Origin of the sequence: Methylorubrum rhodesianum (assembly GCF_014199985.1) — a bacterium.
GTDB classification, from domain to species: domain Bacteria; phylum Pseudomonadota; class Alphaproteobacteria; order Rhizobiales; family Beijerinckiaceae; genus Methylobacterium; species Methylobacterium rhodesianum.
In genome coordinates, this window is sequence record NZ_JACHOS010000001.1 from 57,672 (window position 1) to 112,600 (window position 54,929).

Below are 54,929 nucleotides of genomic sequence, written 5' to 3' on the forward strand. Positions count from 1 at the left end.
GGTCTCCCCGGTCTGAACGGACGCCTGCTCGCCGATCAGGCCCGCAGCCTGCGGCCCGGCCTGAAGGTGCTGTTCATGACGGGCTACGCCGAGAACGCCCTGTTCGGGGGCGGCCGCCTCGATCCGGACATGCAGATGATCACCAAGCCTTTCCCGGTCGAACTGCTGGCTGCGCGCATCCGCGAGATGATCGAGCATTCGTGAAGCTTGACCTTGGAGCGGCGCGGCGCGAGGGCTTGCCGGACCGAGCGCAATTACCGACTTGTGGACGGCCCGGAACGGCCAATCCCTGGGGACGTTGACCGGCGCGGAGATACATTCGTTTCCAAGCTGCCAAGAGCGAACAGACGAGCGGAATGGGTGCTGACACGCCAGAGGGCGGCTTTCCAGGGAAGGGTGTGACCGAGACGCCGTTCGACCTCGGTGACGGCTTCCGCCGATTCGCAGACCACGTGCCGCTGATGATGTGGCGGACGGATGATTCTGGGCGCTCCACCTACCACAACGAGTGCTGGCTCCAGTTCACCGGACGGCCCTTGGCCGACGAGATCGGCGACGGGTGGCGGAATGGACTGCATCCGGACGATTTCACGCGTCACGCCGAAATCGTCGCGAGGGCGTTCGAATCGCGCCTGCCGTTCACCGTCGAGTTTCGCCTGCGCCGCCACGACGGCGCCTATCGCTGGCTTCTCAATACCGGTCGCCCGCTCGAGGAGAACGGGGTCTTCCACGGCTATCTCGGATCGTGTTTCGACATCACCGACCGTAAGAACGCCGAGGAACATGCCGAGCACGCGCTCGTCGAGAAGGAAACGCTGCTGGCGGAAATCTACCATCGGGTGCGCAACAACCTCCAGGTGATGGTGAGCCTGATCGGCCTTTATGGCCGCGCCGCACCGGAAGCATGCCGCGGCAGCTTCGATGCTCTGGGGCAAAGGGTGCGGGCCATCGCCCTGGTGCAGCAGCATCTGCACGAGGCGCCGCACATCGCCTCGATCGACTTGCGCGACTACCTGCGCCGTCTCGCCTCGGGCCTCGGGCAACTGCGCCGGGCCGGGCGGATCAGCGTGGTCATCGAGGGGGAGGGCACAAGCCTGGTCGAGCCTCGCACCGCCAACGCGCTCGGAATGATCGTCGCGGAGATCGTCGCGGAGTGCCTCGACGCCACGAATGATTCGGTGACCTGCGGCATCGTGATCCGCATTGATGCTGGCATCGGTGCGCCGGTGGGCCTCTCGATCGTCTCCAGCTCCGGCGAGGCCGCCGCCGCGGGGCGGGAAGGCGTTCCGAAGCTCGGCCCCCGCCTCATCGCCGCCTATGCCGCCCAGGCCGAGATCGCCGTCAGCGGGACTGCGACGGAAGCCGATCCGCTGCTGCTGCAACTGCCGGAGGCGCGAGGCTACGTTCCGCCCTCGCTCCCGCCCGCCCTTCGCTGAAGCCTCGGTCCCGCGACGTGTCCCTGGAAGGCGGAGCCAAGCCGATGGGAGAAGGCGGTTAGAGCGCGGCGATCCGGATCTTCCTGCCGAATCCGGAATCAGCCACATCGCTCTCACGCCTCGCAGTGCTGCCGCGCGCTCGCTATATCGACGAGATCGATGCCCCGCCCGTCTTGAACCCGAGTGCCATGCTGCCCGACCTCGACACCATCATCCAGAACTTCGAGATCCTCGACGACCCTCTGGATCGATACGAGTATGTGATCGAACTCGGCAAGCTGATGCCGAAGATGCCGGACGACGCCAAAGTCGAAGACAACCGCGTTTTCGGCTGCGAGAGTCAGGTCTGGATCGACGTCTCGCAGGCAGATGCCGCCGGCCAGCCGGCACTGAAGCTCAACGGAGACAGCGACTCCCATATCGTGAAGGGCTTCGTGGCGTTGATGGTTGCCCTCTACGACGGGAAGACGCCCGATCAGGCGATGGAAGCCGACGGCTTCGATCTGCTCAAGCGTCTCGATTTCGGTTCGCACATCACATCCAAGCGCTCGAATGGCGTGCGCGCCATGGTGGACCGCATCCACAAGGATGCGGCCCGCTTGAGAGCGCTGAACTGATCGTCTGAAACGGGTGCGTGCCAGACGTCGGCGCGAGAGGCCTGTGACCTGTCCCTGTGCCGGTCACGACGGGGTTGGTGTCCGCTCCGCCGTGAGACGCCAGGCGCGGCTGCGCGCCCGGTCCGGCCCTGTCGCTTCGGACGCGAGGCCGTAGTGTTCGGCGAGGCGTCCGAGGGCGATGCGGGCTACGACCTTCGCTGACCGCGCCGGCCAGCGCCGCTCCGACTCGATCCGCTCCAGGCCCTTGAGGAAGCCGCACAGGTCGATCAGCAGCCCCGAAAGATCCGAGCCCACCGCCGCCAGGGCGAGGTCCACGCGCTGACGCGCAGCGATGACTCGGTCGGAGGCCGAGGCCGGGTCGCGCGGACCGCCGCCATCGACGCGCGGCGCGGTCCAGTCGGTCGAGAGTTGCGGCAGCATCTGCGCCGATGCGAGGTCGTGGCGCAACCGCTCCCCCGCGGCGAAGGCGGCGGCATCGATCATCGGCGCACCGTCGCGTCCACGCCGCCGCGCCATCCACGCCAGCGGGCTCTCGGCCGTGTCCCGCAAGCGCTCCGACTCGCCCGACCGCTCCCGCACGAGGGCGAGATGCTGTGTCCGGAAACTGTCAGGTCCGCAGGCCTCGGCGCGCCGAAGGCGGGCTCGCCCCGCCGCTCCGATCACGAGACGATTGCGTCGCCCATCGTCGCGCGCCGCGAGATCGGCCGCCAACAGCGCCTCGCCGGCCCGTGCGGAAAATCGTCCTGCGCCGAGCGAGACACCGCGACCACCGCCGCGCACGATCAGCGTCTCGGGCGCGCTCGGGTCGGGGAAGGCGTAGGCGCCCTCGGGCCCCAGCGCCACCAGAAGGCGCTCGGCTTCACGGCCGAGATCGCCCGATTTGTTCATGTTTTGTTCTAAAGCCATCTCAGCACCTGACCGGATCCAACGTCAGGAGGCTAAGGGAAAATCGTCCTAATACAAGTCTTGACAGAAAGTTTTGCACCTGGGAGTTGCGCCGTCACGCTTGCCTTACGCGACGTCTCAGCCCTGCGCTGGCTTGGTCGGCGGCTTCTTGAGGATCTCGGTCACCTCGTCCACGGACTTGTCGCGCACGTCGTAGCCCATCCGCTCGAAGCGCTCGATCAACGCATCGCTCTCACTCGCGGAGCGGGCGGCCCACTCTGCCAACGCGATGTTGGTCTTGGACAGTTGTTCGGGAAGGTCATCGTCGCTCATGTCGGAAGAATGCAGCAACGGTTGCTCCGTTCCACGACAAGCTTTTCGAGAAGTCGATTCTTTAGCACCTGTCGGCCAGATTGACCGTGACGAGATCGAACCACTGCGCCGATCTCGGTGCGGCGCAGTGGGTGTGGCGTAGGGCTTTGATCCGGATGGAATCAGGCAGCCGCGTCGTAGCCCGGTCGCACCTGACCGAGACCGATCGCTTTGGCGAGGTCGGAGCGGGCCTTGGCGTAGTTCGGCGCCACCATCGGATAGTCGGGCGACAGGCCCCACTTGGCGCGGTACTGCTCCGGCGAGAGGTTGTACTTCGCCCGCAGGTGGCGCTTCAGCGACTTGAAGGTCCGCCCGTCCTCCAGGCAGACGATGTAATCGGGCTGAATCGACTTCTTGATCGGAACGGCCGGCTGCTGCGGCTCCTGGGCAACGGGCTGCGGCGCAGCGGCGCGGCCGCTCGCGACCTGGAGCAGGGCGCCGTGGATGTTGCCGATCAGACCGGCGAGTTCAGCAGCCGGCACCGGGTTGTTGCTCACGTAGGCGGCGACGATGTCGGCTGTGAGAGCGACGTAATCGACCGACGGCTCGGTTTCGTTCATGGTCTCGATGATCCCTTCGCGGTGCATCGCGCGCAATCGATCCAGCCCAGTGTCCAGCGGAAAACAGACAGGAAAGGGCCGGCTTGTGCAATCGTGCCGCTTGTTTTCGGTTTTGAGTGACGCCCCCTCAGTCACGGTCTCTACCTAGAACATCTAAATTAGACCTGCAAGACAGAGCGGGTATGCACAAGTGAACGGGTCCGCCGCTTCCGGGACGTGCACAATTTAGCGTGAATGCTCAGGCTCTTTTCGCCCCAGTGGCAGCGGAGCTGAGCTTGCCGATGCGACCAACGATGCGATCAGTGCAGGCGCTGCGCGCCTTGCGGCCGGCGATGCGGCGCGGCACACCCCCTGTCATCCCACACCTTCACCTCCCGCACGTTCACCTGCCATGCGTTTCGACCGGAGTTCGGCGATGACCTTCGAACCACCCGCCTTCGCCCTGCCGCCCGCGGCGCCCGCGGCCGAGGCGCGCCCCCACGCCTTCGAACTCTTCGGACGGCGGGTGGAGGACCCGTTCGCGTGGCTGAAGGATGCGAACTGGCGCGCGGTGCTCAAGGACCCGTCGGCGCTCGCGCCGGATATCCGCACCTATCTCGAGGCCGAGAACGCCTATGCCGAGGCGGCGCTGAGCGGCGCCGCGGCTCTCCGCAAGTCACTCGTCGCCGAGATGCGCGGGCGTATCCGCGAGGACGACGCCTCTGTTCCCGAGCCCGATGGTCCCTTCGCCTACTATTCCCGTCACCGCGAGGGCGGGCAGCACCCGCTGATCTGCCGCCGCCCGCGCACGGTCCACCGCATCGCCGAGCAGCCGGAGGACGGCGAGACCGGCGAGCAGATCCTGCTCGATGGCGACAAGGAGGGCGAAGGTCTCGCCTTCTTCGAGATCGCCGGCGCGGCCCATTCCGACGACCATCGCCTGCTCGCCTGGGGTGTGGACACCAAGGGTTCGGAACTCCACACCATCCGCGTGCGCGATCTGGAGACCGGCGAGGACCGTCCCGAGCGAGTGGAGTCGACGGCGGGCGACGCGGTCTGGAATGCGGCGGGCACCGCCTTCTTCTACGTGGCTTTGGATGAGAACCACCGTCCTGCCCGTGTGATGCGCCATCGCCTCGGCACCGATCAGGCCGAGGACTCGATCGTCTACGAGGAGGCCGATCCGGGCTTCTTCGTGCATATCGGCCGCACCCAGTCGGGCAGCTACCTGACCGTCACAGCAAGCGACCACGAGACGGCGGAGGTCCATCTCCTCGATCGCGCCGACGACGAGGGCGCGCTCCGCTGCGTCGCGCCCCGCGAGGAGCGGCTGATCTACTCGGTCGAGCACTGGGGCTCGTATCTCGTCATTCTGACGAATGCCGACGGCGCGGTGGACTTCAAGATCGTCACCTGCCCCCTCGATGCCACCGCCCGCGAGAACTGGCGCGACGCGGTGCCCTATCGGCCCGGCACCATGATCCGGCACCTGCACGTGCTCGGGAATCACCTCGTTCGGCTCGAACTGGAGAACGCCCTGCCGCGCATCGTCGTGCGCGACATGAAGGGGGACGAGCACACCGTCTCCTTCGCGGAGGAGGCCTACTCGCTCGGCCTGCTGCCCGGCTACGAGTTCGAGACGGCGCGTATCCGCTTCACCTACTCGTCGATGACGACGCCGGCCGAGACCTACGACTACGATTGCGTGACCCGAGCCCGCATCCTGCGCAAGCGCCAGACCGTGCCGAGCGGCCACGAGCCCGCCGATTACGTCACCCGCCGCCTGTTCGCGACGGCCCCGGACGGGGAGAGCGTGCCGATCTCTCTGCTGCATCGCCGCGGGCTCGCGCTCGACGGCTCGGCACCGCTGCTGCTCTACGGCTACGGTTCCTACGGCACGCTGATGCCGGCGGGCTTCCGCACCAACCTGCTCAGCCTCGTCGATCGCGGTTTCGTCTACGCCATCGCCCATGTCCGCGGCGGCACCGAGAAGGGCTGGAACTGGTATCTCGACGGCAAGCGCCACAAGAAACCCAACACCTTCACCGATTTCGTCGCCTGCGGTCGGGCGCTGATCGAGGCGAATTACACCGCGCAGGGGCGCATCGTCGCCCATGGCGGCAGCGCCGGCGGGATGCTGATGGGCGCGGTCGCCAACCTCGCGCCGGAGCTCTTCGCCGGCATCGTCGCCGACGTGCCCTTCGTCGATGTGCTCAACACCATGCTCGACGCCGACCTGCCGCTCACGCCGCCGGAATGGCCCGAATGGGGCAATCCGGCCGAGAGCAAGGCGGCGTTCGAGACGATCCTGTCCTACTCGCCCTACGACAACGTGGCGGCCAAGGCCTACCCGGCGATTCTGGCGCTCGGCGGCCTCACCGATCCGCGCGTGACCTACTGGGAGCCGGCCAAATGGGTGGCGCGGCTGCGCGCCACCATGACCGGTGGCGGGCCGATCCTCTGCAAGATCAACATGGAGGCCGGTCACGGCGGTGCCGCCGGCCGGTTCGATCGCCTGGAGGAGGTCGGCCTCATCTACGCCTTCGCCCTGATGGCGGCGGCGCGCGCGGCCAAACCGGCCTGACCACCGTCAGCGCCGGCCGCGAGGGGGCGTGGCCGGCACTTCGACAAAATCCCGCCGATAAGGCAGAACGGCGCCCGCAACTTCGCTGCGCCGCTGCAGCAGAGAAGAAGCAGAGCATAAGATCAAAATAATAATGAAACACGATCGGTCAGGGAGAGATACGATGAAACACCTCGCGATCGCAGCCGCTGTTCTGTTCGGGCTGCCGCTTGCCGCCGTGGCCGAGGAGGTGGCGCCCAAACCGGCGGCAGAAGCGGCGAAGTCCGCGACCGAGGCGGCGACGGCCACACCCGGCACCGTTCCGGATGGCGCTCCGAAGGCGCCGCAGACCGCTCAAGAGCGTCAGGAGGCGAATGCCGCCAAGCTCGCCGGCCTCGTCCGTTTCGTCGGCGAGTCCTGCAAGGAGGCGCAGCCCGATTACGAGCGGTTCAAGTCGGTGGTGGCGGCCATGGGCGTCGATCTCGACGCGATCTCGAAGGGCGCGCTGCTCATGCGCAGCATGAGCTACACCGAAGCCTATCGGAAGAACGTCGATGAGAGCTGCCGCAGGGCGCAGGAGATGTTCGGTGAGAAGGGCACGGCGATTCCCGGCCTCGTGCTGCGCAAGGCCTCGTGACCGCGGCGGCGTTTTAAGCGCACGTTCACCGCGCTGAGCGAGAGTGCCCGCACGAGTGGCGTTCGGCGCCTGGTCTCCGTCCGAGACCGGGCGCCGCTGAGAGACGGGCGTTTCGCGCGATGGGGGGACGGGCCGGTCAGGGAAAGCGGCTGCGTCCGGGCAGGGTTCTGCTGCGCGCCGGTCTCGCCGTCGGTCTCTGCGCCGCCGCCTCCGCCGCAGAGGCGGCCCGCCTCGTCTCGGCCAAGGGCGCGCAGCCTTCCGAGGGCTACGGCCGGATCGTCCTGACCTTCGATGAGCCGGTCGCGGTCAAGGCGCGGCTCTCGGGCGCGATCCTTGTCCTCAGCTTCGGCGAGGCCGTCGGTGCCGGCCCCGAGCGGATCGTCGCGGGCATGCCGGACTACGTCAGCGTGGTGCGGCGCGATCCCGACGGATCGGCCCTGCGCCTCGCCCTGCAGCGTCCCTACCGGATCAACGTGCAGGACGCCGGAGAGCAGGTCTTCGTCGATCTGCTGCCGGACGACTGGAAGGGCTTCGTCCCGCCGCTCCCCAGTGAGGTGGTGGTCGAACTCGCCCGTCGGGCCGCTGCGGCCGAGGCGAGCCTGAAAGCCCGCAATCCGGCCCCCGTGCCGCGTCCGCTCACCCTCGAAATGGCCCACGCCGATCGGCGGACACGGCTCTCCTTGCGCCTGCCGGAAGGCACCGAGGCCGCCTTCGCACCGAACGGCGCGGGGACACGCCTGACGCTGCCCGGAGCATGGCGGATCGACGACCTCGGCCTACGGGGGCGTCTTGCCCCCGGTATCGGCCGTGTTGCCGTTGAGACCGAAGCGGGCGAAGCGCGCATTATTGCAACCCCTGCCGAAGGAGTGACGCTCGCCACGGCGCGGGATGAGGATGTCGTCACGATCGACTTCCTTGCCAAGCCGACATCCGCGGAGGCGCCGTCCGCCGCCATCGCCCAGAGCGAGGCGAAGGACGCGCCGAAGGAGCCGCCTCGGCCGGCAACACCGGCCGGCCCGCAGGCCGGTGATCCGTCGCCGCGCCGCACGGCGCCGCCTTCGGCCTCGGTGACGCGCAAGGCGGGCTCGGGACTCGTCTTCCCCTTTACAAAGCGCGTGCCGGCGGCCCTGTTCGAGCGCGGCGGCATCGTCACCCTCGTCTTCGCTACGACCGATCCGGTCGCCGTGCCGCCGTCCGGAGCCAGCGGCCTCGTTGCCCTCGCGCCCCCGCAGCGCAGCGGCGGCTTCACCGTCCTGCGCTTTACCGCACCCACCGGCCGGCTCGTGGACCTGCTTCCGGTGACCGATCCGGGCGGATGGGAGCTGGTGGCCGGCGACGGCCTCTCTCCGAGCGAGAGCCTGACCGCCCAGCGCGCGCCCGCCGCGCAGGGACGGCTCGGAGTCGCTCTGCGACTGCCCGAGGCCGGACCGGTCGGCTGGTTCGATCTCGATGGTGAGCGCATTGCCGTCGTCACCGCCGATGGCAGCCGTCCAGCGGGGGTGGTCAAGGCACAGCGCTTCGTCGAGTTCGAGCTGCTCCCGAGCCGCCTCGGAATTGCCGTGCTCGCCCACGCCGACGATCTCATCGTGCGGCCCGACCTCGACGGCGTGGCGATCGGCCGTGAGGGCGGAAGGGAGGGTCGCGAGAGCGGGCTCTCGGTCTCGGGGGTCTCCCGTCCCGCCGACCCGCCCGTGGGTACCGTCACGGAACTCGCGATCGAACGCGAAGCCTGGGAAAAGGCCCAGCGGGGCGACGTGCGCGCGACGCTGCGGGAAGGCCTCGCCGTCGCCGTCGAGGCTCAGCGTCGCGACCGCGGCGGCGCCCGCCTCGCGCTGGCCCGCACCCTGATCGCCAATGATCTCGACGTGGAGGCGCTCGGCGCGCTGAATGCCGCCGCCGCGGATGACGTCGTGATCGACGGCGACCGGCAGACGGTCCTGCTGCGCGGCATCGTGCTCGCCCGGATCGGGCGGGCCGAGGAGGCGCGCAAGCTCCTGTCCGACGAACGGCTCGCCACCAATCCGGAAGCCCGGCTCTGGCGGGGCTACGCCGACGCCCTAGCCGGTCGCTGGAGCGAGGCGGCGGTGGCCCTCCGTGCCGGCGAGTCGGTGCTGGAGCGCTACCCCGAGCCTCTTGCGTCGCTGTTCCATGCCGCCGCGGCCGAGGCCGCGGTCGAGACCGGCGATTGGGAGGCGGTGACGCGCGAGTCGCTCGCCGCGACCCCGGCCGCCACAGAGTACACTCGGGACCGGCTGACGCTGCTGCGCGCGAAGATGGACGAGGCGACCGGGCGCGGCGCGGCGGCGCTGGCCGCCTACGAGACGCTGCGGGATCGGGCACCCTGGCCCCTGGCAGCCGAGGCGACGCTGCGCGCGGCCGCCCTCGGCCACACCCTGGGAAAGACGCCTCTGCCCGAGGCGATCGACCGGCTGGAGATCCTGGCCCTGACATGGCACGGCGGACCGACCGAGATCGGAACGCTGGGCGCGCTCGGGGGCCTCTACGAAGAGGCCGGACGCTGGCGCAAGATCTTTACCACCGCGCGCCGCGCCAACGCCCTCAACCCCCAGGCACCGATCGCGCGCGCCCTGCACGAACGCGCCATGACCGTCTTCGAGGACCTGTTCCTCGGCCCGCGTGGCGAGCGGCTCGGCGGTATCGAGGCGCTGGCGCTGTATTTCGACTTCAAGGATTTCGCGCCGGCGGGCCGCCGGGCCGACGAGATCGTGCGGCGCCTGGCCGACCGCCTCGTCGCCCTCGACCTGCTCGATTCCGCCGACGAGTTGCTGCAGTACCAGATCGATCACCGCCTGGAGGGGGCAGCCCGCTCCTCAGTCTCGGCCCGGCTCGCCACGATCCGGCTGATGGAGGGCAAGCCGCTCCAGGCGCTGCAGACGCTCGACGCGACACACCTGCCCGAACTCGCCGAAGATGTGCGCCGCGCCCGTGCGCTGCTGCGCGCCCGCGCCCTGTCGGACCTGTCCCGCACGGATCTCGCCCTGGAGACGGTCGAGGGCGAGACCGGGGCCGATGCCGAGCGGCTGCGCGCCGACATCCTCTGGGCGGCCCGTCGCTGGCGCGAGGCCGGGGAGGCGCACGAGATGATCCTGGGGCCGGCATGGCGCTCGGGCAAACCCCTCGACGAGACCGCACGGGCCGATGTGATCCGCGCCGGCATCGCCTACGGGCTCGCGGGCGAGTCCCTCGGGCTCGAGCGGCTCAAGGCGAAGTTCGCCGGGTTGATGGCGGAGAGCGCGGATGCCCGCACCTTCGCCATGCTGACGCGACCGGACGCGCCCCGTTCCGCCGCCTTCCGCGACGCGGCCCTGCGTGCCACCAAGGCCGAGACCCTCGCCGCCTTCCTCTCGGAATACCGCAAGCGCTACCCTGACAGCGCCGTGCCGGAGCCTGGCAGCGCCGCGACCGGGAACCGGGCCGAGGCGCCGTCCTCACCGCCGGGGTGACGTTCAGAAGGTGCGGCGGCCGCGCTGCGCGTCAATGCTCCACGGACCCGGGCCGGCGAAGGCGATGTAGAGGAAGACGAAGCAGTAGAGGATCGCCGCGTCTCCGCCGTTCAGCGCCGGGAAGAAGCTCTTGGGTGCGTGGGCGATGAAGTAGGCGAAGGCCATCTCGCCGGAGAGGATGAAGGCCACGGGCCGGCTGAACAGGCCGATCAGGAGCAGCGCGCCGCCGACGAGTTCGAGCAGGCCGGCGATGCCGGACATTGATAGAAGGGGTGGGTTCATCGCGCTCGGCGGAAAGCCGAGGATCTTCTGCGTGCCGTGCGCCATGAAGATCAGCGCCGAGACGATCCGCAGAACGCTCAGCATCCGCGGAGCCCATCGTGTGGTGACGCTCGTGAGATCCATGTCACGACTTCCTCTCAACGCGAAGGCCCGCAACCTCGAATCGTAGTGCGGCGGACTTCACCCTCCGTAGCTTTGAATCAGAGACCCCGCCACCAGGGTCCATCCGTCGACCAGAACGAAGAAGATCAGCTTGAACGGCAGCGCGACGGTGGCCGGCGGCAGCATCATCATGCCCATCGCCATCAGCACCGAGGCGACCACGAGGTCGATGATCAGGAAGGGGATGAACAGGAGGAAGCCGATCTCGAAGGCGCGCCGCAGTTCGGAGATCATGAAGGCGGGGGTGACGATCTCGAGGCCGATCGCCTCCGGACCCGCCGGGGCCGGCTGGCGGGCCATGTCGAGGAAGAGCTTGAGGTCCTTCTCACGCACGTTGCGCAGCATGAAGGTCTTGAAGGGGGCGGAGGCCCGTTCGAAAGCCTGCGACTGGCTGATCTGACCGGCGACCAGCGGCTCGACCCCGGTCCGGTAGGCCTCCCGCGCCGTCGGCGCCATCACGAAGGCGGTGAGGAACAGGGCGAGGCTGACCATCACCGTGTTGGGCGGCGCGGTCTGGGTGCCGAGGGCCGAACGCAGGATCGACAGCACCACGACGATCCGGGTGAACGACGTCGCCATCACAAGCACTGATGGCGCGAGTGCCAGGACCGTGATGAGGGCGACGAGCTGGAGCGCCCGCTCGGTGGTGCCGCCCGCGCCGAGATCGAGGGTGACGCTCTGCGCCCACGCAGCGCCCGAGCCGCCCGACAGCAGCAGGGCGGTCAGGATCGTCGTCAGGAGGGAGGATCGCGGCAGGAGCCGGCGGGGGAGGGGGATCATCGCGGGCCGCACCCTGCGGCGTGACGCGGTCGCGCACAAGCGACGCGACGACACGCTGCCGGCGGGATCACACGTCGTCGCCGACGACGCCCGCCTCGTCCTGGGCCTGAAGCACCGCCGGGCGGGGCATTGAGATGATGTTGTAGCCCGAATCGACGAAGTGGATTTCGCCGGTCACGCCGCCCGAGAGATCGGAGAGAAGGTAGAGGGCGGAATTGCCGACATCGTCCAGCGTCACCGTGCGCCGCAGCGGGGCGTGCGCCTTCTGATGATTGTACATCAGCCGAGCATCGGCGATGCCGGCGCCGGCCAATGTCCGCATCGGGCCGGCCGAGAGCGCGTTGACGCGGATGCCGTCGGGGCCGAGGTCGCTGGCGAGATAGCGGACCGACGCTTCGAGTGCGGCTTTGGCCACGCCCATCACGTTGTAGTTCGGCATCACGCGGGTCGAGCCGGCATAGGTCAGCGTCAGCAGCGAGCCGCCCCGCGGCATCCGAGCGGCGGCGCGCTGGGCAATTTCTGTGAAGGAGAAGCAGGAGATCGTCATGGTGCGCGAGAAGTTCGCGCGGGTGGTGACGTCGACGTAGCGACCCTTGAGCTGCGCCTTGTCCGAGAATCCGATCGCGTGGACGATGAAGTCTATGCCGTCGGGGAAGCGCGCGTCGAGGGTGGCGAAGGCGGCATCGACGGTGGCGACGTCCTCGACATCGCAGGGCAGCACGATGTCGGAACCGACCGAGGCCGCGAGCGGCGCCACTCGGCGCCCCAATGCCTCTCCCTGATAGGTGAAGGCCAGTTCCGCGCCGTGCCGGTGCAGGGTCTTGGCGATGCCCCACGCGATCGAATGATCGTTGGCGACCCCCATGATGAGGCCGCGCTTGCCCGCCATCAAACCCGTCATTCTCTCATCCGTACGCGTTCGGTCCGGCGCCTCGACGCCCCGCCCGAGGCTTAGCCCGCCGGGCGAGGGCCTGTCCACGCGTGCCGCCCGATTGCGCGGCTGCAACGGCCTGCAACCGGCCGGGCGGGGCATGAAAAAGCCCTGGCGCGAAGGCAACGGGGCCGGAGATAGGTCAAGAAAGAGCGGCGCGTCCTCAGAAGTAGCCGCGGGTCCCGGCCTGCGCGTCGTCGATCAGGGTCTGCTTGGCACGCACTGCAACGGTCGCAGCAACAGCGATGCCAGTCACGGTGAGCAGAGCGAGGGCGACGAACATGATACCAACCTGCCTATCGAAGCAGGAACGCGGATGCAATTGATCCGTTCCGCCGATCCATCAGACGAGGGGTCGGCTTATGCTTGGCTATAGCTTCGCAGTTGCGAAAGCTGCGCCGCCGCAACGGCGGCAGAGATGGCGGCAGCGATCAAGCGTCCGGGTGCTTGAGCACCAGCGTAGCGTTCGTCCCGCCGAATCCGAACGAGTTCGACATGACATGGCCGAGCTGTGCCCCGTCCCGGCGCTGGCGCAGGATCGGCATGTCGGCGAAGGCCGGGTCGAGCTCGTCGATATGCGCGCTCTCGCAGATGAAGCCGTTGTTCATCATCAGCAGCGAGTAGATCGCCTCCTGAACGCCGGTCGCGCCGAGGGAATGTCCGGTCAGCGACTTGGTGGCCGAGATCGGCGGGCAGGCGTCACCGGCACCGAACACCTCACGGATCGCCTCGATCTCCTTGTCGTCACCGACGGGCGTCGAGGTCGCGTGCGGATTGATGTAGTCGATCCGGGCGCCCTTCAGGTCTTCCATGGCCTGGCGCATGCAGCGCACAGCGCCCTCGCCGGAGGGAGCGACCATGTCGTGGCCGTCGGAGGTGGCGCCGTAACCGGCAACCTCGCCGTAGATCCGAGCGCCGCGGGCCTTGGCGTGCTCGTACTCCTCCAGCACCAGCACGCCGGCGCCGCCCGCGATGACGAAGCCGTCGCGGTTGACGTCGTAGGCGCGCGACGCCCGCGCCGGGGTGTCGTTGTAGCGCGAGGACATCGCGCCCATGGCATCGAACAGGACGGAGAGGGTCCAGTCCAGCTCCTCGCAGCCACCGGCGAAGATCACGTCCTGCCGGCCGCCGCGGATGATCTCGGCGGCGTTGCCGATACAGTGGTTCGACGTCGCGCAGGCCGAGGAGATCGAGTAGTTCACGCCGCGGATCTTGAACCACGTGGCGAGCGTGGCCGAGGCGGTCGAGGACATCGCCTTCGGCACCGCGAACGGTCCGACGCGCTTGGGGCCCTTCTCGCGGGCGATGGCGGCGGATTCGACGATGGTGCGGGTCGAGGGGCCGCCCGAGCCCATGATGATGCCGGTGCGGTCGTTGGAGATCTCCCGCTCCTCCAGACCGGCATCGCGGATCGCCTGATCCATGGCAATGTGGTTCCAGGCGGTGCCGCCGCCATGGAAGCGCATGGCGCGGCGGTCGACGACGCCCTCCGGATCGATCGTCGGCGCGCCCGCCACCTGGCTGCGGAAGCCGTGCTCGGCCTGCGCGTCGGAGCGCGCGATCCCGGAGCGGGCCTCGCGCAGGGAGGCCAGAACCTCCTGGGTATTGTTGCCGATGGACGAGACGATGCCCATCCCGGTGATGACGACACGCCGCATGATGGCTCGTGCTGCTTGGCGCCGCGGCTGATGCGGCGTTTCCTCGGGAAGGTCAGTTAGGATGATGCGCGGTCAATCTCAACCGCGCTTCGATGGCTCATCGCCGAACCGGCGGCCGGTTCGTCACGAAAAGGCCTTCCGAACCGGGGCGACGGTTTCAGGCGCGGAACAGGGCCACGCGGAGGTCGCTCGCCTCGTAGATGCGTCGGCCGTCGGCCTCCAGCCAGCCATCGGCGATGCCGAGCACGAGCTTGCCCTGGCGCACCCGCTTGATGTCGATGCCGTAGACGACCTGCTTGACCGTCGGCAGCACCTGATCGGTGAACTTCACCTCGCCGACACCCAGCGCCCGGCCGCGGCCCGGAGCGCCCAGCCAGCCGAGATGGAAGCCGACGAGCTGCCAGAGGGCGTCGAGCCCAAGGCAGCCGGGCATCACCGGATCGTTCTTGAAGTGGCAGGGGAAGAACCAGAGGTCGGGCCGGATGTCGAATTCCGCGAGCACGTGACCCTTGCCGTGGGCCCCGCCCTCGGTCCCGATCGAGGTAATGCGATCGAACATCAGCATCGGCGGGAGCGGAAGCTGGGCATTGCCCGATCCGAACAGCTCACCGCGCCCGCAGGCCAGGAGCTCCTCGTAGGAGAAGCTCGAAGCGCGCTGCGGAGAAGCGCCGTCGGATTGCTGGTCGAGAGAGGCCATGGATGACGTACGGGTCCTCAGTGACGGACGGGTCCGATTCCGGTGAGCGGACGGGGCATGATGGAATGGGCGCCTCGTTAGCACAGCCTTTCCGCGCTCACCAAGCGGCACCGGCAGGGCGCCGACACCCGTTCAACGCGCGTCGGCCCGCGAAGTCCCATGTGCCGGCCCGCGAAGTCCCGTGTGAAGAGCCATGCGGAGAGCCATGCGTCCTCCACGTATCTAATCGAACTGGGCACCTGCACGGGTTGCCGCAGGGCTTCATGATCCGTATAATTTCCTTGCTATACTCATTCTAAATAAGCGGGAATCGTTCCCAGCAATGTCCGATCTGATGCCTCTCCAGGCCGTGCTGAACGCCCGGTCCCTCTCGCCGGCCGATGGCGCCGGTCGCCGGGGCTGCCCGCTCTCCGACCTGCGCGACCGTCTTCGCCGGGCCGGTCTGCGCCCGACCCGCCAGCGCCTGTCGCTGGGCTGGCTCCTGTTCGGCCGCGGCGATCGTCACCTGACGGCGGAAATGCTCTACGACGAGGCGATGCGCGCCAAGGTGCCGGTCTCGCTGGCGACCGTCTACAACACGCTGCATCAGTTCACCGAGGCGGGCCTGCTGCGCCAGCTCGCGCTGGACGGGTCGAAGGCCTATTTCGACACCAATCCGAGCGAGCACCACCACTTCTTCCTCGAGGAAGAAGGCGAGGTCCTCGATATGCCGGAATGCGGCATCTCGGTCGATTCGCTCCCCGAGGCGCCCGAGGGGATGGAGATCGCGGGCGTCGAGGTGATCGTTCGCCTGCGCCGTCGCAAGGTGTCGGGCCGCGCCTGATTCGGCCTCGCTGGCTGTGAAAACGAAAACGGGCCCGGATTTCCGGGCCCGTTTTCGTTGACGGCTCCGTGGCCTATTCGACCCGCTCGTCGGGATAGACGCCCCACAGTCGGCTCTGGCGGATATAGCCGTCCACGTCGCCGCGCTTGTCCGGAAGCGGCACGACGAGGCGGCACCACGTGCCGGTACAGCTCTTCACGCTGCCGATCACGCCCGGCTGCAACCGCGCCTGCTCGCCCGATTGCTCGTCGGCGCGGGCATTCAGCGGTACGGTGGCCTTGGCCGCGTCAGCCCGCTCGCCGGAGGGCGGGATCACCACGGCGGTGCGGCGGCCCGACAGCAGCGAGTGCAGCACCCAGCCCTCCGTCCCTTCCGAATCGCGGATGCGGCGCCACGTCTCGAACTCGGCGACGATCTCGACCGGCAGGCCCTCTCGCTGGAACACCCAGAGAGTGCGGTGGTCCTTCGAGGGTCCCTCGCGCAGGTTGACGCGGTTGGTCTTCAGGCTGGCGTAGCGCGGCAGGGGCAATTTCGTCACCGGCCCCTTGCCGACCTCCGGCGCCGAGGCAGGGGGCGGAGCGGCCTCGGCAGTCAGCGGCACCAGCAGGGCGAACAGGGCTGCGAGCAGCGCGAGGCGGGTGGGGTTCATCGGGGGCAGCTCAGGCGGGCGCATCGTGCCTCGTCTCCGATCCGTGGCTCCAAAGTCGTGCGTCTGATGACGTTTCGGCGTCGCGCCGGAAACATCGGCGGCCCGTCGCCCGGTCGGCTCTCCGGCACTGATCCATCGGGGTTAGGGCCGCATTGTGTTCGCCGACCTCTCTGCTAGAGAGGCCAGACGTCCTGCGGCGGTCCGGGTGCCCGGTCCGCCTCCGCTCCATCTGGCCGTGTCATGGTTAAGGGAGCGTAAGCCGGCCCTTCGCGGCACAGCCGGGAAAGGCTCAGGCGCAGGCACGGGAAAGCGGGCCGGCCTCGTCGGGAGGGAACATGTCGTCGTTGAAGCGCAAGCCGCTGGTGGTCGTCACCCGGCGCCTGCCGGACGCGGTCGAGACGCGCATGCGCGAGTTGTTCGACACACGCCTCAATCACGATGACGCGCCGCTCTCGCAGGAGGCGCTCGCTGCCGCGATCCGCGAGGCGGACGTGCTGGTGCCGACGGTAACCGACGAAATCAATTCCGGCCTCCTCGCCCAGGCCGGGCCGAACCTGCGGCTCATCGCCAATTTCGGCAACGGCGTCGATCACATCGACGTCGCCGCGGCTCTTGAGCGGGGGATCACGGTCACCAACACGCCGGGCGTTCTGACCGAGGACACCGCCGACATGACCATGGCGCTGATCCTGGCGGTGGCCCGCCGGATCGCGGAGGGCGCGCGCATCATCCCCGACGATGATTGGACGACGGGCTGGTCGCCGACCTGGATGCTCGGCCGGCGCATCACGGGCAAGCGCCTCGGCATCGTCGGCATGGGCCGGATCGGCCAGGCGCTCGCCCGCCGGGCCAAGGCGTTCGGCCTGTCGATCCACTATCACAACCGCCGCCGGGTCCCGACGCATATCGAGGAATCGCTCGATGCGACCTACTGGGAATCCCTCGACCAGATGCTGGCGCGGGTGGACATCGTTTCGGTCAACTGTCCGCACACGCCGGCAACCTACCACCTGCTCTCGGCCCGCCGCCTCAAGCTGCTCAAGCCCGAGGCGATCGTCGTCAACACCGCCCGCGGCGAGGTGATCGACGAGAACGCGCTCGCGCGCCTGATCGAGGGCGGCGAGATCTCGGCGGCCGGCCTCGACGTGTTCGAGCAGGAGCCGGCGGTGAGCCCGCGCCTCGTGCGGCTCGCCCGTACCGGCAAGGTTGTGCTCCTGCCGCATATGGGCTCGGCGACCCACGAGAGCCGCACCGACATGGGCGAGAAGGTCATCATCAACATCAAGACCTTCATGGATGGCCACCGCCCGCCGGACCGGATCCTCCCGAGCATGCTCTGAGAGCATCGGGCGAGCCCGGCGCCGTATCGGGGGCGTCACCCGGGTCGCGCCTCCCTTCGAGCAGGGAGGCCGCAACCGTGGTCAGCCCAGCATCGACGGCACGCGATCCGTTTGGATCGCGGCCCGGGCTCGGGCCGAATCGACATCCATCTGTGCGATCAGCGCCTCTGCGCTCGAAAACCTCTCTTCGCCGCGCAGATAGGCCAGCAGCTCGACGGCGACTTCCTGTCCGTAGAGGTCGCCCTTGAAGTCGAACAGGTGCACTTCGAGGAGCGGCGCTCCGTCGTCGAAGGTCGGGCGGCGGCCGTAGCTCGCCACGCCGTCATGGAGGCTGCCGTCGGCGAGGCGCACCCGCACCGCGTAGATGCCGTGGGCCAGTCCGCAGGCATCGAGGGCGAGGTTGGCGGTGGGGTAGCCGAGGGTGCGTCCGCGCTTGTCGCCGTGACGCACAGGCGCCAGCACGAACCAGCGATAGCCGAGAAGATCGTTGGCGCGCGCGACGTCGCCGGCGGCGAGGGCGGCGCGGATCGCGCTCGAGGAGATCGGCGCGTCGCCGGGTTCGGCCGACACCGCCGGAACGATGCGGCAGGACAGGCCGGCCTCGGCGCAGAGTTCGGCGAGGATCCCGGGCGAGCCCTCCCGCCCACGGCCGAAATGGAAGTCGTGGCCGATCACGACGCCGGACAGGCCCAGCTCGTCGCGCAGCCAGCCCTCCACGAAGTCGCGCGCGCCGGTGCCGGCGAGACGCGCGTCGAAGCGCCGGACGATCAGGCCGTCGAGCCCGAGCCGCGCGAAGACGATCTCCTTGGCCCGCGGGCCGGTGAGCCGGAACATCGGCTGGTCGGGCGCGAAGAAGGCGCGTGGATGCGGCTCGAAGGTCAGCACGGCGGCGGGACGCGATCCGGCCTCTTCACGCACCGTCGCGATCAGCGTCCGGTGGCCGCGATGCACGCCGTCGAAATTGCCGAGCGCGGCGACGGCACCGGCCAGGGCCGGCGGCACAGGGTCGTCCTCACGGCAAACCGTGAAGCGCTTCGGGGGAAGGCCGGTCCCGGCGGGCGGCACGGCGTTCTCGTCGCCTGAGGGCATCGGCTCCTGCGATCGGATGTGTTTTGTCGGGTCTGACGGGTCAATCGAGACGGACACCTCGACGGAGGGCACCGGTGCGGCCGTCGTGGTTCGCCCCCAACCGCGCGGGGCCGGAGACTTGGCGAAATCAGTCTGCCCGGTCAAGCGAATCGGACGGGAGCCCGGATTAACCGCTTCGCAATGCGGGCCGTCTATTGTTCGTCGGACGGAAGGCAGCTCCGCTCGCACGCGTCGATGCGACGTTGATCGCTCGAGAGGGCCGCGCGCCGCCAGTAACGATCAGGGATACACGGAGCACACGTCATATGGCCCTCGACCTCAGCATGCCTATCCTGGTGGTCGACGACTACCAGACCATGGTGCGCATCATCCGCAACCTCCTCAAGCAGCTCGGCTTCGAGGATGTGGATGATGCCTCCGACGGTACCGCCGCTCTCGCGCGCCTGAAGGGCCGCAAGTACGGCCTCGTCATCTCGGATTGGAACATGGAGCCGATGACCGGCTACGAGCTTCTGCGCCATGTCCGCGCCGACGAGGGCCTGCGCACCACGCCGTTCATCATGGTCACCGCCGAGTCGAAGACCGAGAACGTCATCGCCGCCAAGAAGGCCGGCGTGAACAACTACATCGTCAAGCCCTTCAACGCCGCGACCTTGAAGTCGAAGATCGAGGCGGTCTGCGGCGCCTGATCGCTCCAGCCGCCGACCCCGAACGCGATGCCGTCGGGGTCGGCCGCCGCAGGAGCGGATGCCCCTGCGAGCGGCTGGCCTCCAACGGGTCGAAAGCGGAACGTCGCGAGACATTGCCTTAGAGATCGACCATGGGAATGACGCTCACGGCACGCGACGGCCGGTCGCAGACTTCGAACCCCTCGGCGATGGTGAAGGAACTCCTCGACATCGCCGACTACATCGCCAGCTTGCGGGACGCGATCGCGCTCCTTCGGGCCAACGAGCTGACGCGCGACCGTCTGCCGATGGTTCACGAGGAGTTGAGCGAGGTGGTCGCCGCAACGGCGGGCGCAACCAACTCGATCATGAACACGGCCGAAGCCATCCTCGCCCTGCCCGAAGGCAAGGGCTACCGCGACGCGGTCGAGGCCAAGATCTACGACATCTTCGAGGCCTGCACCTTCCAGGACATCACCGGCCAGCGCATCGCCAAGGTGGCGGAGGCGATGAGTCAGCTCGAGGGCCGGCTCGCCCGCTTCACCGCCGCCGTGAAGGCTCGCGACGCTGCCGGCATCGACGAGACGGAATCCGACCGTCGCAAGCGGAACGAGGCGCTGCTGCTCAACGGCCCGCAGATGGGCGGACCGGCAACGGCGCAGGACGCGATCGACGCGCTGTTCGCCTGAGCCGACCCGCGCCGGAGCGGCGCGGAACCGGGTGGACTTGACCGGGAGACGTCCGCGTCCGCGCTCGTCGCGACGGCTGGCACCACCTTGCGCTTACGGCCAAGCTGCCTTGATCCGAACATCGCGCCTGCGAAAAGCTGTCAAGGTCCTCCACGAAGAAGGACGCGGAACCCGCATCGGGAACTTCGCAGGGGCTGGACCATGGCGACTTTCGATCTGCCGCCGGATCGCGCATCCGGTGATGCCCTCGACCGCGCCCGCGCACAGGGGCAACTGCATCATTCCATCGCGACGACGCTGCTGGTGATCGCCGCCGCACGCGCCGAGCGCGAGGCGCCGCCGGTCTCCGCGGCGCGTCGGCGCCTCGCCCAGGTCTACGGTGCCACGCGCCTGCGCAAGCGGCTGGAGCGCGAGGCCGCCAAGGCCTGATGTTCGAGGCCTGATCGTCACCTCGCCGGCGTCGTCAGACTGAAACGCCCGACCTTCGATCTCACCCGGCCCGGCGCAGGAAATCCCGGAAGGGCCGGCGCTGCGGCGGCGGACTCGAGGGCGGATCGGGGGAGGGCGGCGGTGGAGGCGGCGCTGCGTCGGGCGCGGCCGTGAGCACTTCCGCCCGCACGGCGCGGGGCGCGGCGAACACGTTGCCCTGCGCCAGCGGCACGTCCAGATCGATGAGGTCGGGCACCTCCGTCTCGGCCTCGACCCCGGTCGCGACGAGCCGGATGCCGACGCGGGCCAGGGAGGCGACAAGGTCCTCCAGCGCGATGTCGGGCATCGCCTCGCGGTCGAGCGGGCGCAGCAGAAGGGCTGCGGCGACCTTGACCTGGGCGATACCGCGCTCGGCCAGAGCGTTCGGATCGAAGCGCAAATCGATCGGGCGATCCATCACGAAGCCGATCCGTCCGCGCAGTCCAGCCAGGAGGGCCGCCTGCTCGGCATCGAGGCTGCGCCAGCTCGCCTGCGGTAGAGCGATCACGACCCGGCCCGCGAGTTCCGGCCCCTCGCTGACGAGCCGTCCGAGGGAGCGCAGGAAGCCGGGCTCGAACAGCGAGTGCGGGGTAAGGCTGTAGCTGACGGAGGCCGGGCTGCCGCGCCCCTGGAGATGGCGCGCGATGGTGGCGACGCGCTGGAGCATGCGCCGGTCGAGAGCCGTGGTGCGTCCGTGGCGCTCCAGCACCGGCAGGAAGGTTTCCGGCGCGTAGACCGCGTCGCCGACCTTGAGCCGCGCCAGTGCCTCGTAGGCCACGACCTTGCGCTGCGGCAGGGTGACGACGGGCTGCAGATATACTTCCAATCCCTCGCCGTCGAACGCGTCGATCAGCGCCGTCTCGTCACCGGCCGCCGCGAAGGGATCGGCGGGGCGGGCAGGGGGAGGGGTCGTCCGCGGAACGAGCCGCATCGGCGCTGCCACAGGCTCCGGGTCGGGCAGGACGGCCGCGGCGGGTGCCGGGCTCGGCTGGATCGTCTCCGCTGCGCGTGAACGCGGTGGCGCCTCCGGCGGCTGAGCCTTCAGGCGGGCGATGTCGCCGTCCTGTGCCGACACCACGGCCGCGAGTTCCCGCACGATACCGCTGAGGATACCGATCTCGGCGGTCACCTCCTCGATGCCGGAGACGAGGCGCGCATCGAGAGCCTTGATCGCGTCCTCGTTCGACGGAGCCGACGGTTCCGCGGAGCTGGCCGCCTGCATCCGTGTCTGGACGAGAGCCGCGGCGACGGCCTCCAGCTTCACCAGCCGCTGCGACAGGACGCCGATCTCCTTCGAGACGACCTCCTGCGCAGTGGAGAGGGCGCTCAACCGCCGCCACAGCAGGGCGCCGCCGACGATGGCCAGACCAGATACGGCGGCGACCGCGGCGAGCGGCACGAGAAGCGCCAGCGGAACGAGGATCAGGACGCCGACGAGGCCAAGGATCCAGGGGGTGCCGCCGGGGCGGATCGTACGGGATTTCGGTGTTCTCACCGTCGATCGACGCGCTTCTTGTCTGGCGGCCGCGGCCGGGCTTCTCTTTCACGGCGCGGGACGGATTCCCGCAGGACGTGTGGCTGACACGCGCCGGCTGAAGTGGCGCGACGCGTCCGGCCCGTCGTAACCCTAATGTCGCCGAGGCGGTGCTCCGCCGCAAGGCGGCACGCCGGTTTCTCCCAGACATTCGGCCCGCCGGCGCGGCGCGCTTGCCGAGGGCGCTTGCAGAACCACATCTGCGAGGACCGAGAGGCGGCCGAACGGCAGGCAGGATGGGTGCGATGGATCAGAGCCCGATCGAACTGACGATGCGCGTGGAGGGCATGACCTGCGAGGGCTGCGCCGAGGCTGTGCGCCGCACGATCCGCCGCCTCGACCCGCAGGCGCAGGTCGCGGTCGATGTCGATCACGGCCGGGTCACGGCATTGACCGTTGCCCAGAGCCTCGACGTGGCGCAGGCGCTGACCCAGGCAGGCTATACTGCCACGGCGATGACAGGTTGAGGATCGGCTGGACATTCGCCTTTCCCCCTGAAGAAACTTAACCGCCGGTATCAAAAAAAACCGAGACGCTTTTCACCGCTGTTTCGCTCACACTGCGACAATCGGTTTATCGTGGCTGTTTCGTCCGCTACCACGGGGACGCGTGGGCCGACTACGCGCCGGGCGGCGGCTCGGCACGCCACGAGCCCAGGCCACAAGAAACGACGGTGAGAGAAATGCCCTCAGATATCGAGATCGCCCGCGCGGCGACGCTGAAGCCCATTGCGCAGGTCGCCGAGCGGATCGGCGTTCCCGATGAGGCGCTGCACAATTACGGCAAGCACATCGCCAAGATCGACCACGGCTTCATCAAGTCGCTGGAAGGCAAGCCGGAAGGCAAGCTGGTGCTCGTCACCGCGATCTCGCCGACGCCCGCGGGCGAGGGCAAGACCACGACGACGGTCGGCCTCGGCGACGCGCTGAACCGGATCGGCAAGCGGGCGGTGATGTGCCTGCGCGAGCCCTCGCTCGGCCCGTGCTTCGGCATGAAGGGCGGTGCGGCCGGCGGCGGCAAGGCTCAGGTCGTGCCGATGGAGCAGATCAACCTGCACTTCACCGGCGACTTCCACGCCATCACCTCGGCGCACTCGCTGGCCGCGGCCCTGATCGACAACCACGTCTACTGGGCCAACGAGCTCAACATCGACGTGCGCCGCATCCACTGGCGCCGCGTGGTCGATATGAACGACCGGGCCCTGCGCGCCATCAATCAATCGCTCGGCGGCGTCGCCAACGGGTTCCCGCGCGAGGACGGGTTCGACATCACGGTCGCGTCCGAAGTGATGGCGGTGTTCTGCCTCGCCAAGGATCTCGCCGATCTCGAGGAGCGCCTCGGCCGCATCGTCATTGCCGAGACCCGCGACCGCAAGCCGGTGACGCTGGCCGACGTGAAGGCCACCGGTGCCATGACGGTGCTCCTGAAGGACGCGCTGCAGCCGAATCTCGTGCAGACGCTGGAGGGCAATCCGGCCCTGATCCATGGCGGCCCGTTCGCCAACATCGCCCATGGCTGCAACTCGGTGATCGCCACGCAGACCGGCCTGCGGCTCGCCGACTACGTCGTCACCGAGGCCGGCTTCGGTGCCGATCTCGGCGCGGAGAAGTTCATCGACATCAAGTGCCGCCAGACCGGCCTCAAGCCTTCGGCGGTGGTGATCGTCGCCACCGTCCGCGCGCTGAAGATGCATGGCGGCGTCAACAAGAAGGATCTTCAGGCTGAGAACCTCGACGCGCTGGAGAAGGGCTTCGCCAACCTCGAGCGTCACGTGAAGAACGTGCGCAGCTTCGGCCTGCCGGTGGTGGTCGGTGTGAACCACTTCTTCCAGGACACGGATGCCGAGCACGCCCGGCTGAAGGAGCTGTGCCGCGACCGGCTTCAGGTCGAGGCGATCACCTGCAAGCACTGGGCGGAGGGCGGCGCCGGCGCCGAGGCGCTGGCGCAGGCCGTGGTGAAGCTCGCCGAGGGCGAGCAGAAGCCGCTCACCTTCGCCTACGAGATCGAGACGAAGCTCACCGACAAGATCAAGGCGATCGCGACCAAGCTCTACGGCGCGGCCGACATCCAGATCGAGTCGAAGGCCGCGACCAAGCTCGCCGGGTTCGAGAAGGACGGCTACGGCCACCTGCCGATCTGCATGGCCAAGACGCAGTACTCGTTCTCGACCGATCCGACCCTGATGGGCGCGCCCTCCGGCCACCTCGTCTCGGTGCGCGACGTGCGCCTCTCGGCGGGCGCTGGCTTCGTCGTGGTGATCTGCGGTGAGATCATGACCATGCCGGGCCTGCCCAAGGTTCCGGCGGCGGACAACATCCGCCTGGACGCCAACGGGCAGATCGACGGGCTGTTCTAGCGCCCACCATAACCCTCTCCCCTCTGCGGGAGAGGGTGCCTGCGGAGCAGGCGGGAGAGGGGCAGCGCGACAGTGCCAATCTGGACTGGCGTCGAATCAATGGAAGCGGCGCTCCCCTCACCCGACCCCCTTCGGGGGCCACCCTCCCCGCAGAGGGGGGAGGGTTCATTTTTGCGCTCTACGCTGCCAGCCCCCGCTTCTTCAGCAGCGGCTCGATGCTCGGCAGCCGTCCGCGGAACGCGGTGTAGGCCTCGCGCGGATCGCGCAGATTTCCCGCACCGTAGATCGTCCGGCGCAGGCGCCGCGCCGTCTCCGGATGGAAGATGTCGCCGGCCTCGCGGAAGGCGTCGAAGGCGTCGGCGTCGAGCACCTCCGACCAGAGGTAGCTGTAATAGCCGGCGGCATAGCCGTCGCCGGAGAAGATGTGCGCGAAGTGCGGCGCGCGGTGGCGCGCCGCGATCTCCGCCGGCATGGCGATGCGGCGCAAGGCGTCCGCCTCGAAGGCGACGACGTCGAGCCCGTCCTCTCCGGCGGCGGAGAGATGCAGCGTCATGTCGACGATGGCCGAGGCCGCGTACTCGACCGTGGCGAAGCCCTGGTTGAAGGTCGCCGCCGCCAGCAGGCGTTCGAGCAGCGCGTCGGGCATCGGCTCGCCGGTGGTCACGTGGCGGGCATGGGCGCGCAACACCTCCGGCTGCTGCAGCCAGTGCTCGTAGAGCTGCGAGGGCAGCTCCACGAAGTCCCGCGAGACGGCCGTGCCGGACAGGAGCGGGTAGGTCACGTCCGAGAGCAGGCCGTGCAGGCCGTGTCCGAATTCATGGAACAGAGTGCGGGCGTCGTCGAAGGACAGCAAGGTCGGCTCGCCGCGCGGCGCGCGGGCGAAGTTCATCACGTTGACGATGATCGGCTTGATGTCGCCGTTGAGACGCTCCTGCGAGCGGAAGGCGCTCATCCAGGCGCCGGAGCGCTTGGAGGGACGGGCGAAGTAGTCGCCGAGGAACAGGCCGACCTCCGAGCCGTCGGCGTCGCGCACGAGCCAAGTGCGCACGTCCGGATGATAGCGCGGGACGTCGAGGACTTCCTCGAAGCGGAGCCCGAACAGCTTCGAGGCCGTGTCGAAGGCCGCCTGGATCATGCCCTCCAGCGGCAGGTAAGGCTTGATCTCGGACTCGTCGAGGTCGTGCTCGGCCCGCCGCATCTTCTCGGAGTAGTGTCGCCAATCATGCGCTTCGAGGGCGAAATCGTGCCCTTCCGCGCGCACCAGGGCCTGGAGCCCCTTGCGCTCCTCCGCCGCGCGCTGAAGCGCGGGCTTCCAGACGTTGCGCAGGAGCTCCATCGCCGCGTCGGGCGAGCCGGCCATGGTGTCGTCGAGCTTGAGGTGGGCGAAGCTGTCGAAGCCGAGCAGCCGCGCCCGCTCGGCCCGCAGGCGCACGATCTCGGCGATGATGGCGCGGTTGTCCGTCGTCCCGCCGTTCTCGCCGCGCCGGGTCCAGGCCGCGTAGGCGAGAGCGCGCAAGTCGCGGCGCGTGGAGAAGACGAGGAACGGTTCGATCAGCGAGCGCGACAGGGTGATGACGTGGCCGTGCGTGCCGCCCCGCTCCTTCGCCGCTTCCGCGGCGGCATCGCGCAGGAAGGGCGGCAGACCCGCCAGATCGTCCGCGCCATCGAGCGGCAGAACGAAGTCGCGCTCGTCTGCGAGCACGTTCTGGGCGAACTGCGTGCCGAGTTCGGCCAGTCGGATCGCGATCTCGGCGATGCGGTCCTTGGCCTCCGGGGCGAGCCCGGCGCCGGCCCTTTGGAACCGGCTGCGGTAGCGGTCGAGCACGCGCCGCTCCTCCGCACCCAGACCCTCCGCGTCAGGGTCGATCGCCGAGAGCCGATCCCATAGCTGCGGGTTGAGGGTGATGGCGCTGGAATGCCGCGCGAGCTGCGGCGCGACCGCCCGCTCGATCGCCTGGAGTTCCGGGCTGGTGTTGCTGCCGGTCAGGTTGAAGAACACGTTGGCCACCCGGTCGAGCGCCGCGCCGGCCCGCTCCATCGCCGCCACCGTGTTGGCGAAGGTGGGGGGCTCCGCGCTCGCGGCGATCGCCGCGATCTCGGCCTCGTGCGCCTTCAGGGCGTGCGCGAAGGCCGGCACGTAATGCTCCGGCCGGATCGCCTCGAAATTCGGCAGGCCGAAGGGTGTCGCCCAGTCCGACGCGTCGAACGGGTTCCCTGCCGCGGTGGCGCTGCCGGGCTCATTCACCTCGGACAGGTCGCGTGCGGTTTCGGCGTTCATGGACAAGAACCTTCGGAAAAAACGTCGTGCCGTGAGCCGCTGAACATAGGTTTGTGGAGCGGGCGGCGCAAAGCCACATCCGCCGGTCCGCGGCGACGACCGGATTTCGTCCAGCGTGGCGGTGGCGTCCTTGCCGGCCGCGGCCGGGCGACGGATGACAGGGCGACCACGCGGGCCCGCGACCGGATGAGCAGGACATACGCGGCATGAAGCCTTTCACCGTCGCCTGCCTGCTCGCCACCGGTCTCCTCCTGCCGCTTGGCCCGGCACGATCCGATCCGACTCCGCCCTCCGCGACGGTCCCGTTGCCGCCCCCCCCACCGCCGGCGCGCCCGGAGGGGCTTGTGCCGCCCGCGCCCCAGATCACCCCGCTGCCGCCCGAGCGTCCGCCCGAAATCGCCGGCGGCTCGGGCAAAGACGCCGGAAACAAAGACGCCGGAAAGAGGACGGAGGAGCCGCCGCCCAATGCGACGCCCGACGCGGCCAAGGGAGCGCCGAAGGACGGCCCCGCTTCCCTGCCCGACGCGCCGCTGCCGCCGGAGCGTCCGCCGGAACTGTCCGGCGAGCAGGCGCTCGCCCTCAAGGTGTCGGCGCCCGACGACACCGCCTGCCTGCGGCGGCTGGAGCGGCTCGGCGCCCGCTTCGAGGCGCTGCCGCCGCTCGGCAACGGCCAGTGCAGCGCGCCGCGCCCGCTGAATGTCACCGCCCTCGCCGACGGCGTCGCGCTGGAGCCCGCCGCAACCCTGACCTGCCGGACGGCCGAGGCGCTGGCCCGCTGGACGACCGAGGTACAGGTCGCGGCTCAGAAGGAACTGGGTGACGGTCTCAAGAGCCTCGCGCTCGGGGGCACCTATGTCTGCCGCGGGCAGAACCACGACACGGATGCCAAGCTGAGCGAGCACAGCTTCGCCAATGCCATCGACGTGATGGGCTACGGCTTTGCCAAGCGCCCGAGCCTCAAGGTGACCGCGGCAGCGGGCGGCACACCGGAGGCGGCCTTCCTGGCCTCGGTGCGCACGAGTGCCTGCGGCTTCTTCCGCACGGTGCTGGGGCCGGGCAGCGATGCGGCGCACGGCAACCACCTGCATCTCGACCTGCGCGAGCGCAATGCCGGGCACCGTCTCTGTCAGTAGGCGCCTCGCCCGTGCCGAAACGGACCGGCGCGCCATTCGCCGCGGGAACGCTGCGGCTTGGCTATCGCTTCTTGTCCGTCATGAGATGAGGAGCGCGGGCAGGCGATGGGACGGGCGTGGATTCGGGGAGCGCTGGCAGCGCTCGGCATGTGGTCGGCAGCCGCGCAGGCCGCCGAGTCCAAGGCACCGGACCTGACCCGCGAGGCTATCGAGAGCGCGACGTTCCGGGAGTCGGACGACGCGGCGAAGACGGGCAAGGCCTCCAAGCCGGCGAAGAAGCCGAGGGAGGCGGACAAGAAGCCCGATCCGCTCCTGGTGAAGGTGCAGGTGCTGCTCGACCGGGCTCGATTCTCACCCGGCGCCATCGACGGTCGCGACGGCGAGAACCTGCGCGGCGCGCTCGCGGCCTTCGCCGCGGCGCAGGGATTGCCCGCCGGCGACCGGCTCACCCGCGAGGTGTTTGATCGGCTCCAGGCGACGGGCAAGGACCCTGTCATGACGCAGTACACGATCACGGAGGAGGACGTGAAAGGCCCCTTCGTCGAGCGGATGCCGGCCAAGATGCAGGACCAGGCCGAGGTCGGGCCGATGCGCTACACCAACACCCGTGAGATGCTGGCCGAGCGCTTCCACATGCAGCGTGACCTGCTTTCCGCCCTCAACCCCGACGTGCCGCTCGACAAAGCGGGCGGTACGCTCGTCGTGGCGGCGGTGCCGCCGCTGGGGGAGGGCAAGGTCGAGGGTGCACCGGTCGCGCCGAAGGTCACCCGTATCGAGGTCGACAAGCGCACGAAGCGGGTGCGCGCCTTCCGGGGAGACGGGAAGCTGACGGCGGACTACCCTGCCTCCATCGGCAGTTCGGAGAAGCCGGCGCCGGACGGTTCGGCGAAGGTGACGGCGGTGGCCTTCGAACCCTGGTATACTTACAACCCGAAGTATCGCTTCGAGGGCGTGACGGCCAAGAAGAAGTTCTCGATCCATCCCGGCCCGAACAACCCCGTCGGCGTCGTCTGGATCGACCTCTCGATTCCCTCCTACGGCATCCACGGCACGCCGGACCCGGAAAAGGTCGGCAAGACCGAATCGCACGGCTGCATCCGCCTGACCAACTGGGACGCGCGCGATCTCGCAAGCCACACCGAGAAGGGCGCGAAGGTCGAATTCCTGGACAAGTAGCTTCGCTCAAACGGCCGCCAGGCGGTGGTCCGGTTGGAGCCATCCGCCGATCGCGAGCAGCAGACCGTCGCCGAGGAACGCCAAGGCCGCGGTTGCCAGAGCACCCTGGAACATCGCCGCGATGTTCTGGTTCTGAAGCCCGGCGACGATGGGAGTGCCGAGGGTCGAGGCCCCGGCAAGCGCCCCGACCGCGGTGACCGAGACGGCGAGGATGAGCGCCGTGCGGAGCGTCTCGATCAGGCCGGGCGCGGCGAGGGGAAGCTCGACGTAGGCGAGGATCTGTGCCGGCGTGAGGCCGATGGCCTGCGCCGATTGTCTTGCTTCCACAGACACGGCGTCGAGCGCGCCGACCGTGCCGCGCAGGGTCGGCATGATCCCGTAGGCAGTGAGTGCCAGCAGGGTTGGCGGCCCTCCGAAGCCGAGGACCGGCAGCGCCAGCGCCACGACCACCACCGGCGGCACGGCCTGCGCAAAGGCCGCGAGCGTGTCGATGCTGCCGCGAAAGGGGGCGAACCGCGCCCGCGTGGCGATCAGACCGAGCCCGACACCGAGCAGGGTGACCACGGCCAATCCGGTCGCGGCGAGCGTCACGTGATTCAGTGCCAGTTCGGCCAAGCGCCCGACCGTGAGGGGCCGGCTCGCACCTTCTTGTCCGAAGAAGGCGGCGACGGCCGGATGGCTGGCCACGGCGAGCCCGAGGCCGAGTAGGAGCGGGCCGAGGCCCGGCGGGATGCGCCTCATCGCGGCCACCGTCGGCGCAGCGCCGCTTCCAGCCGACCGAGGGCCGCCTCGACAGTCAGCGAGAGCAGGATGACGGGCAGCGCGCCGAGCAGGATCAGGTCGGGCGCGAACTGGGCCATGCCGTCGAAGACGAGGGTGCCGAGGCCGCCCGCCCCGACCAGCGCACCCAGGGTCGCGAGGCCGAGCGCCTGGACCGCGGCGACCCGCAGGCCGCCGAGAAGGTCGGGGGCGCCGAGAGGCAGGCGGATCGTCACCAGGATCTGGCGGTGCGTGAGCCCGAGGGCGCGCGCCGCATCGTGCTGGCCCGGACCCGCGGCGCGGCGCGCCGCCTGTTGGCCGCGCCAGAGCGGCAGCAGCAGATAGGCCGCGATGCCGGTCACGGCGGGAGCGCTGCCGAGCGCCGAGAGGCCGTATCCGCGCAGAAGGGGCGCTGCCGAGAGCAGTGCTGAGACGGCGGCGACCAAGGCGCCGAGAAGAGCGACCGCCGGCACGACCTGCACGCCGCTCACGGTGAGTTCGACTACGCCGCGCCCGCGCCGCCACAGGGCCAACCCGCCGGTGAGGCCAGCCGCGAGGAGCAGCGCGCCGAGGGCGAGCACAAGGTGCTCGCCGATGGCTGCGCCCAACGTATCGGATCGCGCGCGCAACTCCACGGCGAGGGACAGCGCGTCCAGGGCGCCCGCCATCCACAGGCACCCGATTGCTCCCGCCACGACGGCGGCCGCGGTGACGCCGCCACCGGGCAGGCGAGTCCGTCGCGCGGCGACGGCGAGCGTCACGATCAGCACGAATCCGCCGGCCCAGGCGCCGGAGGCGAGCCGTGCCCGCGTCGGGAACGGCTTGCCGGCGATCAGGTCGGTGGCGTCGGCGCCGAGCCCGGCCAGCAGCAGCGCGAAGGCGCCGAGGCAGGCGAATCCCGCGAGACCGGCTGCCGTCCTTCCGCGGCTCGCAGCCAGCAGGCCGGGTCCGAGAGCGGCCAGTGCCACGGCCGGCCACAACCAGGCACCGAGGGCGTCGGCGGCCATGACCGGAGCGCCCGTCACAAGACGGTTGGGTGCCACGTTCAGCAAAGGCAGCAACAGCAGCACCGCCGGAAGCAGAACCGCGGCGGAGAGGCCGGCGAGCAGACGAGCGGTCACGGATGGCTTGCCTGCGCGGCGAACCATCCGGCGGCGACCGCGGCGGCGGTCCGTCCCTCGACGGTGATCGCGGCGTTGAGCCGTCGCAGGGTATCGGCGTCGAGGCGGACGAAGATCCGATCGAGGGCGCCGCGGATCTGCGGATGGCGGTCGAGCGTCGCCGCGCGGATCACGGGCGCCGGCTCGTAGACGATCTGCGCGCCGCGCGGATCGCTCATCACGGTGAGGTCGAGCGCCGCCAGCGCGCCGTCCGTGCCGTAGACCATGCCCGCATTGATTCCGCTGATGCCCTCCGCCGCGGCGCGCGCCGTCACCGCCGTGTCGCCGCCCGGCAGGCTGATGATGCGCGAGAGCGGCAGGCTGAACCCGTAGGCAGCCTCGAAGGACGGGAGGGCGGCAGGGCTTTCGACGAATTCGGTCGAGGCGGCGAGGCGGATCAGGCCACCCCGCACGGCGCCGGCGAAATCCAACATCGTCGCGAGCCCGTGCGTCCGGGCAAACTCCCCCCGAACCGCGATCAGCCAGGTATTGTTCGCGGGCGCCCGCGCGAGCCACACCAGTCTCCGCTCGGCGTCGAGCCGCGAAGCGAGATCGTAGGCGCGCTCCGCGGTCTTCCAGCCGGGATCGGTCTCGGTGCCCGAGAAGAAGGCGACGTTGCCGGTGTATTCGGGATACAGGTCGATTTCACCCGCGAGCAGGGCGGAACGGACGATCAGCGTCGGGCCGAGGCCGAGGCGGCGTTCCACCGACAAACCGAGCCCTTCGAGCGCAACGGAAATCAGGTTTCCGAGCAATGTGCCTTCGGTGTCGTTCTTCGACCCGACCACGATGGGGCGGGCGGGCGCCGCGTGACCGCGACCGGCGAGCGACAGCGCCGCTATCGCTGCCAGAAGCCCGCGCCGACTCGCCGTCGAACCGAGCCTAAACGGCCTCTCCGGCGTCGCCCGGTTGCGACAATACGACATAAATGTTTCATGGAGTAACATGGGTCGGAAGAGCATAGCACGGCCGAGGCTTTCCGGCGCTTGACACGCTCAGCTTTACGGGCGACGGCTCGGGATGCCGGGCAGCGTTTTCCGGGTGGGGCATTCGCTTTCGAAGTGTAACGAGGGCCTCCTCCGGGACATTCGAAGCGCAACCGGCCCGCCACAGACAGCGTTCCGGATCGGGAACGGATCGATAGGGAAGACGACCCGGCGTGAGTGTGGATTCGAACGAGGATCGTCTGTCCGGCGCGCGGGTGCTGGTCGTCGAGGACGAGGCGGCAATCTCGATGCTTCTCGAGGATATGCTGCTCGATTTCGGTTGCGAGATCGTCGGGCCGGCGGCCCGGCTCGCCACCGCCCTTGAGATGGCCCGCAGCGAGAGCTTCACGGTCGCCATCCTCGACGTGAACGTGGCCGGCGAGCCGATTTATCCGGTGGCGGAGGCCATCGCCGAGCGCAATCTGCCCATCGTGTTCTCGACCGGCTACGGCGGCGCGGGCATCCGCGAGCCGTTCCGCGACCGGCCGGTGGTACAGAAGCCGTTCAGTCAGGCCGACCTCAAGCGCACCCTCGCCGCGGCGATCGCCGGCGCCGAGGGCTGACGCGGCCGGCGCCTCGCGCGCTCACAGGCCTTCGATCTCGAAAGCGTTCGGCAGGTGGCGCGGCCAGCGGCGCGGCGCCACAAAGACTGCATCCGCCCGCAGCGTCGCGTGCGCCGGCTGCGGATGGCGCGTGAGCCAAGCCCGCGCCGCTCGGGACAGGCGTGCCCGCTTGCGCGCGTCGATGGCGATCGCGGCGGCGTCCAGCGTCGCCCGCGCCTTGACCTCGACGAAGGCTACCGTTCTCCCGCGCCGCACGATCAGGTCGATCTCCCCGCCCGAGGCGGTGAAGCGGCGGCCGAGCGGCCGGTAGCCCTTCAGCATCAGGGCCAGCAGCGCCCACGCCTCGGCCGAAAGACCCCGTCCGTGGGTGGCGCGGCGGCGCGCGACCGGATCAGGCAGACGGCTCATCGTCCGCCCGGCGGGCGAGCGCCAGGGCGCGGGCGTAGACGACGCGCTTGGGCTGGCCGGTCTCGTCGGCGACGAGCGCCGCCGCATCCTTGATCGAGTGGCGGGCCAGTGCCGCCTCGATCCGCGCGTCGAGCCCGGCATCGTTCTCCCGTGCGACCGCGTCCTCGGGAGCGGCGCCGATCACCACCACGACCTCGCCTTTGGGCGGACCCTCCCGAGAGAAGGCTTCGGCCAGACCTCCGAGGCTGTCGCGGCGGATCGTCTCGTAGAGCTTGGTCAATTCGCGCGCCACAGCCGCCGGCCGTTCGGGCCCGAGGGTGGCCGCGGCATCCGCCAGCATCTCGGGGAGACGATGCGGCGACTCAAACACGACCAGGGTGCCGGGAATGGCCGCGAGCGCCTCCAGCCGGCCCCGCCGCGCACCCGATTTCTGCGGCAGGAACCCCTCGAAGAAGAAGCGGTCGGTCGGCAGGCCGGCGGCGACGATGGCCGTCATGACCGCCGACGGGCCGGGGATCGGCGTCACCGGAATGCCGGCGGCGATAGCGGCCTGGACGAGCTTGAAGCCGGGGTCCGAGACGAGGGGCGTGCCCGCGTCGGAGACCAGGGCCAGGGTCTCGCCGGCCTTCAGCCGCATCACCATCCGCTCGCGCACCGCCTCGTTCGAATGCTCGTGATAGGATACGAGCGGCGTCGTGATCCCGTAATGCATCAGCAGGGTGCGGGTGACGCGGGTGTCCTCGGCCAGCACCGCGTCGGCGGCGGCGAGCGTCGCCAGGGCGCGGAACGAGACGTCGCGCAGGTTGCCGATCGGCGTCGCCACCACGTAGAGTCCCGGCGAGAGGGACTCTGCCTCCGCGGCGAGACCGAAGGCAGTGAAGGTGGCGGGCCTGCGCGGCTGACCCTCGGGGCGCTTGTCGAGTCGCTGTGTCATCCCCGCGACAATGCCACGCCCGCGCGCCTTTGGAGACCGGGGAAAGGCCAGGCCTCACATTTACTTTTCACCATCCCCTCCGCATCGTGACCGTGAATTGCGCTCGGGCAAGGAGTTCGCGATGGCGCGACGCAGCGGACGGGGGAAGGTTCGCGCGGCTGCCGCGCTCCTCGGCATCGGATGCGCGCTGGGGCTGACTCTCGGGGGCTGCATCGGCGTTCCGGATGCGCCGCGACCCGAGGCTCGGGCCGTACCGGCCGAGCCCGGTCCTGCCGAGACCGGCGGGACCGTCATCGGCACGGGCTCGGTCAAGGTTGCGCTGATCGTGCCGCTGAGCGGTCAGGGCGCGGCGGTCGGCTCGGCCCTGCGCAACGCGGCCGAGCTCGCCTATGAAGATTTCCAGCGGCCGAACTTCCAGATCCTGGTGAAGGACGACCGCGGCACGCCGGACGGGGCGCGGGAGGCCGCGCAGGCGGCCTTCGCCGACGGCGCCGAACTGGTGCTGGGCCCGCTTTTCGCCGGCAGCGTCCAGGCGGCCGGCAGCGCGGCGCGGGCGGCGGGCAAGCCGGTGATCGCCTTCTCGACCGATGCGGCGGTGGCCGCCCGCGGCGTCTATCTCATCAGCTTCCTCCCGCAATCGGAGGTGGATCGCATCGTCGACGAGGCGACGGCGGGCGGGCGCCGCTCCTTCGCCGCTCTGATCCCGGAGACGACCTACGGCAACGCCGTAGAGGCACAGTTCCGCGAGGCGGTGGCCCGGCGCGGCGCCCGGCTCGTGGGGATCGAGCGCTACGCTGCCGGCAATCCCGGCCCGGCGGTCGAGCGGCTGCGCGGCGTGATCGCCGGCGGCAGCGCCCAGGCCGATGCGCTCTTCGTGCCCGACACGGCTGACGGGTTGCTCGCCGTCGCACCGGCCCTGACGAGAATCGGCTTCTCGCCGGCCCGGGTCCGTCCTCTCGGCCTCGCGCTATGGAACGACCCGCGGGTGCTGTCGCAGGCGGCCTTTCAGGGCGGCCGGTTCGCCGCCCCCGACACTGCCGGCTTCTCCAATTTCGCCCAGCGCTATCAGGCCCGCTTCGGAGCGCAGCCGCCGCGCACCGCCTCCCTCGGCTACGATGCGGTCTCGCTGACCGCCGCGCTGGTGCGCCAGTACGGCACACAGCGCTTCGCCGACGCGACGCTGACCAACCCGGCCGGGTTTTCCGGCCTTGACGGCACCTTCCGCTTTTTGCCGGAGGGCGTCAGCGAGCGGACCCTGGCGGTCTACGAGATCCGAAACGGCGCTCCGAGCGTGGTGAGCCCGGCGCCGAAGGTGCTGGGGCCATCGGGAATCTGAGTGCGGCGTTCGGTTGCGCCGGTGGCTCGATCGATCGGTCGGCGCGCCCTGCGGATCAGCCCGCCAGCTCCGCGACGACGGCGTTGAGCACCGGTGCGCCGCGGGCGGTCGCTGCGATGCGGCCGTCGGCCCGCCGGGCGACGAGGCCGTCCGTCACCAGGGCGTCGAGACGGCCCGTATCGAGCGGACGCCCCTTCAGCGCGGCGTAGCGGGCCGGGTCGATGCCCTCCGAGAGACGCAGGCCCATCATCAGAAACTCGTCGCCCTGGTCCTCGGGCGACAGGGTTTCGGTCTCGGCGATGCCGTGGCCCTCGCGCTCGACGCGGGCGAGCCAGCCTTCCGGCGCCTTCTCGGTGCGCGTGCCGGTTCGGCCCTGCGGCAGGACGAGGCGGCCGTGAGCGCCCGGGCCGATGCCGGCATACTCGCCGTAGCGCCAGTAGAGCAGGTTGTGACGCGATTGCGCGCCGGGGCGGGCGTGGTTCGAGATCTCGTAGGCCGGCAGGCCGGCTCCCTCGCAGATCTCCTGGGTCACGTCGTAGAGGGCGCGGGCGTCGTCGTCATCGGGCGGCACGAGGCGCCCGGCCTGGGCGAGGCCGAAGAACGGCGTGCCCGGTTCGATGGTCAACTGGTAGAGCGAGAGGTGCTCGGCCGCATGGGCGATCGCCCGGCGCAGCTCGGCGGCCCAGGCCTGCGGCGTCTGATCGGGCCGGGCGTAGATCAGGTCGAACGAGAAGCGCTCGAAATGGGCCGCGGCCGTCCGCACGGCCGACAGGGCTTCCGCCACGCTGTGCAGCCGACCGAGACGCTTGAGATCGCCGTCGTCGAGCGCCTGGACGCCGAGGGAGACGCGGTTCACGCCCGCTGCCCGGTAGCCGCGGAAGCGCGTCGCCTCAACACTGGTGGGGTTGGCCTCCAGAGTCACCTCGGCATCCGGCGCGACGGCCCAGGCGCCGGCCACGGCGTCGAGCAGACCGGCCACCGTTTCCGGCGCCATCAGCGAGGGGGTCCCGCCGCCGAGGAAGATGCTGGTGACCCGGCGTCCCGGCGCCAGCGCGGCGGCGTGGGCGATCTCCCGGCGGAAGGCCTCCAGGAAGCGCGGCTGATCCACGCCCGCGTGGCGGACATGGCTGTTGAAGTCGCAATAGGGGCACTTCGCGGCGCAGAACGGCCAGTGCAGGTAGACCCCGAACCCGGCGTCGCGGGTCGGATGGTCGGGCGGTGTCGCGGGGGGCATTGGCTCGTCTGGATTCTTCAGCCCGCGGGTCGCTTACGGTCCACCCTCATCCCGAGGGCCATGGCTGGGACGGAGCCGTACGGCGGGTTCGTCGTACGGGTGTGGGGAGACCGGGGCTCGAACGAAAGTTCAGCCCGGCCGGCGCAGGCAGGCCCGCGCGAGCAGCACGAAGGCCCGTGCCCGATGCGACAGCGCGTTGCCGCTCTGCCAGTCGACGCCGTGCTTCTCCTCGGACGAAATCTCGCCGAAGGTTCGGTCCATGCCCTCGGGGCGGAACATCGGATCGTAGCCGAAGCCGAGGCTGCCGCGCGGCTCGACCAGATCGCCGAAGACGCGGCCCTCGAACAGTTCGGTATGGCCGTCGGGCCAGGCGAGGACGAGGGCCGAGACGAAATGGGCGCGCCGATCGGAGGCACCGCGCTGGTCGAGCTCCGCGGCGATCCGGCTCATCGCGCCGGAAAAATCCTTGTTTGGACCGGCCCAGCGCGCGGAGAACAGGCCCGGCGCGCCGTCGAGCGCGTCGACGCAGAGCCCGGAATCATCGGCGAAGGCCGGCAGGCCCGAAGCCTTTGCGGCGGCGAGGGCCTTGATCGCCGCGTTCTCGGCGAACATCGTGCCGGTCTCGTCCGGCTCGGACAGCCCGAGTTCACCGGCCGAGACCGCCTCGACGCCGAAGGGCGCCAACAGCTCGCGCATCTCCACGAGCTTGCCGGAATTGTGGGTCGCGATGACGACCTTGCCGGAGAGAATGCGGTGCGCGCTCACGCGATGGCCTTCCGCTGCAGCTCGACGAGCTGCGCCACGCCACCCTTTGCCAGACGCAGCAATTCGAGGAACTGTTCGTCGGTGAACGGCTCCATCTCGGCGGTACCCTGCACCTCGACGATGCCGCCCTTGCCGGTGACGACGAAGTTGGCATCCGTCTCGGCGGCGGAATCCTCGGCGTAGTCGAGGTCGAGCACCGGCTGGCCCTTGTAGATGCCGCAGGAAACCGCCGCGACATGATCCTTTAACGGATCGACCGAGATGATCGAGCGGGCGCGCATCCAGCTGAAACAGTCGTGCAGCGCCACCCAGGCGCCGGTGATCGAGGCCGTGCGAGTGCCGCCATCGGCCTGGATCACGTCGCAGTCGATCGTGATCTGGCGCTCGCCCAGGGCCGGCAGGTTGGTGACCGCGCGCAGGGAGCGGCCGATCAGCCGCTGGATCTCCTGCGTCCGGCCGGACGGCTTGCCCGAATTGACCTCGCGGCGGGTGCGCTCGTGGGTGGCGCGGGGGAGCATCGAATATTCGGCGGTCACCCAGCCCTTGCCGGAGCCGCGCAGCCACGGCGGGCCGCGCTCTTCCAGCGAGGCGGTGCAGAGGACGCGGGTGTTGCCGAAGGTGACGAGGCAGGAGCCTTCCGCGTAGCGAGCAACCGCCCGCTCCAGCGTGACGTCACGCAGCGCGTCCGCCGCGCGCTTCGAGGGACGCATCCGAGCCAACTCCGTATCAAAATTCGAAGCCCGGGCTCTTAGGCGCTGCCAGCGTCCGCGGCAACCGCCCGAGCGCGTCGCTCCTTTCCCAGAGCCGGCAGCGGCTTTCCGCGACGATGCGTGCTTTGAAAACGAAAGAGGCTGCCGTCTCACGACGACAGCCCCTTCGAAGCCTTGCCGGCCGGTCACCAGCGGCGGTGATGATGATGATGGCGCCGGTGATGATGATGGCGCGGGTGGTGGAAGCGGTGGTGACGGTGCATGTGGCGGCGGTGGTGGTAGTGCCGGCGGTAGTGGCGGTGCGGCCGGTATTGCACCTGCTCGATGGCGTCGCCGGCCGGCATTGCCGCCTCGGTCTGGATCGGGAGCGGGGCGGCCTGTGCGGCGCGGGGCGCCGAAGCGAGCCCGAGGCCGGTCACTGCGATCGCCAGGGCGGCGGCCTTGACCATGGTCTTCCGTGCGCCTGTAAGCACTGTCGAGAGCTCCCTTATCATTCGAACGTCGGTTACGCGGGACCTCGCTCGAGAGCGGGTCCCCGTCCATGAAACGACCTAAGGTCGCCGAATGATCCCTCCAGCGGTCACGTTTGCCTGCTGCGATGTCGTGCCTGCCGCGAAGTCGTGTCGGGCGAGGATTGATCGGCGGCCCCTGAGCGCCCACAATCATTCGTCAGCTTTCAGTGTCCCGGGTCGAAACCGTTCAGCCGATCGTGCAGCCGCAGCCCCAAGCGCTCTCCGCCCTCAACGAGCGCGCCCGAGAAATCTTCCGGCAGATCGTCGAGAGCTACGTCACCACCGGTGAGCCGGTGGGGTCGCGCAACCTCGCGCGCATCCTGCCCATGAGCCTGTCCCCCGCCTCGATCCGCAATGTCATGGCGGATCTGGAGCATTCCGGGCTCATCTTCGCGCCCCACACCTCCGCCGGGCGCCTGCCGACGGAGCTCGGCCTGCGCTTCTTCGTCGATGCGATGATGGAGATCGGCGACGTCGATCTCGCCGAGAAGGCGCGCATCGAGGCGCAGATGCAGGCGGCGGCCTCGCGCCACACATTCGATTCGGCACTGGCCGAAGCCTCCTCGCTGCTGTCGGGCATCTCGCGCGGCGCGGGCGTGGTGCTGACCACGAAAGTCGATGCCGGGCTCAAGCATGTCGAGTTCGTGCGTCTCGACGCCGACCGGGCCCTCGTCGTCCTCGTCTCGATCGACGGCACGGTGGAGAATCGGCTGGTCGACCTTCCGCCGGGCCTACCGGCGGGCGCGCTGCAGGAGGCCTCGAACTTCCTCAACGCCCGTCTGCGCGGCCGGACTCTGGACGCCCTGCGGGCGGACATCGAGGCCGGCCGCACGGCGATGAAGCGGGAACTCGACGCGCTGACCGAACGCTTGGTCGATGCCGGGCTCGCAACCTCCGTCGGCCCGTCCGAGGCGCGCCAGCTCATCGTTCGCGGGCAGGCCAACCTGCTCGACGATCTGCGCGCGGCCGAAGATCTCGAACGCATCCGCCTGCTGTTCAACGACCTCGAAACGCAGAAGGATGTCATCGAACTGCTGGCGCGGGCCGAGCAGGGCGACGGCGTGCGCATCTTCATCGGCTCGGAGAACAAGCTGTTCTCGCTCTCCGGCTCCTCGATGATCGCCGCGCCCTTCCGCGACGGTGCCCAGAAGATCGTCGGTGTCGTCGGCGTGATCGGCCCGACGCGGCTCAACTATTCCCGCATCGTGCCGATGGTGGATTACACCGCCCGCGTCGTCACCAGCCTGCTCGACCGGACGAGGTGACGATCGCGGACGATCGCTCGCGAAATAGGATTTGAGAGCAGGAAACGGGAGGCGGCTCACCCGGACGAAGCCGTAGGCAGGAATCGATCACACACCGGATCGATCACACCTGCCGGAGCCTCGCGATGTCGCACGCTCTCAATCGTCCCATGTCCGCGGCGCAATGGGCGATGCTGCTCGGTCTGTCCGTGCTGTGGGGCGGATCGTTCTTCTTCACTGGCGTGGCACTCTCCGCCCTGCCGCCGCTGACCCTCGTCGTCCTGCGCGTGGGGATCGCCGCGCTGATTCTCAATCTCATCCTTCCCTTCGCCGATCCTCACCGCTCCCGCTGCCGCGAGGCCTGGGCGGCCTTTCTCGGCATGGGACTCCTCAACAACGTCGTGCCTTTTTGCCTCATCGTCTGGGGACAAACCCATATCGCTTCCGGACTTGCGGCGATCCTCAATGCGACGACACCGCTCTTCACGGTCGTCGTCGCCCACATGCTCACTTCCGACGAGCGGATGACCGGGAACAGGCTCGCGGGCGTGCTCGTCGGTCTCGGGGGCGTGTCCGTCATGATCGGGGCGGGCGCCTTTGCCGAGGCCGGGAGCAACCTGCCGGCGCAGCTCGCGGTGCTCGGGGCGGCCCTGTCCTACGCCCTGGCCGGCATCTTCGGACGGCGCTTCCGGCGCATGGGCGTCTCTCCGCTCGCCACGGCCACGGGGCAGGTCACGGCGTCGACGCTCCTGCTCCTGCCGGTCGCGCTCGTCATCGATCGGCCCTGGACCCTGGCTTTGCCCAGTCCGGCGGTCTGGGGGGCCGTGCTCGGGATCGCGGCGCTGTCCACGGCGCTCGCCTACCTCCTCTACTTCCGGCTGCTGGCGAGTGCGGGCGCGACGAACCTCCTGCTCGTCACCTTCCTGATCCCGGTCTCCGCCATCCTGCTCGGCGCGCTGCTGCTGGGCGAGCACCTCGACCCGCGCCACTACCTCGGCATGGTTCTCATCGGATGCGGCCTCGCCGCCATCGACGGTCGCGTGTTCGATCGCGTCGGAGTGCGGCGCAGCGAGGATCCCGCGGTCTATCAGGGGCGGGACATTTGAGCGTCGGCTCAGAGCCGAACGGCCCGAGCGGGGGAGTAGACCGCTGAAAACAACCGGCCGGCCCATGCGAGGGGGCGGTGCACGGGCCGGCCGGCGTACCGCGCGCTTCCGAAGGAGGCAGCGCGATGGCAGGGCATCGGCGGATCGATGAGCCGATGCGAGGGGAACACTATCCGTGATGCGCCGCCGGGGCAGGCGCGTCACCCGGCTCGTCGCGCGGTCCGACGAAGCGGCCGAGCAGGCGCCCCAGACCATTGCCGAGGCTGTCCATCAGCAGGAACACCGCCGGCACGAAGACCAGGGACAGCAGCGTCGAGACGATGAGCCCGGCGATCACCGCCACCGCCATCGGCGCGCGGAACTCGCCGCCGATGCCGAGCGCGAGCGCCGAGGGCACCATGCCGGCGGCCATGGCGATGGTGGTCATCACGATGGGCCGGGCCCGCTTGCGCCCGGCATCGACGATGGCGGTCACGCGGTCGACGCCCGCGCGCATCTCCTCGACGGCGAAGTCCACGAGCATGATCGCGTTCTTCGTCACCAGACCCATCAGCATCAGGATGCCGATGACCACGGGCATCGAGATCGGCATGTGGCAGATCAGGAGGCCGAGGATCGCCCCGCCGATGGAGAGCGGCAGCGAGAACAGGATGGTGAGCGGCTGCAGGAACGAGCCGAACAGCAGCACCAGCACCGCGTAGACCATCATGATGCCGGCACCCATCGCCATGAGGAAGCCGGAGAAGACCTCCTGCATGATCTCGGCGTCGCCCGTCTGACGGATCGTGACCCCCGGCGGCAGGTTCCGGGCGGTCGGCGTGGCGAGCGCCTGCTCGATCAGCGATCCGAGCGCGTCGGAGCCCTCCATATTGGCCTCGACGGCGACGCGCACGGCGCGGTCGTAGCGCTCGATCGCACCGGGGCCCTGGTCGAGTTCGATGTCGGCCACCGCCGCGAGCGGCACCGCCGTCCCGTTCTTGGCCGGGACCTTCAGGTTTTCGAGCCGCGCGACCGCGCCGCGGGCGCTCTCGGGAAGCTGCACCCGAATCGGCACCTGCCGGTCCTTGGCGTTGAACTTGGCGAGGTTGATGCCGATGTCGCCGATGGTGCCGACCCGCACCGTCTCGGCGATGACATCGGTCGAGACACCGAGATCGGCGGCCGCGCCTTCCTTGGGACGGATGCGCACCTCGGTGCGGTTCAGCGGCGCCGTGGACATCACGGAAATGAGGTGCGGGATCGCGGCCATGTCGCGCTGGAGCCGCGCGGCGACCTCCGTCACCACATCGACGTCGGGACCGCTGACGACGAGGGCGAGGTCGCGCTGTCCGCTGTCGCGCAGGGTCCATGAGCGGATGTCGGGCTCTGCCGCCAGCAGAACGGCGATCTCGGATTCGATGGTCCATTGCCGCTTCGCCCGCTCGCTCTTCGGGCTGAGGTTCACGATCAGCGTGGCGAGCCGCGTCTCCTTCTTGCCGCCGGCCTGCCGGCCGCCGTCGACGAAGACCGAGGTGACCTCCGGCAGGGCGCGGATGCGCTCGACCACCCGGTCGGCGACCGCGATCGTGTCGGGGAGCCGGGCGCCCGGCGCCAGCTCGACCATGAACAGGGTGCGGGCATTGTCCTGTTTCGGGATGAAGCCCGAGGGCAGGAGCTTGGTGGAGACGATCGAGCCGGCAAACAGCGCCAACCCGGCCATCAGGGTGATCCACTTGTGGCGCACCGACCAGCCGACCAAGCGGGTATAGGCGCGCATCACCGGGCCCTCGCGCTCCTCGGCGTGGCCGTGGTCGCGCAGGAAGTAGGCGGCGAGCAGCGGCGTGATCAGCCGCGCCACCAGCAGCGACATGAACACCGACACGGCGATGGTCAGCCCGAACTGGATGAAGTAGCGCCCGGCGATGCCGCCCATGAAGGAGACGGGGGCGAAGACCGCGATCAGGGTCGCGGTGATGGCGATGACCGCGAGCCCGATCTCGTCGGCGCCCTCGATCGAGGCACGGTAGGGCGATTTGCCGAGCCGCATGTGGCGCACGACGTTCTCGATCTCGACGATGGCGTCGTCGACGAGGATGCCGGTCACGAGGGTGATCGCGAGCAGGCTGATGCCGTTGAGGGTGAAGCCGAGCGCGTCCATCGCCCAGAAGGTCGGGAAGACCGAGAGCGGCAGGGCGACGGCGGCGATCAGAGTGGCGCGCCAGTCGCGCAGGAACAGGAACACCACGATCACGGCGAGCGCCGCACCCTCCATCAGCGTGTGCATCGCCGAGGCGTAGCTGCCCCGGGTCGCCGCGACGGAGGAGTCGATCTCCTGGAATTGGATGTCGGGATAGCTCTCGGCGAATTCGGCGATCTTCTTCTCGACGCCGGCCGCGACCTCGGCGTCGCTCGCGCCGGAGCCGCGGGAGACCGAGAAGGCGACGACGGGCTCGCCGTTGAAGCGGGCGAAGGTGCGCGGCTCCTCGATCGAATCCTCGACCGTGGCGAGGTCGTCGAGGCGGACCTTGCGCCCGCCGGGCAGGACGATGGAGGTGGCCTTCAGGTCGCGGATGGTGCGCGAGGCGGCGAGCGTGCGGATCGATTGCTCGCGTCCGCCGACCTCGCCACGTCCGCCCGCCAAGTCGGCGGAGGTGACGCGGACCTGCCGGTTGACGTCCGCCGCGGTGATGCCGAGCGCCAGCAGCCGGTCGGGCAGGGGCGTGATCCGGATCTCGCGGGCGACGCCGCCGACGCGCTCGACGCCGCCGACGCCCTTCACGCCCTGGAGCGTGCGGGCGACCTTATCCTCGACGAACCACGACAGGTCGGCCGGCGTCATCGCCGGCGATTTCAAGCCGTAGATGAGGATCGGCAGACCGGTGATCTCGACGCGCTGAATGATGGGCTCGTCGATGGTGCGGGGCAGGTTGATGCGGATCTTCGAGACCGCGTCCTTCACGTCGTTGACGGCCCGGTCGGTGTTCACCTCGAGCCGGAACTCGACCGTGGTGACGGAGGAGCCTTCGGTGATCGCCGAGGTGATGTGCTTGACGCCGCGCACGCCCGCGATCGAGTCCTCGACCCATTTCGTGACCTGTGTCTGGAGCTCGGAGGGAGCGGCACCGCCCTGCGTGATCGTCACCGAGACGATCGGCACGTCGACGTTGGGCATGCGGGTGACGGCGAGCCCCCGGAAGCTGACGAGGCCGAGCACCACCAGCACGAGGAACAGGACAAGGGGTGCGATCGGATTCCGGATCGCCCAGGCGGAGATGTTCAGGCGCATCGCGGCAACCCGTCAGGATCGATGTCTCAGGAGCCGAGGCGGGGACCGCCTCAGCGCAGACCGGCGTCGGCGGTGGCCTGCGGCGAGGGCGCGGCGGAGATGGCCGCCGGTGACTGGCCCTGTCGGTCAAGCGGGACCGGACGGACGCGGTCGCCGTCGCGCAGGAAGCTGCCGGCGCGGGCCACGACGCGTTCGCCCTCGGACAGGCCGGAGCGGATCTCGATGTCGTCCTCGTCCGACAGGCCGGTGCGGACCTCCCGGGCCTCGACCTTGTCGTCCGTCACCACGAGGACGGAGCTGCGCTTGCCGCCCCCGTAGAGGACGGAGGCCTGGGGTACGGTGACACCGCGCGTGCGGGCGAGTTCGACCGCGCCGCGGGCGAAGGTGCCGATGCGCAGGCGGGGATCGGGATCGAGGCGCACGCGGACCTTGCCGAGTCGGCTGGCCTTGTCGACCTCCGGATAGACGGCGCGGACGCTGCCCGAGACCCGCTCGCCTTCGCCGATCTCGATGAAGGCGGGAGCGCCCTCGCGCACCAGCGGAAGCTTGGTCTCGATGACCTCCGCTTCCAGCTCGATCTCGCCTCGGGCGATCAGCCGGAACAGCGGCTCGGCCGACGACGATGTCGCCATGCCGACCCGCGCCGTACGGCGACTGACGATGCCGGCCTCCGGCGCACGAATCTCGGTGCGGGTGAGCCGCAATTCGAGCTCGTCGCGCACGGCCTTGGCCTGCGCGAGCTCCGCCTTGGCCATGGCGAGCCCGTTGCGGGCGAAGGCGAGCTTGCCTTCGGCCTGCCGAAGGGCGGCGGTGCGGCCTTCCATGATCACGGCGGTGGTGTTGCCGGTCTGGATCAACTGCTTGGCGCGGTCGTAGGCGAGGCGCGCTTCCAGCTCCGCGGCTTCCGCCTGCTCGATGTTGCTCTGCGCCTGCGGCACCGCGGCGGAGGCCTTGTCGATCAGCGCGTTCTGCTGGGCGAGCTGCCGGTCGATCAGGTCGCGGTTGAGGCGGGCGAGCACCTGCCCCCGCTCGACCCGCATGCCCTCCTCGGTCAGCAGCTCGACGAGACGATAGCCGTCGATTTCGGGGGTGACGAGGATTTCGTCGCGCGGAACCAGCGTCCCGGTGACGACGACGCTCTCGACGATCTCACGGCGCTCGGCACCGACCACGCTGACGACTGGGGCCGGTGCGCCGGTCGCCGGGGAAGGCGATGCGGTCTCGGCCCGAGCCGGAACCGGCGCCGACGCGGCGAGCAGCAGAGCGGGCAGGGCAAGAGACCGGGCAAGGGACCTGGAAAGGGACCGGGCAAGATGCCGGACGGGTGTCATCGACCGGTCTCCGGATCGCGGCGGGAGGAGGGAAGCATTCCGGACAGGCCCGCGTCGATCGCGGCCTGAAGCTGCGCCACGGCCGGGGTGGCATCGTAGTCGGCGCTGAGCGCCCGACTGACGATGATCCCCTTCATCAAGGGCGCCACGGCGTCGAACAGGGCGGCCGGGTCGCAGTCCGGCGAGGTCTTGATCGCGTCGAACATCGCGATGAGCCAGAGGCGGCCCTCTTCGTCGCCGCACTCGACCATCGTCCCGATGGCCGGATTGCGGGTTGCCTCCGCCCAGACGTCGAGACGCAGGATCGCGGCCTCACGGGTGATGTCGTGGAAGAAGCGGGCGAGCACGCCCATCAGCGCGGCCCGCTTGTCGCCGGACCGCTCCATCGCCTCGACGAGAACGGCGCCCCGCTCGCGGTCACGCTCGGCCAGCCCGAGGACGACCGCTTCCTTGGAATCGAAGTAGCGGTAGATGTTGCCCGGGCTCATCGAGGCCTCGCGGGCGAGATCCTGCATCGTGGTGCGATGGAAGCCGTTTCGGACGAAACAGGCCTCGGCCGCGTCGAGGATCTGCTCGCGCCGGGCTGATTGTCCGTTTCGGGCGTCGACGACGGCGCCGGCCGCAGCACTCATGACGAGGCCCCGACGGTGCCGACGGAAGCGGTTCGGCCCGCCTCGCCGGTGAACTGCACCGCGGCGCAGGCCCGCGGCTGAAGATCGAGATCGGCGCACATGCGTGCCTGCCACCCGTCCGGGCCGGCGCCGGTCCAGCCGATCAGCGCGAACCAGCCGAACGCCACGACAGCGCAGACGAGGAGGTTGGCGGGCGTGCAGACCAGGCGCAGCAGCCGGAACGGGCTGAAGCTGTCCGTGGAGCCGGAGGGGCCGAGATCGCTGTGGCGTCCGAATGTGGATGGGAAAGACGCCCGACCGCCGATCGACATGCTCATGGCCAACTCCAACGCTGCCCGAGCTTGATAGTGAACGTTCATTCTCATGTCAATGAACGTTCATTCTCACCCATGCGAAAGAGGTGCGAGCCTCCACAGGTGAGGCAGCGATGCCACGCCGAGGATCGGTTCTCGCCCTATTAACGATCCGGTTACCACGCAGGAATAGCGCATTGACCAAGACGGGCGCGATCATGCGCCCGCTTGGAACTGCTTTCGCCAAGCTCTGGCGAAGCCGTGAAGCAACAGTCAAGAACAAGCCTCAACGGAACGATCGTCAATAAGAGTGAAAGACGCGTCGTTCGAGATCCCCCATCATGTCCTCCGCAGACCTTGTCCCACTCGCGTGGAATGCCGCGCGTGAACATCTTGACCTGTTTGGAAGCTTAGGGCTTGGCCTCGGCTTCGCGGGCGGAATGATGCCGCGACGAAGTTTGATCCTGCTCACCTCCGCGGCCTGCTCGGCCTGCTTCGCGCTGCATTTCCTTCAGCTCGGCGCGCAGACCGGTACGGCGATGTGTCTGGTCTCGGTGATGCAGAGCGTGGTGGCGGCCCGCTGGATCGGACCCGATTTCCGCGCGCCCTGGGTCGCGCCGCTGTTCCTGGCGAGCAGCCTCATCGCGCTCGGCCTGACGCTCGCGACCTGGAACGGCTGGCCCTCGGCCTGCGCCGGTCTCGGATCGCTGCTCGCGACGCTGGCGCGCCTTCAGGCCAGTCCTCAGACGATGCGCCGGGTGTTCCTGGGCGCGTCCTCGTGCTGGGCGCTCCACAACACGCTGGTCGGCTCTGTCTTCGGCCTGACCTGCGACCTGCTGACGATCGCGGCCCTGGTGATCGCGCTGGTGCGCGGCGGCGCGGACAGGCCGTCCGCCGTCGCGAGCCCGACGACGCCGCTTCCGGGCGCGGCGTGAGGGGCGGGCGGCTCCGCCGCCCGCCACGTCAAGGCTGGAAGAACTTGAGGTCGAGAGCCGCAAGCGCGAGCAGGGGCGGCGGCATGACCACGCCGGCCAAGCGCATGGAGCGGGCCGCCTCCCGACAGGCGGGGAGATCGTTGGCAGCGGCCGCCGCCTCGATCTTCCCAATGGTCGCCGGATCGGGCTTCGGAGCCGGAGCGGGCGTTGCCGGAGGAGGGGGATTCTTGGCCTCGGCATTGGCCTTGGCGTGCGGATTCACCGCCGGGTTGCCGGACTGATTGGCGGTCTGCTTGCCCGATGCAGGTCCGTTCCCGGTCTCGTTGACGGCGCCGCTGAGACCCGACGTCTTCTGAGGCTCGCCGCCGTCGGACGGCTTGCCGCCCTCAGTCTTTCCGGAGGGGTTCGAGACGGCGGTCGCCTGCTGCGCCGGCGTCGTCGCGGCCTTGTTGGCGGGTTCGGGCTGCTTCACGAACGCGACGAGCTCCTGGCAGAGATTGGCCGGCTTGCCCGAGGCCGCCTGGGGAGCGGGCGAAGCGGCAGGCGCCGCGTCCTGCGCTGCGGCGGCGCCGACGAGGAGCGCGTACGCCGCAAGGCCGCCGGCCAGATGCCGGGTGAGAGGCGAAGGCTTCATCGGGTCACTCCGTCGATTGTCCGCTAGGCGTGTCGGTCGGCGTTCAGGAGCGCTTCGGCTGCGAGGCCGTCCCCTCGGCCTTGCCGTGCGGCTCGGCCTCGGAGCCGTACTCGTCCGGAGCCGGGTCGCCGTTCCAGCGTGGACCGACGAGGTTGGTGCCGGGCTCTGACACGCGGGCGCCGGAGGTGGCGAAGGCCTGATAGGCGAACTTCTGATTGCTGGTGAGCGCGAACATCGCCAGCACCCCGAGGGCGACGGCGGCGATGATGGCGGCGATGAAGGCTTTCATGGTCGTGTCGTCCTTGGAGACTCGAGGCCTCGATGCGCGCGGGCGTCGCCCGGTGAGGGGGCCGGCCCGCGCCGCCGGCCTCCGGCTTGATTATTCGGCGGGCGCCGGATGGCCCTTCAGTTGCGGGCCGCTGCCGGTGCGCGCCTGCTCCTTCTCGACCCAGAGATCATGGTGCGCCCGCGCCCAGGCGAGATCTACCTTGCCGCTGCCCATGGCGTCGTAGGCGCCCTCCATGCCGAGCGTGCCGATATAGATGTGGGCGAGGATGCCGGCGATGAAGACGATGCCGATCACCGAGTGGATCACCTGCATCACCTGCATCCCGTTGATGTCGGTGAGCGCGAAGGGGAACAGCATCATCAAGCCGGTGGCGCCCATGGCCGCGCCGAACCCGGCGACCATCCAGAACACGCCCTTCTGACCCGCGTTGAAGCGGCCTGCATGGGGGTGGCCCTTGCCGATGAGTCCGCCGCCGGCCTTGATCCAGGCCCAATCGACCTTGCTCGGGATGTTGTCCCGGATCCAGAGCACGAACATGAAGGCGACGCCGAGCATGAACGGCCACGCGAGATAGACGTGGCTGTACTTGGCCCATTGCGCGATCGCGCCGAATGCTTCCGGGCCGATCAGCGGCATCAGCAGGCGCTTGCCGAAGATGTAGTTCAGGCCAGACAGCGACAGGATGATGAAGCACACCGCCGTCATCCAGTGGGTGAAGCGCTCGAAGGCGTTGAAGCGCAGGATCTTCTTCCCCGACTCCTGGCTGTGCTCCATCATGATCCGGCCACGGAACAGGAAGAACGCACCGAGGGCGGCGAGCATGCCGAGGATCACGAGTGCGCCGATCCAGGGCAGCCAGCGCTCGCGGAAATTCTGATACTCGCGGCCCTGCGGCTGGATCAGGTTGGCCGACTTGCCGTCCGGAATCGACACGCGGCCGCGGATCTTGGATTCCTGCTTGAACAGGAACTCCTCGTTGACCGAATCCGCCGTCGGCCGGGCGCCCATCGGATTCTGGCCATCGGCCTGGATCGGGTTCTGCGCCTGCGCCGGACTATGGGCGCCCGGCGCGGCAAGGAGCATCACCGCCAGGAAAAAGGTGCTGAGGAAGGTCGTCGCCCGCCGCATCGGCGTTCCTTTCGAAGGGTCGTCACAGCTCGCCGGAGCGGGCTCGGTCAGCCCGCGCCGGCAGGGGCTCAGATCGCCACGGTCTCGCGGTAGGCCGTCTTCCAGCCCCAGGCGCCGGAGCCGTAGCCGCGCTTGATCACCCGCTGCTTGTAGATTTCGGCGATCATCTCGCCGTCGCCGGCGAGGAGCGCCTTGGTCGAGCACATCTCGGCGCAGAGCGGCAGCTTGCCCTCGGCGAGACGGTTCGAGCCGTACTTCTCGTACTCGGCGGTCGAGAAGTCGGGCTCGGGGCCGCCGGAGCAGTAGGTGCACTTGTCCATCTTGCCGCGCGAACCGAAGTTCCCCACCCGCGGGTATTGCGGCGCGCCGAACGGGCAGGCGTAGAAGCAGTAGCCGCAGCCGATGCAGATGTCCTTGGAGTGCAGCACCACGGCATCCGCCGTGGTGTAGAAGCAGTTCACCGGGCACACCGCCGCGCAGGGCGCGTCGGTGCAGTGCATGCAGGCCATCGAGACCGAGCGCTCGCCGGGCTTGCCGTCGTTGAGCGTGACGACGCGCCGCCGGTTGATGCCCCAGGGCACCTCGTGCTCGTTCTTGCAGGCGGTGACGCAGGCGTTGCACTCGATGCAGCGGTCCGCGTCGCAGAGGAACTTCATCCGGGCCATAGTTTGGGTCGCTCCTCTCAGGCCGCTGCGATCTGGCACAGGGTGCACTTCGTTTCCTGCATGCCCGTCACAGGATCGAAGCCGTAGGTGGTCACGGTGTTCACGCTCTCGCCGAGCACCACCGGGTCGGTGCCCTTCGGGTAGTAGTCGCGCATGTCCTTGCCCTGGTACCAACCGGAGAAGTGGAAGGGCATGAAGGCCACGCCCTTGCCGACGCGGTCGGTCACCAGCGCCTTGACCTTGGTCTTGGCGTTGTTCTCGGCACCCGAGACCCAGACCCACTGACCATCCTTGATGCCGCGCTCGGCCGCGTCGCCGGTGTTGATCTCGACGAACATGTCCTGCTGCAGCTCGGCGAGCCACGGGTTCGAGCGGGTCTCCTCGCCGCCGCCCTCGTACTCGACGAGGCGGCCCGAGGTGAGGATGATCGGGAAGTCCTTGGCGACACCGCGATCGACCACCGACTTCTGTACCGAGAAGCCGATATTCGGCATGCGCAGCTGCCGCTCGTCGGGACGGGTCGGGTACTTCGCCACCAGTTCGGGGCGCGGCGAGTAGACCGGCTCGCGGTGGACCGGCACCGGATCGGGCAGGTTCCAGGCATTGGCCCGGGCCTTGCCGTTGCCGAAGGGCGAGACGCCGTGGTCGAGGCAGACGCGCTGGATACCGCCCGAGAGGTCGGTCGCCCAGCTCACGGTGTCGGGCTTCTCACCACCGATCTTGAGGATCGTGGCGAGTTCGTCGGGCGTGAGATCCTTGTCCCAGCCGAGCTTCTTGAACACCCCGAAGGTGAATTCGGGATAGCCGTCGGTCAGGTCCGAGCCCTTCGAGAACGAATTCTCGGCCAGCAGGGTCTGGCCGTTGCGCTCGGTGCCGAACCGGGCGCGGAAGCCGCCGCCGCCCTCCTTCACGTGGAGATTGGTGTTGTAGAGGATCGCCGAGCCCGGATGCCGGATCTCGGGCTTGCCCCAGCACGGCCAGGGCAGGCCGTAATAGTCGCCGCCGACCTCCGGATCGTCCTTGGGCGCGCGCAGCGTCACCAGGTCGAACTTGTGCTGGTTGCGCATATGCGCCTTCAGCCGCTCCGGCGACTGCCCGCAATAGCCCGTCGACCAGCCGCCCCGGTTGATCTCGCGCAGGATGTCCTCGGCTTCCGGGACCCCGTTCTCGACCTTGATGTTCTTGCAGAGCTTGTCGGCGAAGCCGAGCTTCTCCGCGAGACGGTAGAGGACCTCGTAGTCGTTCTTCGACTCGAAGGCCGGCTTCACGATCTGCTCGCCCCACTGAATCGAGCGGTTCGAGGCCGTGCGCGAGCCGTCCATCTCCAGCGAGGTGCAGATCGGCAGGAGGTAGGTGTTGTCCTGCCGGGCGTCGAGCGCGGCGAAGGTGGTCGGATGCGGATCGGCCACGACCAGCAGTTCGAGCTTGTTCATGCCCTCGATCGCCTCGGGCATGCGGGTCACGGTGTTGCCGCCATGGCCGAACACCATGAAGGCCTTGACCGGGCTGCGCTGGTCGATCTGCTCCGGAGGCAGGTTCACGGCATCGAACCAGCGGGTCGAGGTGATGCCGGGCGCCTCCATGTTCTCCTTGCGGGTGCGCGCCTTGCGGCCGCCCTTCGCCGGAACCTCATCGAAGCGCGACTGCAGCCACTCGTACTCGACTTCCCAGACGCGGGCCCAGTGGCGCCAGCCGCCCTCGACGAGGCCGTAGTAGAGCGGCAGGGACGTCACATCGAGACCGAGGTCTGTCGCACCCTGCACGTTGGTGTGGCCGCGGAAGATGTTGGCGCCCGTTCCCGGCTTACCGACATTGCCGGTGGCCAGGCACAGGATGCAGAGCGCGCGCACGTTCGCCGTGCCGACCGTGTGCTGGGTCGCGCCCATGCACCAGATCAGGGTCGCCGGCTTCTCCTTGGCGAACTTCTCCGCCACGCGGCGCAGCTGCTCGCCCGGCACGCCCGAGACGCGCTCGACCTCGTCGGGCGTCCACTTGGCGACTTCCTTGCGCACGTCGTCCATCGCGTAGACGCGCTGGGCAATGAACTCCTTGTCCTCCCAGCCATTCTGGAAGATGTGCCAGAGGATGCCCCAGACCACCGGAATGTCGGTACCGGAGCGGATGCGCACGTACTCGGTCGCGTGGGCAGCGGTGCGGGTGAAGCGCGGATCAATGACGATCATGTTCGCGCGGTTGATCTCCTTGCCCGACAGCACGTGCTGCATGGAGATCGGGTGCGCCTCGGCCGGGTTGCCGCCGAGGATGATCATCGTCTTGGCGTTGCGGATATCGTTGTAGCTGTTCGTCTGAGCGCCGTAGCCCCAGGTGTTGGCCACGCCCGCCACCGTGGTCGAGTGACAGATGCGCGCCTGATGGTCGATCGAGTTCGTGCCCCACAGGGCCGCGAACTTGCGCATCAGGTAGGCGGCCTCGTTGGTGAACTTGGCCGAGCCGAGCCAGTAGACCGAGTCCGCGCCGTTCTTCTCGCGAATGGCGGTCAGCTTGGTGCCGATCTCCTCGTAGGCCTGATCCCACGAGATCCGCTTCCACTGCCCGCCCTCGAGCTTCATCGGGTATTTGAGGCGGCGGTCGGAGGAGACCAGCTCGCGGATCGCCGCACCCTTGGCGCAGTGCGTGCCGCGATTGATCGGGCTCGCCCAGGACGGCTCCTGACCGACCCAGACGCCGTTCACGACCTCGGCGGTAACCGTGCAGCCCACGGAGCAGTGGGTGCAGACGTTCTTCTTGATGACCGTGTCCGGGCCGACCGCGGAGGATCCCGCGGCCTTGGCCTTCCGCACCGAGCCGAGCTGGATCGTACCGGCAGCGGCGAGCGCGCCGGCGGTCAGGCCGGATTTCCGCAGGAAGGCGCGGCGGTCGAGCACGCCCGCGGCGAGGCCGGCGGCGACGGCCTGGTGCTTGGTGCGAGCAGCCTCGCCGCTCTTGCGCTTGATCAGCATGGCAGCCTCACTTCGGACCGGTCGATGCCGGATCGGTGTTCTTCTTGAGGGTCTCGTAGCCGTTGGTGCGGTAGAACGCCTTTACGTGGTCGCTCTCCCGATACCGGGCCCTGGTCTCGTCGTTGCCGGGATCGTAGGCCTGCGCCTCGGTCGCCCCCATCGGCGAGGCTACGGCCGCCGCGGCGGCGACCGTGCTGCCACCGAGCGCCCGGAAGAACTGGCGACGACCGAGCGTCTTCGGATCCTGTCGCATCACCCTCGTCTCCTTCGGCGGCTGCCTGCTCTCCGGCAACGCGCCTCGATCCCATTTGTCACGATCGAGAAGCCCTTCAGCCTTCCATGGCGAAGGCTTCCGCCTCGATCTCGATGAACGCGCGGCCAAGCCCCCCGACCGCGCGGTAGAAGTGTCCCGCCTTCGCGTTCTCCAGGTCGGCGAAGAAGCGTTCGGCCCAGGGCTCGATGTGGCGGGCAAAGAAGCGCGCCTGCATGCTGGGCTCGGCCTCGAACCGGCCAGCCGCGAGCCCCGCCATCACCTCCAAGAGGATCGCAAGATGATCCTCCGGCTCGCTCATCGACTCGTCGCGCTCGATGCCGAGCGCGGCGAAGTCCTCGCGCACGCGGGCGAGCGGACGCTCGTTGAGGAAGCCGGTGAGATAGTAAGAGGCGTAAGGCAGAAGCTCGCCGCGGCCGACACCGATGAACAGCGCGAAGTACTCGCGCTCCACCGCCTCAGCACCGGTCTCCGCCGCCGCGCGGCGCAGGGCCGCGACCTGCCGGCCGAGAACGCCCTCGCCATCCTTGAGTGCGACGAGCGCGGCCAGCAACGATGGGTCCGGAGCGCGCCCGAGCAGGGCGGCCAGGAGATCGTATTGCTGCGCGCGCAGGAGATCGATGTCGTCCGGCAGCCCGCCGACACCAGACACCTCATCTCCCGGAAGTGCCATCACCGACGCAACCGAACCCATCATGTCCCTCGGGCCCGTCTCAAGGACCGCTTGTTTGGACCGATAATAAAAAGCGTTTTGATCTGCCGCAATCGAAATGCGCGTGAATTACGAGGGCATCGCCCCTCCATGGCGCCGCAGGCGGGGCCGAACTGGGGCTGATTGCGCTACCTCGGCATGATCATCCGGCAAAGCGGCGACATGAGGCGGCGAAACGGCCGTCGGCGGCGTCGCCTTCTCGAATCGGGCGATCGCCTTGGGCTCGGGACCTTCCGCAGTCGCAGGGGCTTCACGAGACTCCGTTGCGGCCTCCGCGGCCTCGGGCTCCGACGCGGCCTCTTCCGCGACGGGAACGCCGTCGACGACGCGCTTCAGCATCGCCTTCACATCGTCGATCGGGAGGAGGGGGCCCATGCCCGGCACGCCACCCGGCGTGTTCCAGTCGTAGGCATATTCCCGTGCCTCGCTGACGAAGTCTCGGATCGCCGGATCGAGCGACCACATCCGCCGCAGGGCCGCGTTGCGCAGGGCCGTCGGGACACCGGCCTGAAGAAAGGCGGTGAGGTCGGTTTCCGGCGTCAGGGCATCGAGCGACGGGAGACGCGCGAGCCAGTCGTCCGGCACGGGGTCCGGACCACCATCGGCGCGGAGGTCGGCCTCGCTCGGCGGAGCGGCGCTGCCGAGGGCCTCGCTTCCGACCGTGTCCGGTGCGGCGGGCGGTTCCTGCCGCTCGGCGGTGCGCACGGCGACCTTGCGGCGGGCCCAGCGGGAGAGGAAGCTGTCGCTCATTCCGGCTTCCCCTGCATGCCCGGTGCCCGCCGGGCCAGGGCCTCGGGGTCGGCGCGGTCGCGCTTGCGCTTCTCGAACTTGCGCTCGATGTGGAACGCTTCGAAGAAGGCCAGCAGCTTCG

The 54,929-nt window shown here is 69.2% G+C and carries 54 protein-coding genes (2 of these 54 cut by a window edge); 20 read left to right on the forward strand and 34 right to left on the reverse strand.

The window, feature by feature from the left end:
* From HNR01_RS00245 to HNR01_RS00255, 3 genes are all read left to right on the forward strand, one after another.
* Window positions 1-204, forward strand: the 3' end of a protein-coding gene (locus HNR01_RS00245) for a PAS domain S-box protein (protein WP_183665932.1). It extends 3,486 nt beyond the left edge of the window; only the last 204 of its 3,690 coding nucleotides appear in the window; its start codon lies off the left edge, out of view; it ends in the stop codon at window positions 202-204.
* A gap of 152 nt (window positions 205-356) precedes the next feature.
* The gene (locus HNR01_RS00250; protein WP_183665933.1) at window positions 357-1,436 is read left to right on the forward strand and encodes a sensor histidine kinase; all 1,080 of its coding nucleotides are present in this window, start codon (window positions 357-359) and stop codon (window positions 1,434-1,436) included.
* A gap of 188 nt (window positions 1,437-1,624) precedes the next feature.
* Window positions 1,625-2,053 carry a SufE family protein gene (locus HNR01_RS00255; protein ID WP_026105251.1) on the forward strand — a complete coding sequence of 143 codons (429 nt, stop codon included), beginning with the start codon at window positions 1,625-1,627 and terminating at the stop codon, window positions 2,051-2,053.
* Window positions 2,054-2,116: 63 nt separating this feature from the next.
* Here the strand turns inward: HNR01_RS00255 and HNR01_RS00260 are convergent, their stop codons facing one another.
* From HNR01_RS00260 to HNR01_RS00270, 3 genes are all read right to left on the reverse strand, one after another.
* Complete coding sequence (locus HNR01_RS00260; RefSeq protein ID WP_246417341.1) at window positions 2,117-2,941, reverse strand: DUF6456 domain-containing protein; 825 nt, start codon at window positions 2,939-2,941, stop codon at window positions 2,117-2,119.
* 135 nt (window positions 2,942-3,076) lie between these two features.
* Window positions 3,077-3,271: a hypothetical protein gene (locus HNR01_RS00265; protein WP_017482643.1), complete on the reverse strand. Its 195-nt coding sequence runs from the start codon at window positions 3,269-3,271 to the stop codon at window positions 3,077-3,079.
* A 161-nt stretch (window positions 3,272-3,432) separates the two neighbouring features.
* Window positions 3,433-3,870, reverse strand: coding sequence for a Ros/MucR family transcriptional regulator (locus tag HNR01_RS00270; RefSeq protein WP_026105252.1), 438 nt, complete (start codon window positions 3,868-3,870; stop codon window positions 3,433-3,435).
* Window positions 3,871-4,285: 415 nt separating this feature from the next.
* Here HNR01_RS00270 and HNR01_RS00275 point away from each other — a divergent pair, with 415 nt between their 5' ends.
* The 3 genes from HNR01_RS00275 to HNR01_RS00285 all read left to right on the forward strand — a co-directional run bounded on the left by HNR01_RS00275 (window position 4,286) and on the right by HNR01_RS00285 (window position 10,513).
* Window positions 4,286-6,433 (forward strand): S9 family peptidase, encoded by a 2,148-nt coding sequence (locus tag HNR01_RS00275; protein ID WP_183665935.1) that lies wholly within the window; start codon window positions 4,286-4,288, stop codon window positions 6,431-6,433.
* A gap of 163 nt (window positions 6,434-6,596) precedes the next feature.
* Complete coding sequence (locus HNR01_RS00280) at window positions 6,597-7,049, forward strand: hypothetical protein (protein ID WP_183665936.1); 453 nt, start codon at window positions 6,597-6,599, stop codon at window positions 7,047-7,049.
* 119 nt (window positions 7,050-7,168) lie between these two features.
* On the forward strand, window positions 7,169-10,513 hold the full coding sequence (locus tag HNR01_RS00285) for a hypothetical protein (protein ID WP_183665938.1): 3,345 nt from the start codon (window positions 7,169-7,171) through the stop codon (window positions 10,511-10,513).
* A gap of 3 nt (window positions 10,514-10,516) precedes the next feature.
* On the opposite strand, the gene HNR01_RS00290 is transcribed toward HNR01_RS00285, so the two are convergent.
* From HNR01_RS00290 to fabA, 5 genes are all read right to left on the reverse strand, one after another.
* Window positions 10,517-10,918 carry a DoxX family protein gene (locus HNR01_RS00290; protein WP_017482648.1) on the reverse strand — a complete coding sequence of 134 codons (402 nt, stop codon included), beginning with the start codon at window positions 10,916-10,918 and terminating at the stop codon, window positions 10,517-10,519.
* 57 nt (window positions 10,919-10,975) lie between these two features.
* Entirely contained in the window at window positions 10,976-11,737 is a 762-nt protein-coding gene (gene fliP / locus HNR01_RS00295; protein ID WP_017482649.1) for a flagellar type III secretion system pore protein FliP, read from the reverse strand.
* A 67-nt stretch (window positions 11,738-11,804) separates the two neighbouring features.
* Window positions 11,805-12,638, reverse strand: coding sequence for an enoyl-ACP reductase FabI (gene fabI / locus HNR01_RS00300; protein ID WP_026105253.1), 834 nt, complete (start codon window positions 12,636-12,638; stop codon window positions 11,805-11,807).
* Window positions 12,639-13,099: 461 nt separating this feature from the next.
* On the reverse strand, window positions 13,100-14,326 hold the full coding sequence (gene fabB, locus HNR01_RS00305; protein ID WP_017482652.1) for a beta-ketoacyl-ACP synthase I: 1,227 nt from the start codon (window positions 14,324-14,326) through the stop codon (window positions 13,100-13,102).
* Between the two features lie 157 nt (window positions 14,327-14,483).
* On the reverse strand, window positions 14,484-15,023 hold the full coding sequence (gene fabA, locus HNR01_RS00310; RefSeq protein ID WP_183665940.1) for a 3-hydroxyacyl-[acyl-carrier-protein] dehydratase FabA: 540 nt from the start codon (window positions 15,021-15,023) through the stop codon (window positions 14,484-14,486).
* Between the two features lie 322 nt (window positions 15,024-15,345).
* Between fabA and irr the strand changes: the two genes are divergently transcribed.
* Window positions 15,346-15,846, forward strand: coding sequence for a Fur family transcriptional regulator Irr (irr, locus tag HNR01_RS00315; RefSeq protein ID WP_096483662.1), 501 nt, complete (start codon window positions 15,346-15,348; stop codon window positions 15,844-15,846).
* Window positions 15,847-15,919: 73 nt separating this feature from the next.
* On the opposite strand, the gene HNR01_RS00320 is transcribed toward irr, so the two are convergent.
* Complete coding sequence (locus HNR01_RS00320; protein ID WP_183665942.1) at window positions 15,920-16,519, reverse strand: SH3 domain-containing protein; 600 nt, start codon at window positions 16,517-16,519, stop codon at window positions 15,920-15,922.
* A 311-nt stretch (window positions 16,520-16,830) separates the two neighbouring features.
* On the opposite strand from HNR01_RS00320, the gene HNR01_RS00325 reads away from it, so the two are divergent.
* The gene (locus tag HNR01_RS00325) at window positions 16,831-17,835 is read left to right on the forward strand and encodes a 2-hydroxyacid dehydrogenase (protein ID WP_096483658.1); all 1,005 of its coding nucleotides are present in this window, start codon (window positions 16,831-16,833) and stop codon (window positions 17,833-17,835) included.
* A gap of 81 nt (window positions 17,836-17,916) precedes the next feature.
* Here the strand turns inward: HNR01_RS00325 and HNR01_RS00330 are convergent, their stop codons facing one another.
* Entirely contained in the window at window positions 17,917-18,924 is a 1,008-nt protein-coding gene (locus HNR01_RS00330) for a bifunctional riboflavin kinase/FAD synthetase (protein ID WP_183665944.1), read from the reverse strand.
* Between the two features lie 305 nt (window positions 18,925-19,229).
* On the opposite strand from HNR01_RS00330, the gene HNR01_RS00335 reads away from it, so the two are divergent.
* From HNR01_RS00335 to HNR01_RS00345, 3 genes are all read left to right on the forward strand, one after another.
* The gene (locus HNR01_RS00335; protein WP_003604011.1) at window positions 19,230-19,613 is read left to right on the forward strand and encodes a response regulator; all 384 of its coding nucleotides are present in this window, start codon (window positions 19,230-19,232) and stop codon (window positions 19,611-19,613) included.
* Between the two features lie 131 nt (window positions 19,614-19,744).
* On the forward strand, window positions 19,745-20,281 hold the full coding sequence (locus HNR01_RS00340) for a protein phosphatase CheZ (protein WP_026105254.1): 537 nt from the start codon (window positions 19,745-19,747) through the stop codon (window positions 20,279-20,281).
* Between the two features lie 201 nt (window positions 20,282-20,482).
* Window positions 20,483-20,710, forward strand: a complete 228-nt coding sequence (locus tag HNR01_RS00345; RefSeq protein ID WP_017482659.1) for a hypothetical protein — start codon at window positions 20,483-20,485, stop codon at window positions 20,708-20,710.
* 61 nt (window positions 20,711-20,771) lie between these two features.
* Here the strand turns inward: HNR01_RS00345 and HNR01_RS00350 are convergent, their stop codons facing one another.
* Window positions 20,772-22,244 carry an EAL domain-containing protein gene (locus HNR01_RS00350; protein ID WP_183665946.1) on the reverse strand — a complete coding sequence of 491 codons (1,473 nt, stop codon included), beginning with the start codon at window positions 22,242-22,244 and terminating at the stop codon, window positions 20,772-20,774.
* 284 nt (window positions 22,245-22,528) lie between these two features.
* On the opposite strand from HNR01_RS00350, the gene HNR01_RS00355 reads away from it, so the two are divergent.
* The gene (locus HNR01_RS00355; RefSeq protein WP_017482661.1) at window positions 22,529-22,750 is read left to right on the forward strand and encodes a heavy-metal-associated domain-containing protein; all 222 of its coding nucleotides are present in this window, start codon (window positions 22,529-22,531) and stop codon (window positions 22,748-22,750) included.
* 215 nt (window positions 22,751-22,965) lie between these two features.
* Window positions 22,966-24,639, forward strand: coding sequence for a formate--tetrahydrofolate ligase (locus HNR01_RS00360; protein WP_183665948.1), 1,674 nt, complete (start codon window positions 22,966-22,968; stop codon window positions 24,637-24,639).
* Window positions 24,640-24,817: 178 nt separating this feature from the next.
* Here the strand turns inward: HNR01_RS00360 and HNR01_RS00365 are convergent, their stop codons facing one another.
* A complete protein-coding gene (locus HNR01_RS00365; protein WP_183665950.1) occupies window positions 24,818-26,917 on the reverse strand; it encodes a M3 family metallopeptidase in 2,100 nt (699 codons plus the stop codon).
* Between the two features lie 206 nt (window positions 26,918-27,123).
* Between HNR01_RS00365 and HNR01_RS00370 the strand changes: the two genes are divergently transcribed.
* The gene (locus HNR01_RS00370; protein ID WP_183665952.1) at window positions 27,124-28,050 is read left to right on the forward strand and encodes an extensin-like domain-containing protein; all 927 of its coding nucleotides are present in this window, start codon (window positions 27,124-27,126) and stop codon (window positions 28,048-28,050) included.
* 105 nt (window positions 28,051-28,155) lie between these two features.
* On the forward strand, window positions 28,156-29,226 hold the full coding sequence (locus HNR01_RS00375) for a L,D-transpeptidase (protein WP_183665954.1): 1,071 nt from the start codon (window positions 28,156-28,158) through the stop codon (window positions 29,224-29,226).
* A gap of 6 nt (window positions 29,227-29,232) precedes the next feature.
* Here HNR01_RS00375 and HNR01_RS00380 read toward each other — a convergent pair whose 3' ends face one another.
* From HNR01_RS00380 to HNR01_RS00390, 3 genes are read right to left on the reverse strand one after another with little or no spacing between them, the layout of a single operon-like run.
* Entirely contained in the window at window positions 29,233-29,967 is a 735-nt protein-coding gene (locus HNR01_RS00380) for an ABC transporter permease (protein WP_153875709.1), read from the reverse strand.
* Window positions 29,964-31,106 (reverse strand): ABC transporter permease subunit, encoded by a 1,143-nt coding sequence (locus HNR01_RS00385; RefSeq protein ID WP_183665956.1) that lies wholly within the window; start codon window positions 31,104-31,106, stop codon window positions 29,964-29,966. The genes HNR01_RS00380 and HNR01_RS00385 overlap by 4 nt, the downstream gene beginning before the upstream one ends.
* Window positions 31,103-32,071 carry an ABC transporter substrate-binding protein gene (locus HNR01_RS00390; protein WP_246417342.1) on the reverse strand — a complete coding sequence of 323 codons (969 nt, stop codon included), beginning with the start codon at window positions 32,069-32,071 and terminating at the stop codon, window positions 31,103-31,105. The genes HNR01_RS00385 and HNR01_RS00390 overlap by 4 nt, the downstream gene beginning before the upstream one ends.
* A 233-nt stretch (window positions 32,072-32,304) precedes the next feature.
* Between HNR01_RS00390 and HNR01_RS00395 the strand changes: the two genes are divergently transcribed.
* Window positions 32,305-32,694, forward strand: a complete 390-nt coding sequence (locus tag HNR01_RS00395; protein ID WP_012452411.1) for a response regulator — start codon at window positions 32,305-32,307, stop codon at window positions 32,692-32,694.
* A gap of 21 nt (window positions 32,695-32,715) precedes the next feature.
* On the opposite strand, the gene HNR01_RS00400 is transcribed toward HNR01_RS00395, so the two are convergent.
* Window positions 32,716-33,102, reverse strand: a complete 387-nt coding sequence (locus HNR01_RS00400; protein WP_183665958.1) for a YraN family protein — start codon at window positions 33,100-33,102, stop codon at window positions 32,716-32,718.
* Entirely contained in the window at window positions 33,086-34,036 is a 951-nt protein-coding gene (gene rsmI / locus HNR01_RS00405; protein WP_017482671.1) for a 16S rRNA (cytidine(1402)-2'-O)-methyltransferase, read from the reverse strand. Before rsmI ends, HNR01_RS00400 begins: the two co-directional genes overlap by 17 nt.
* A gap of 121 nt (window positions 34,037-34,157) precedes the next feature.
* On the opposite strand from rsmI, the gene HNR01_RS00410 reads away from it, so the two are divergent.
* Window positions 34,158-35,372 (forward strand): penicillin-binding protein activator, encoded by a 1,215-nt coding sequence (locus tag HNR01_RS00410; protein ID WP_183665960.1) that lies wholly within the window; start codon window positions 34,158-34,160, stop codon window positions 35,370-35,372.
* Between the two features lie 55 nt (window positions 35,373-35,427).
* On the opposite strand, the gene hemW is transcribed toward HNR01_RS00410, so the two are convergent.
* From hemW to HNR01_RS00430, 4 genes are all read right to left on the reverse strand, one after another.
* Window positions 35,428-36,606 (reverse strand): radical SAM family heme chaperone HemW, encoded by a 1,179-nt coding sequence (gene hemW, locus HNR01_RS00415; protein ID WP_183665962.1) that lies wholly within the window; start codon window positions 36,604-36,606, stop codon window positions 35,428-35,430.
* A gap of 129 nt (window positions 36,607-36,735) precedes the next feature.
* Window positions 36,736-37,371, reverse strand: a complete 636-nt coding sequence (gene rdgB / locus HNR01_RS00420) for an RdgB/HAM1 family non-canonical purine NTP pyrophosphatase (protein WP_183665964.1) — start codon at window positions 37,369-37,371, stop codon at window positions 36,736-36,738.
* Window positions 37,368-38,081, reverse strand: a complete 714-nt coding sequence (gene rph / locus HNR01_RS00425) for a ribonuclease PH (RefSeq protein WP_017482675.1) — start codon at window positions 38,079-38,081, stop codon at window positions 37,368-37,370. Before rph ends, rdgB begins: the two co-directional genes overlap by 4 nt.
* 185 nt (window positions 38,082-38,266) lie before the next feature.
* The gene (locus tag HNR01_RS00430; protein ID WP_153875703.1) at window positions 38,267-38,530 is read right to left on the reverse strand and encodes a hypothetical protein; all 264 of its coding nucleotides are present in this window, start codon (window positions 38,528-38,530) and stop codon (window positions 38,267-38,269) included.
* A 230-nt stretch (window positions 38,531-38,760) separates the two neighbouring features.
* Here HNR01_RS00430 and hrcA point away from each other — a divergent pair, with 230 nt between their 5' ends.
* Window positions 38,761-39,858 (forward strand): heat-inducible transcriptional repressor HrcA, encoded by a 1,098-nt coding sequence (hrcA, locus tag HNR01_RS00435; protein ID WP_183665966.1) that lies wholly within the window; start codon window positions 38,761-38,763, stop codon window positions 39,856-39,858.
* A gap of 125 nt (window positions 39,859-39,983) precedes the next feature.
* Window positions 39,984-40,943: a DMT family transporter gene (locus HNR01_RS00440; RefSeq protein WP_183665968.1), complete on the forward strand. Its 960-nt coding sequence runs from the start codon at window positions 39,984-39,986 to the stop codon at window positions 40,941-40,943.
* 169 nt (window positions 40,944-41,112) lie between these two features.
* Here the strand turns inward: HNR01_RS00440 and HNR01_RS00445 are convergent, their stop codons facing one another.
* The 4 genes from HNR01_RS00445 to HNR01_RS00460 are packed head-to-tail and all read right to left on the reverse strand — an operon-like array spanning window position 41,113 to window position 46,488.
* Window positions 41,113-44,208, reverse strand: coding sequence for an efflux RND transporter permease subunit (locus HNR01_RS00445; RefSeq protein WP_183665970.1), 3,096 nt, complete (start codon window positions 44,206-44,208; stop codon window positions 41,113-41,115).
* Between the two features lie 50 nt (window positions 44,209-44,258).
* Window positions 44,259-45,539, reverse strand: a complete 1,281-nt coding sequence (locus tag HNR01_RS00450; RefSeq protein ID WP_183665972.1) for an efflux RND transporter periplasmic adaptor subunit — start codon at window positions 45,537-45,539, stop codon at window positions 44,259-44,261.
* Window positions 45,536-46,171: a TetR/AcrR family transcriptional regulator gene (locus tag HNR01_RS00455; protein WP_017482680.1), complete on the reverse strand. Its 636-nt coding sequence runs from the start codon at window positions 46,169-46,171 to the stop codon at window positions 45,536-45,538. Before HNR01_RS00455 ends, HNR01_RS00450 begins: the two co-directional genes overlap by 4 nt.
* The gene (locus HNR01_RS00460; protein WP_183665974.1) at window positions 46,168-46,488 is read right to left on the reverse strand and encodes a hypothetical protein; all 321 of its coding nucleotides are present in this window, start codon (window positions 46,486-46,488) and stop codon (window positions 46,168-46,170) included. Before HNR01_RS00460 ends, HNR01_RS00455 begins: the two co-directional genes overlap by 4 nt.
* Window positions 46,489-46,805: 317 nt before the next feature.
* Here HNR01_RS00460 and HNR01_RS00465 point away from each other — a divergent pair, with 317 nt between their 5' ends.
* Window positions 46,806-47,399, forward strand: a complete 594-nt coding sequence (locus tag HNR01_RS00465; RefSeq protein ID WP_153875699.1) for a YgjV family protein — start codon at window positions 46,806-46,808, stop codon at window positions 47,397-47,399.
* Between the two features lie 28 nt (window positions 47,400-47,427).
* On the opposite strand, the gene HNR01_RS00470 is transcribed toward HNR01_RS00465, so the two are convergent.
* From HNR01_RS00470 to HNR01_RS00510, 9 genes are all read right to left on the reverse strand, one after another.
* A complete protein-coding gene (locus HNR01_RS00470; RefSeq protein ID WP_017482683.1) occupies window positions 47,428-48,033 on the reverse strand; it encodes a hypothetical protein in 606 nt (201 codons plus the stop codon).
* A 43-nt stretch (window positions 48,034-48,076) separates the two neighbouring features.
* A complete protein-coding gene (locus tag HNR01_RS00475) occupies window positions 48,077-48,322 on the reverse strand; it encodes a hypothetical protein (protein ID WP_153875697.1) in 246 nt (81 codons plus the stop codon).
* A 90-nt stretch (window positions 48,323-48,412) separates the two neighbouring features.
* Entirely contained in the window at window positions 48,413-49,450 is a 1,038-nt protein-coding gene (locus tag HNR01_RS00480; RefSeq protein ID WP_153875696.1) for a formate dehydrogenase subunit gamma, read from the reverse strand.
* 68 nt (window positions 49,451-49,518) lie between these two features.
* A complete protein-coding gene (gene fdh3B / locus HNR01_RS00485) occupies window positions 49,519-50,115 on the reverse strand; it encodes a formate dehydrogenase FDH3 subunit beta (RefSeq protein WP_003605051.1) in 597 nt (198 codons plus the stop codon).
* A gap of 17 nt (window positions 50,116-50,132) precedes the next feature.
* Window positions 50,133-53,075: a formate dehydrogenase subunit alpha gene (locus tag HNR01_RS00490; RefSeq protein WP_183665976.1), complete on the reverse strand. Its 2,943-nt coding sequence runs from the start codon at window positions 53,073-53,075 to the stop codon at window positions 50,133-50,135.
* 7 nt (window positions 53,076-53,082) lie between these two features.
* Entirely contained in the window at window positions 53,083-53,328 is a 246-nt protein-coding gene (locus tag HNR01_RS00495) for a formate dehydrogenase (RefSeq protein ID WP_017482687.1), read from the reverse strand.
* A gap of 76 nt (window positions 53,329-53,404) precedes the next feature.
* Window positions 53,405-54,040, reverse strand: coding sequence for a TorD/DmsD family molecular chaperone (locus tag HNR01_RS00500; RefSeq protein WP_153875729.1), 636 nt, complete (start codon window positions 54,038-54,040; stop codon window positions 53,405-53,407).
* A gap of 87 nt (window positions 54,041-54,127) precedes the next feature.
* Entirely contained in the window at window positions 54,128-54,808 is a 681-nt protein-coding gene (locus tag HNR01_RS00505; protein WP_183665978.1) for a DUF3306 domain-containing protein, read from the reverse strand.
* Window positions 54,805-54,929: the 3' portion of a DUF3305 domain-containing protein gene (locus tag HNR01_RS00510; protein ID WP_183665980.1), read on the reverse strand. The gene runs 418 nt beyond the window's last position; only the last 125 of its 543 coding nucleotides appear in the window; the start codon falls outside the window, past its right edge; the stop codon is at window positions 54,805-54,807. The genes HNR01_RS00505 and HNR01_RS00510 overlap by 4 nt, the downstream gene beginning before the upstream one ends.

Coding starts and splice junctions, on each gene's coding strand:
- HNR01_RS00290 (WP_017482648.1), bottom strand. CDS start 10,918: ATGGATCTCACGAGCGTCACCACACGATGGGCTCCGCGGATGCTGAGC.
- HNR01_RS00275 (WP_183665935.1), top strand. CDS start 4,286: ATGACCTTCGAACCACCCGCCTTCGCCCTGCCGCCCGCGGCGCCCGCG.
- HNR01_RS00495 (WP_017482687.1), bottom strand. CDS start 53,328: ATGCGACAGGATCCGAAGACGCTCGGTCGTCGCCAGTTCTTCCGGGCG.
- HNR01_RS00360 (WP_183665948.1), top strand. CDS start 22,966: ATGCCCTCAGATATCGAGATCGCCCGCGCGGCGACGCTGAAGCCCATT.
- HNR01_RS00475 (WP_153875697.1), bottom strand. CDS start 48,322: ATGAAAGCCTTCATCGCCGCCATCATCGCCGCCGTCGCCCTCGGGGTG.
- HNR01_RS00445 (WP_183665970.1), bottom strand. CDS start 44,208: ATGCGCCTGAACATCTCCGCCTGGGCGATCCGGAATCCGATCGCACCC.
- HNR01_RS00320 (WP_183665942.1), bottom strand. CDS start 16,519: ATGCGCCCGCCTGAGCTGCCCCCGATGAACCCCACCCGCCTCGCGCTG.
- HNR01_RS00505 (WP_183665978.1), bottom strand. CDS start 54,808: ATGAGCGACAGCTTCCTCTCCCGCTGGGCCCGCCGCAAGGTCGCCGTG.
- fdh3B (WP_003605051.1), bottom strand. CDS start 50,115: ATGGCCCGGATGAAGTTCCTCTGCGACGCGGACCGCTGCATCGAGTGC.
- HNR01_RS00250 (WP_183665933.1), top strand. CDS start 357: ATGGGTGCTGACACGCCAGAGGGCGGCTTTCCAGGGAAGGGTGTGACC.
- HNR01_RS00390 (WP_246417342.1), bottom strand. CDS start 32,071: ATGTCGTATTGTCGCAACCGGGCGACGCCGGAGAGGCCGTTTAGGCTC.
- HNR01_RS00480 (WP_153875696.1), bottom strand. CDS start 49,450: ATGCGGCGGGCGACGACCTTCCTCAGCACCTTTTTCCTGGCGGTGATG.
- HNR01_RS00440 (WP_183665968.1), top strand. CDS start 39,984: ATGTCGCACGCTCTCAATCGTCCCATGTCCGCGGCGCAATGGGCGATG.
- HNR01_RS00500 (WP_153875729.1), bottom strand. CDS start 54,040: ATGGGTTCGGTTGCGTCGGTGATGGCACTTCCGGGAGATGAGGTGTCT.
- HNR01_RS00460 (WP_183665974.1), bottom strand. CDS start 46,488: ATGAGCATGTCGATCGGCGGTCGGGCGTCTTTCCCATCCACATTCGGA.
- HNR01_RS00345 (WP_017482659.1), top strand. CDS start 20,483: ATGGCGACTTTCGATCTGCCGCCGGATCGCGCATCCGGTGATGCCCTC.
- HNR01_RS00490 (WP_183665976.1), bottom strand. CDS start 53,075: ATGCTGATCAAGCGCAAGAGCGGCGAGGCTGCTCGCACCAAGCACCAG.
- HNR01_RS00255 (WP_026105251.1), top strand. CDS start 1,625: ATGCTGCCCGACCTCGACACCATCATCCAGAACTTCGAGATCCTCGAC.
- rsmI (WP_017482671.1), bottom strand. CDS start 34,036: ATGACACAGCGACTCGACAAGCGCCCCGAGGGTCAGCCGCGCAGGCCC.
- HNR01_RS00375 (WP_183665954.1), top strand. CDS start 28,156: ATGGGACGGGCGTGGATTCGGGGAGCGCTGGCAGCGCTCGGCATGTGG.
- HNR01_RS00365 (WP_183665950.1), bottom strand. CDS start 26,917: ATGAACGCCGAAACCGCACGCGACCTGTCCGAGGTGAATGAGCCCGGC.
- HNR01_RS00455 (WP_017482680.1), bottom strand. CDS start 46,171: ATGAGTGCTGCGGCCGGCGCCGTCGTCGACGCCCGAAACGGACAATCA.
- HNR01_RS00285 (WP_183665938.1), top strand. CDS start 7,169: ATGGGGGGACGGGCCGGTCAGGGAAAGCGGCTGCGTCCGGGCAGGGTT.
- HNR01_RS00400 (WP_183665958.1), bottom strand. CDS start 33,102: ATGAGCCGTCTGCCTGATCCGGTCGCGCGCCGCCGCGCCACCCACGGA.
- HNR01_RS00470 (WP_017482683.1), bottom strand. CDS start 48,033: ATGAAGCCTTCGCCTCTCACCCGGCATCTGGCCGGCGGCCTTGCGGCG.
- HNR01_RS00355 (WP_017482661.1), top strand. CDS start 22,529: ATGGATCAGAGCCCGATCGAACTGACGATGCGCGTGGAGGGCATGACC.
- HNR01_RS00335 (WP_003604011.1), top strand. CDS start 19,230: ATGGCCCTCGACCTCAGCATGCCTATCCTGGTGGTCGACGACTACCAG.
- fliP (WP_017482649.1), bottom strand. CDS start 11,737: ATGATCCCCCTCCCCCGCCGGCTCCTGCCGCGATCCTCCCTCCTGACG.
- HNR01_RS00410 (WP_183665960.1), top strand. CDS start 34,158: ATGGCGCGACGCAGCGGACGGGGGAAGGTTCGCGCGGCTGCCGCGCTC.
- HNR01_RS00330 (WP_183665944.1), bottom strand. CDS start 18,924: ATGCCCTCAGGCGACGAGAACGCCGTGCCGCCCGCCGGGACCGGCCTT.
- HNR01_RS00270 (WP_026105252.1), bottom strand. CDS start 3,870: ATGAACGAAACCGAGCCGTCGGTCGATTACGTCGCTCTCACAGCCGAC.
- HNR01_RS00370 (WP_183665952.1), top strand. CDS start 27,124: ATGAAGCCTTTCACCGTCGCCTGCCTGCTCGCCACCGGTCTCCTCCTG.
- fabB (WP_017482652.1), bottom strand. CDS start 14,326: ATGCGGCGTGTCGTCATCACCGGGATGGGCATCGTCTCGTCCATCGGC.
- irr (WP_096483662.1), top strand. CDS start 15,346: ATGTCCGATCTGATGCCTCTCCAGGCCGTGCTGAACGCCCGGTCCCTC.
- HNR01_RS00265 (WP_017482643.1), bottom strand. CDS start 3,271: ATGAGCGACGATGACCTTCCCGAACAACTGTCCAAGACCAACATCGCG.
- hemW (WP_183665962.1), bottom strand. CDS start 36,606: ATGCCCCCCGCGACACCGCCCGACCATCCGACCCGCGACGCCGGGTTC.
- HNR01_RS00430 (WP_153875703.1), bottom strand. CDS start 38,530: ATGGTCAAGGCCGCCGCCCTGGCGATCGCAGTGACCGGCCTCGGGCTC.
- HNR01_RS00280 (WP_183665936.1), top strand. CDS start 6,597: ATGAAACACCTCGCGATCGCAGCCGCTGTTCTGTTCGGGCTGCCGCTT.
- HNR01_RS00340 (WP_026105254.1), top strand. CDS start 19,745: ATGGGAATGACGCTCACGGCACGCGACGGCCGGTCGCAGACTTCGAAC.
- HNR01_RS00325 (WP_096483658.1), top strand. CDS start 16,831: ATGTCGTCGTTGAAGCGCAAGCCGCTGGTGGTCGTCACCCGGCGCCTG.
- fabA (WP_183665940.1), bottom strand. CDS start 15,023: ATGGCCTCTCTCGACCAGCAATCCGACGGCGCTTCTCCGCAGCGCGCT.
- HNR01_RS00450 (WP_183665972.1), bottom strand. CDS start 45,539: ATGACACCCGTCCGGCATCTTGCCCGGTCCCTTTCCAGGTCCCTTGCC.
- HNR01_RS00465 (WP_153875699.1), top strand. CDS start 46,806: ATGTCCTCCGCAGACCTTGTCCCACTCGCGTGGAATGCCGCGCGTGAA.
- fabI (WP_026105253.1), bottom strand. CDS start 12,638: ATGACGGGTTTGATGGCGGGCAAGCGCGGCCTCATCATGGGGGTCGCC.
- rph (WP_017482675.1), bottom strand. CDS start 38,081: ATGCGTCCCTCGAAGCGCGCGGCGGACGCGCTGCGTGACGTCACGCTG.
- HNR01_RS00380 (WP_153875709.1), bottom strand. CDS start 29,967: ATGAGGCGCATCCCGCCGGGCCTCGGCCCGCTCCTACTCGGCCTCGGG.
- HNR01_RS00260 (WP_246417341.1), bottom strand. CDS start 2,941: ATGAACAAATCGGGCGATCTCGGCCGTGAAGCCGAGCGCCTTCTGGTG.